This is a genomic window from Thauera mechernichensis (assembly GCF_029588855.1).
Classification (GTDB): domain Bacteria; phylum Pseudomonadota; class Gammaproteobacteria; order Burkholderiales; family Rhodocyclaceae; genus Thauera; species Thauera mechernichensis.
Genome location: NZ_JARQZE010000004.1, coordinates 56172 through 113334, shown reverse-complemented (window position 1 = coordinate 113334; position 57163 = coordinate 56172). Strand labels below are relative to the sequence as shown.

The window sequence follows — 57163 nt, the reverse complement described above, 5'->3', positions numbered from 1 at the left end:
GTTCTTCGACGTCGAGCGCGTCTCGCCGATCCACAACGCCGACGGCCTGACCTGGTACACGCCGAAGGGCGAGCTCACCGGCCTGCGGGTGAATCGCGCCGAAGCCAACGGCGGCGGCGAGGGCATCGACCGCATCTTTCCGTCCGAACCCCTGCCGTCCGACCTGGTACCCGGCACCTCGCTGTTCCGCAATCACGACCACGAGTTCGAGCGTGCACTCGAGAAGAAGTCCGCCGAGCGCCGCATTGCGGTCGATGCGCAGTTCGCAGCGACTGCGGACGGCTTCGTGCTGACACTTGTAGACGAGGACGGCGTGCGCGCGAGCGCAAGCCTTACGACAGCCTTCGAGCCGGCGCAGAACGCCGAGCGCGCGCTCGCCACCCTGCGCGAACACATCGCCAAGCTGGGCAACACCGACTTCGTTGCCGGCGACATCCTCATCGACCTGCCGGCGCCCCCCTTCCTGCCCGCGAGCCAGCTCAACGCCCTGCGCCGCGAAGCCGTCGAGCGCCTGGAGCACGCAAGGCTGCTGGCCTACGCCCGCCCGCCACGCGCCGCACCGGTGGAGCCGCCCGTCCCCTATCCGCAGGACGCGCTGAGCTACCTTGCCAACGTCTCGAACGACAAGGCGCGTGCCTTCTACGCCAGGCACGGCGTCAAGCTCATCGACGCCGCCTTCGAGGAGAACCAGGAGACCGACGACGTCTCGCTGATGATCACCAAGCACTGCCTGCGCTACAGCTTCAACCTGTGCCCCAAGGAAGTGAAAGGCATCCGCCCCGACCCGATGCAGCTGGTCAATGGCAACGAGACGCTGACCCTGCGCTTCGACTGCAAGCGTTGCGAGATGCACGTCGTCGGCGGAATGAAGCCCCACATCGCGAAAATGCGCGACACGGTGGTCGCGCAGAAGGTGAGCTTTTTCCCAAGCAAGCCGGGCCAGGGCGCGGCGCTACCGGTTCAGGGCTGACCGAGACCTGATCAACGGCAGGCTAAGGGCGGTCCAAACCCAGCAGCGCACGCGTGCGCGCCTCATCGACAATGCCCGACACCGCCTTGAGCCCGCCGCGACCATCGAAGAACAGCGTCCGCGGCAACTCGCCACGCCAGTCCGGGTCGATGGCAAAGGCCAGGCGCTCGGGCGCCTCGTCGCCGTAGGCGAAGCGCTCACCGAGGACGCCGAAGCGGTCGAGGATCTCACCCAGTTGTGGATCGTCCGGCTCCACCGCGATCGTGACGAGGCGCGGGCCTGCAGCGGCGCGTGACATCGCCGCAAACAATGCAAGGTTCTTCTTGCAATGCACGCACTCGGCCGACCATAGCGCGATGATCGTCGGCACACGGTGCGTGGCGGGCGCGACAAGCTCACGCGCGGCCGCGGCGTCGAGGCGGGTGAAGCCCTGTGCGGTATCGGCCGCCACCGCAGCACCGGTCACGGCCCCCCCGCACAGCAGCAGCGCAAACAGGATGCGGATCGTCTTCATCACAGCGCATACCCCTTCATGCCTTCGTCTGCGGTGCGCCAGAACACGAACAAGGCGTCGCCCTGGCTCAGCACGCGCGGCTGATCCGACGCCCCCGCGGTACTGGCCAACACCTGGGTGTGGAAGCTGTGCCCGCCGTCATCGGACAGTTCCGCCAGGAGCCGGGTGCGCTCGCCGTCGAACTCCTTCCACACCACCGCGATCCGTGCGTCAGCCAGCGCGATGTCGGCATGCGCTGCACGCTGCCCGCCCACCGTGCGCTGGCCCTCGACGCGGCCATCGGCAAGGCGTCCGTAGAACACCCGTCCCTCGCCCTCGCGCTCGTTGAACCACACCGCGTGACGCGTGCCGTCGGCGGCCACCACGAGCGAGGGGCCATGGTGCGGGCAGGCATCGATGCGCCAGCGGTCAAAGGTGGCGCGTTCAAACCGCAACGGCGAATCATCGTTGCCGAGCACGGCCAACGCGTGATCCCTCTCATTGGGCTCAAACACGTGCCGCCACAACGCAAGCGGACGACCGTGCTCATCCTCGGCCAAGGCTATCCGACAACACTCACACGAATGATCAGCAACCTTTCGTTCAGGCTCGAAACTCCGGCCACCGTCGTGAGACACGGCAGCATAGATCGCGGCCCCTTTGTAGTCCTCTCGTCCGGCCGCCCTGGCCTCCACAAGGTCACGTTTGTCGATCCAGGCAATCACGACCTGTCCACTGCGAGTCACCAGCATGGAGTCGAAGCGGTGCGTTATCTCACTGCGATCCTGATGAACGGTGATCGGCGGAGAGAAAGCCCCCCCTGCCGCAGCGCGCGCAAACCGGATCTCGCCGCTGAAACGCTTTGCAAGCGGACGCGTCCACGATACGAGCACGGCGCCATCACCCGCGAAAGCGATCTTGGGCCGGTTCTCGCCATCCGCAGAAATCGGCTCGGGGACAGAATTGACCAACTGCGCGCTTCCCCAAGACGCTCCTGCGTCCGCACTGCGGTAAAGCACCACATGCTCGCCCTCCTTGACCACCGCATGCAGCACACCGTCGGACGAAAAGGCCGCACTAGAGCCCAACTGCGGGCGCTCGGCCCGCACTGGCTGCTTCTGCCCCTCAGCGGCAGATCGGCGATGATCTGCCGCCGAATGCCCGGCTGCTCGCAAGTCTGCGCTCGCCGTACTGAACACAATCGCGGCAACCCCCGCAATGCAGCCGGCAAACTTCGACAAGACCGACCCCATTCTCATCTCCGCACTCTCCACATTGCCTTGATCTCAACAGAGTTCGCCACACCCCGGTTCACTCGCGCGCGGGCCATCAGAAGCTCACCTGCAACTCGGTGTACGCCGTACGCCCGGGATACGGATGGTGAGTGTAGTAGCGCTTGTCCGAGACGTTATCCACGCCAAGCGCAAGGGCAGTGTGCTTGTCGAAGCGATGCAGGACCTTCAGATCCGTGACGGTGAATCGCGATTGCCCGCCGAACGTGTTGGAGACGACGTCCGAGTTATCCAGGCTGTTGTACATCGTGCCCGAGTGCCGCACACCGACCGAGCCAGTCCAGGCACCGTGCTCATAGCTGGCCAGCACGGACGCGCGCACCTTTGGGATGCGGGGAAAGTGCTTGCCTTCCGAACTCGGATCAGCCGCATTCGAAAGCGTCTTCGAGCGATTGAGCGCGAGGCTGGCCTGCAGCCCGAAGCCGGGCACCAGAAGATCTCGCCCTGTATAGGCAAACTCGATTCCACGTGTGCGGACGCGGCCAACGTTCTGCACGGTCTGCACCGTCACACCGCCGCCAATGTCCTGATTCTGTCTGAATATCGTGTCGCGGATGTCATCCTGAAACAGCGATACCCTGAGGCTGCTGGAGCCAAGCTCACGAATCGCGGTGAGTTCGACGGCGTTGCTGCGCTCGGGTTTCAACCCGGGGTCATTGACCACGATCGTATCGGGCCTGACCGTCCCCTGAAAGAGCTCGGAGACTGTCGGGAACCGCACTCCGCGCCCAAAGGATGCGCGCAGCAACCAGTCATCGGACGCGAAATGCGACAAAGACAGCTTCGGGCTCACCCCTGACGCGGTCCGGCCGGCGTAACGCTCCTGCACGGCGCCGCTTCGTCCCATCTGGGAACCGTCGAAGGCCCGGAAACGCTCCAGGCGCACACCAAAGGTGGCCACCCATTCGGGGTCGAACGTCCACGCATCCTGAACATAGAGCGCCTGGACCTCGGTCTTGCCGAGGTAATTCTCGGTCTCGGCTGTCCGGCTCGATACGTCATTCCAGTTGCTCAGGGCGTAGACCCGATTCTCGAGCTTGTAGCTGTTCCGGTGATAACCAAAGGTCAGCGCATGGCCGGGCTCTTCGGGGGTATAGGTACTCTGCAGTTCGAATGTGGTCCATCCAGTCCCATCGCGCCTCGAATCGCTCCCTGGCACGGCTGCGGCGGCGAACGGATCGGACACGCTGGCCTGCCGGCTACCGTCCTTATGAAGGTCATAAGCAGACAGTTGCACGGAGTGGTTCCAGCCGGTCTGGTGAGTTGTACGCAGCCGGGTACCCCACTGGTAGTGCTCATCCTTGCCCTTGGACGGCGCCATGGTCGGTACCGCATAACGCGATCCGTCGATATTGACGTTGAGCGAGCCCGTTGCGGGTCGCCAGACCTCGTTGCCGGCAGAATCGCGAAGCAGCGTCCGATTGCTGACCCGGTAGTCGTTCCGCCACACGGCAAGGACCGCGTCGACCTCCAGCTCAGAACTTATGTCGTAAGCTGCCTTGAGCTTGAAGTTCTCCTGTACGCCTTTCTGGATACCCGTAGCCCCGAGCACGATACGATCCGCGCCTTCCGGACTTCTGTCCCGGACTGCTCCCGTCACAACCGGCGCGCTCCCGGCTGACGTAGAACTTAGACTGGATGTGGCATAGGACATCGGGTGCGAATGATAGGCAAGACGGTTCATGCTCACCGCAAGCGCAAGCGCATCCCAACGGTTGCCCAGATACACGCTCTGCTGGTTGTTGTCGTAGTGGTCCTTCAGCCCGTAGTCATCGTGCCACTGGCGATGAAACTGCACTCGAGCCGAGCCTTCGAACTTTTCCGGCATCCTCGTCGTGATCGCAACCGTCGTGCCGATCGAGTTTCCCGGATAGATAGCCGAGAACGGCCCATAGAGGACGTCGACCCGACTCACCTCCTCGGGTGAAACGATATTCCAGCGCGGCGCATCAAAGCGACCGAGGAAGTTGGAGATCAGGTACCCATCCACATACGCCAAACCACGCGCCGGCTGCAGGGTGCCAAACGACCGGCCGCTGAGATTGGCATTTCGGTCGCCGACGAAGCGCTTGCGCACTGCCATGTTCGGCGCATAAGTCAACGCATCCTCGGTATTGGTAAAACTCTGCGTCTGAAGCTCGGCGCGCGTAGCCGAGTGGGTTGATGTGGGAAGTGTGGGGTCGAGTTGTACTCGCTCACCTTGTCCGGTCACGACGACTGGCGTCAGCTCACGCTCCGTCGCAACGCCTTGGGCATGGGCACCCGCGGCGCCAAGAAGGGCCAGCGCGGCCGCAAGTGGCTTGGCCGCGTATACGATCCGATGTTTCATAGGCTACTCCCTGAAGGCCACGGGAGTCCTGCTCACCGCGGCCGTAGCTGCATTTGTCATGGCTCACAATCAGCCTCACCAGAAACAACTGGTGGCCGACCATGTGGCGAATAGCAAGACCGCGTGCGGGTGCAGTGGCACACAACATGCCGACCTGGAAACTCAACGCCAGGAGCACGGTGTGCAGGTGTTGCATGTGGCGAGAATCGCCCACCGCTTGCGGTTACTGCAGTGCGTAGGAGACGGCGGGCGGTGCGCGCGGAGAGGAGACGACCCAGGGCGGACGGGGCCGCGGCGGATGGAGGCTGAAGGCAGGGCTTATGTCCTCGCCCTGCGCCGACGGCACGTCTGCGCCTCCCCATGCTGCCGGCAGCGCGCTTGCGAAGAGGCTGCAGAACACGCACCCGCCAGCGGTGCGTGCAAGCTCGTCGGCCGGGTCCTGCGGCGCTGTGTCGACAGCGACGTAGCGCATGCCCGCGGCGGTGCAGATCTCGAGCCAGCGCGCATCACCAGAAGCGCGATAGGCCGCCTGCGACAGCGTCGGCGCGAGCGCAGCCAACAGCATCGCGAACATCGCGATCCAGGCGGTAAGCGAACGGGCAGAGCGTGTCAGGCGCATGGCTTGTGCTGGGGCCGGCCCAGAGGCCAGGCGGTAACAGGCGAAACGGAACTCTAGCGGCTCGAACCGAAACCCTGATTGACTGCAATCAAGCCGCAGGGCCAGTGCCCGCATGGGATGATCGCCACGGGTCGAGCGCAGCAGCGCCGGCAGTGTCTACGCGACATGCCGCCAAGGCAAGGGGTAAGCTACGCTCCCCGCACAAGCGCCACGATCCGGCCCCAGGACAACGCGCGCGCCGCGCTGCCATCGACACACCGTAGGCGCAACATGCTGACACCTGCACAACAACTGCCCAACCACCCCCGCCTGAACGACGCCCCCCTGGTCGTGATGGCCCTGTGCGCCAACTGGTGCGGCACCTGCCGTGACTTCCAGGTGGTGCTCACCCGCATCGCCCTGGCCCATCCCGAGATCGTCTTTGCTTGGGCCGACATCGAGGACGATGCCGAACTCGTGGGCGATATCGACGTGGACGACTTCCCCACACTGGCCGTCTTCAAGGCGGGCCAGCCCCTGCACTTCGGCGCCTCACTCCCCATCGAGGCGGTGGTGACACGACTGCTGGCGCGTCTCGCGCAGTCCTCCACCACCCCCACTGCCACCCCCAGCGTCATTCCATGCGCGGTGCGCGAGCTTGGCGCCCGGCTGAGCCGCTGAGGCGCGTTCGGGCGCGTGGGCGGGCGCCGAAAGGGTCGTAAAAGACTCGCGGCTGGCGCCGCTCCCACGCGGGGGACGCGCGCGGCGGTTTCCGGTAGGAGCGGCGCCAGCCGCGAGCTTTTCATCGCCCCCCCAACGCCGATCGCCTTCAAACCCTCGCGGCGGGCGCCGCTTCCACCCAAAACCACTCGCCCGCACCCCGCCTGTCCCTCACCTCCCCCACCCCAGCCGCCCTTGATCCCGCGCCCGCGATCTTGCACAGTCCCATGCATCGCCTCGCGGATGCCGACCATGAACGCCCTCTTCCCCCGCACCCCGCTGCTCGCCGGCCAGGACGTCGAAGCCAAGCGCGCCGAGCTGCTGCACTACTTCCACGCCACCTTCGACCGCTACGAGTCGCTGTTCGAGGTACTGGCCTGTGACGAGGCTTACTACAAGAAGCCGATCAGCCTGCGTCACCCGCTGATCTTCTACTTCGGCCACACCGCGACCTTCTTCATCAACAAGCTCCTGCTCGCCGGCCTGATCGAGCAGCGCATCGATCCGCGCCTGGAATCGATGTTCGCAGTCGGCGTCGACGAGATGAGCTGGGACGACCTCGACGACACCCGCTACGACTGGCCCACGGTGGCCGAGGTCGCCGCGTACCGGAACAAGGTGCGGGCGGTGGTCGACCGGGTGATCCGGGAGACACCCTTCACGCTGCCGATCGGCTGGAAGGATCCGTTCTGGGCGGTGGTGATGGGCATCGAGCACGAGCGCATCCACCTCGAAACCTCGTCAGTGCTGATGCGCCAGCACGCGCTGCACTACGTGAAGCCCCACCCCGCCTGGCAGCCCTGCGCCGAGCACGGCGAGCCGCCCGCCAACACCCTGGTCGACATCCCCGCCGGCGTCGTGCAGCTCGGCCGCAGCTTCGACGAGCCGATCTACGGCTGGGACAACGAATACGGTACCCATCGCGCCGAGGTACCGGCCTTCCGGGCGGCGCGCCGCCTGGTCACCAACCGCGAATACCTCGGCTTCGTCGAAGCCGGCGGCTATGCCGACGATAGCGTGTGGGACGAGGAAGGCCTGGGCTGGAAGCGCTTTGCGCGTGCCGAACACCCGACCTTCTGGGTACCCGACGCCGCCGGCTGGAAGCTGCGCCTGATGACCGAAGAAGTGCCGATGTGCTGGGACTGGCCGGTGGAGGTCAATTGCCTGGAGGCGCGCGCCTTCTGCCGCTGGAAGGCGCGCGAGACCGGTCAGCCGGTGCGCCTGCCCACCGAGGACGAGTGGAACCGCATTTACGACCACGTCGGCCTCGCCGACGTGCCTTACGACGCCGCGGCCAAGGCCAACCTGCATCTCGACCACTGGGCCTCGAGCTGTCCGGTGACCCGCTTCGCGCACGGCGAACTGTTCGACGTGGTGGGCAACGCGTGGCAGTGGTGCGAGACGCCGACCTATCCCTTCGACGGCTTCGACGTGCACCCGATCTACGACGACTTCACCACGCCGACCTTCGACGACCGCCATGCCATCATCAAGGGCGGCAGCTGGATCTCGGCCGGTAACGAGTCGCGCCACGCCGCGCGCTACGCCTTCCGCCGCCACTTCTTCCAGCACGCGGGTTTCCGCTACATCGTCAGCGACGCCCCCGCGCTCAATCCGTCCTCGACCTACGAGACCGATGCGCTGCTGTCGCAGTACGCCGAGTTCCACTACGGCGACGAGGCCTTCGGCGTACCCAACTTCCCGAAGGCGCTCGCCGGCATCGCGATCAGCGCACAGCGTCGCTTCGGCAACGGCCAGTTCGGCCGCGCGCTGGATCTGGGCTGCGCCACCGGCCGCGCCAGCTTCGAACTCGCGCGCGCCTTCGAACGCGTGGTCGGCATCGACTTCTCGGCGCGCTTCATCCAGGCCGGCGCCAAGCTCGCCGAGACCGGCGCGCTGCGCTACACCCTGCCCGACGAGGGCGAGCTGGTGAGCTACCACGAACGCCGGCTCGACACGCTGGGCTTGGCGGAGACCGCCGGGCGCGTGGAGTTCTGGCAGGGCGACGCCTGCAACCTCAAGGAGGTGTTCACCGGCTTCGACCTCATCCTCGCCGCCAACCTCATCGACCGCCTGTACAGCCCGCGCCGCTTCCTCGCCGATGTGCCGCGGCGCCTCAACCCCGGCGGCCTGCTGCTGCTCGCCTCGCCCTACACCTGGCTGGAAGAACACACCAAGCGCGAGGAGTGGATCGGTGGCTTCAAGAAGGACGGCGAGTCCTTCACCACGCTCGACGGCCTGAAGGAACTGCTCGCCGCCGACTTCGAGTTGGTGCAGGGGCCGCAAGCCGTGCCCTTCGTGATCCGCGAGACGCGGCGCAAACACCAGCACACCCTGTCGGAGCTGACCATCTGGCGAAAGCGCACATGATCAGCACCACCGCAACAACCTGCAATCAGGATTTTTAGAGCCATCTGTGTTCGCCGGCGATAATCGGGCTTTTGCCGCCCAGGTACCTCCCAGGAAGCCCCGTCATGACGTCCCACCGGTTCGCCCTGCTTGCCCTCGCGCTCGCCAGCCTCCCGCTCTCCTCCCACGCCGTGGACAACATCCGCCCCGGGCTGTGGGAGTTCCGCTCCACCCACCTGAGTGTGGGCGGCCTGCCGGACATGTCGGCGCACATGGCGCAGTTGCAGCAGCAGCTCAAGAACCTGCCTGCCGACACCCGCCGCATCGTCGAGCAGCAGATGGCGCAGCGGGGTGTCAGCCTGGGCGCGGACGGTACGGCGCGCACCTGCATCACGCCTGAGCAGGCTCGCCAGGACAACGTTTTCTCCGGCAAGGTGGAGGGCAATTGCGTGCTCAGCGACGTGACCAGGCAGGGCAACACGGTAACGGGCACGCTGAGCTGCACCGGACCGAGCGCAACCGGCAACTTCCGCGCACGCGTCCACTCCGCGGAGCACTTCACCACGCGCGTGAGCATGCGCTCGACGCGCGGCGATCTCGACGTCGAGACCGAGGGGCGGTGGCTGGCCGCGCAGTGCGCGCGCTGAGCCAGCGGCGGGTGTGAGCCTGGTCACGACCGGGTAGCGGCAGTGCGCCGTAGGCGGAGTGATTGCGCCGCGCCGTGACGGGCGTCACTGCTGCACGCAAGGGACTGCGGGAAAGTGCATCAAGCCCGCCCGAGGCGGGCCGTTACGGGTCTTGAAGGCCCAACCCCCAGGCCCCTGACAGAGGTCATCATGAGCACTCAGCCCCTCTCCGTAATCGAGGGCAAACGCAGCGGCAACTGCCCTCACCCCTGGCATGGCAGCGTCGAGCACGCCGTCAACCGTGCGATCCGCGCTGGCTACCGTGTCGGCCGGCGTGTGCGCATCGGCCACATCGCCGGCTGCGTGGTCGGCTATAACATCGGCCACTTCGGCCGTTTCAGCGGCGCGAGCTACCCCTTGCTGGTGCGTACCGAATTCGGCGTCACCAAGTGCAGCCTCGCCGAGGTGGCGGCGGCCTGAAGCGCGGCAGCCCGTGTGCTGCGCGCGCGGCGCGCTCAGCGCACGGGAATGGCGACGGCCTGCGGGACAGGCACCGCGGTGACGTTGTTCTGCGGGCTACCGTCGATCAGCTTGTCGCTATAAACGAGATAGACCAGCGTGTTGCGTGCGCTGTCGACCATGCGCACGATGCGGATCTTCTTGAACAGGATCGACGCGCTCTGCGAGAACACCTCCTCCTGCCTGCGCAGCGGCTCGGCGAACGAAATCTCGCCCACTTGCCGGCAGGCCACCGAGGCGTCGGCAGTGTCTTCCGCCAGGCCCAACGTGCCCTTCACGCCGCCCGTGCGGGCGCGCGATACGTAGCAGGACACGCCTTTCACCTTCGGATCATCGAACACCTCGACGACCACCTGGTGGTTCCGACCGATGAGCTTGAAGGCGGTGTCGACGCTACCGACGGTTTCGGCCTGCGCCAGCGGCGCCAGCAGGACGGCTCCGAGGGCAAGCAGGGAAATGATCTTCACGAGTCTGGACTCCGGTTTGGCGCGGGCCGCCAGTATGGCACCGGCCGCGAGGATTTACCCTGGATCAAGGCAGCGCGGTAGCGTTGAGCGTATCAGTTGGTGATCCTGCCTGGGGCGTGTTGCCCTGGCGCCGCCTCACCCTGCTCCGAGCCCCTGCCGTGCCTGCCGCCCTCGCTTTCCCCGATCGTTCTGACCACACCGCACCGGTTGCCGGCCGCATCCCCGGCAGCAAGGCCATGTGGGTGGGCATCTTCTGCGAGCTGACCGAGTTCGCGCTGCTGTTCGCGGTGTATTTCATCGCCCGCGCGCACAACCCGGACGCATTCGAGGCTGGGCCGGGACGCTTGTCGCTTGCTGCAGGCACCGGGTACACGCTGATGCTGCTCACCAGTGGCTGGTGCGTGGCGCGCGCGCTGCATGCGATGCGCGCCGGGCGCAAGCCGGCCTGCCTGCGCTGGTTGCTGGCCGGTTTCGTGTTCGGGCTGGGCTACCCCTTGATCAAGATCTTCGAACTGCGCTGGAACTTCAGCCACGGGCTGGACAGCAACGCCGGGGTGTTCGTGGTGACCTACTACTACCTCACCTTCACCCATCTGGTACATGTGTTCTGGGGACTGCTGGGCATGCTGTGGGTGATGGCACGCACCGCCGGGGGCGCCTACACGGTGGCCGAGCATGGTGGCCTGGAAGCCTTTGCCTGCTACTGGCACGCGACGGACATCCTGTGGCTGATGATCTTCCCGCTGTTCTATGTGCTGCGATGAGCCCAATGCCGACCAAGGGACCGAGACAATGAGCGAAACACGCAAGGTCGACCTGGCGTGGCTGCTGCTGGTGCTGCTGAGCGTGGCAGGGGCCGGCCTGGGCGGACGGGCAGATGCCGGCTTGGGCGTTGCCGTGATGGTCGCCGTGGTCATGGCGGTCAAGCTGCGGCTGGTGTGCGACCACTTTCTGGAGCTGCGCAGCGCGCACCAGCGCATCAGGCTGGCAGTGTACGCATTCGCCTACGGGATGCCCCTGCTGGTGGTACTGACCAGCGCGTTTGGCGACACCCTCGCCCGCCTAACCGGCGCGCTCATACCCTGACGCCCTCTACCAGTGCGGCGGCACCTCGTCCTCGGGGCGCAGCGGGTTGCCGGGCTGGATGGTCTTGACCTGCTGGGCAAGCTGGCGCAGCTGCTCGCGCTGCAGTTCCAGCGCCTGCTGCTGCCGCCATACCGTGCGGTTGAGTTCGTCGAGCAGATCCTCGGCAGCCATCAGCTTGGTCTCGAGCTTCTCGAGGCGGTGTTCGAGGTGTTGTTCCATGAGGCGCGGCGGTTCCTGGGAGGGGGTTGCAGACAAGAGGACTGCAGACGAGAGGGCCACAGACGAGAGGGCCACAGACGAGAGGGCCGCAGATTCTAGCCCCTCGCCGCCCCGCCATGGCGATCCAGTGCCCAGGCCACATGCTCGCGCACGATGGCGCTGTCGTCCTGCGCGCGTGCCTGCAGGGCAGCGAGGACAGCGGCGGTGGTCGGCGCATTGCCCAAGGCCACGGCAATGTTGCGCAACCAACGCTCGTGGCCGATACGGTAGATCGGACTGCCCGCCGTGCGCTCAGCAAAGTCGGCCGCCGACCAGGCGAAGAGCTCGACCAGCGTGGCGCTGTCGAGGCGATGCCGGGGCGCAAAGTCGGGCTCGCAGCTGAGTTGGGCGAAGCGGTTCCAGGGGCAGGCGAGCTGGCAGTCGTCACAGCCGTAGATGCGGTTGCCGAGTTGCGGGCGCAGCGCTTCCGGTATGGCGCCCTGCAACTCGATGGTCAGGTACGAGATGCAGCGCCGCGCATCGACACGATAGGGCGCGACGATGGCGCCGGTGGGACAGGCGTCGATGCAGGCCGTGCAGCGGCCGCAGTGCGGCTCGAGCCGTTCGTCCACCGGCAGCGGCAGGTCGGTGAAGATCTCGCCGAGGAAGAACCACGAACCCGCCGAGCGATCGAGCAGCAGGGTATGTTTGCCGCGCCATCCGAGTCCGTTGCGGCTGGCGTGCTCCACCTCCAGCACCGGGGCGGAATCGGTGAATACGCGGTACTGGTGCGGCACGGCAGCGGCAATGCGCTCGGCGAGCTTTTGCAGGCGCGCGCGCAACACCTTGTGGTAATCGCGCCCCAATGCGTAACGCGACACATAGGCGCGTTGCGGGTCGGCAAGCGCCGCGCCGGCGTCGGCAGCCGCGGGCCAGTAGTCCATGCGCGCACTGATCACGCGCACGGTACCGGGCACCAGCTCGGCTGCGCGCGCGCGCTTGAGGCCGTGTCGCGCCATATAATCCATGTCGCCGTGGAAGCCGGCCTCCACCCAGGCCATCAGCCCCGGCTCGGCATCCGTGAGGTCGATTCCGCCCACGCCGATCGCATTGAAGCCGAACTCCCGCCCCCACTGTCTGATCTGCGCAACAAATTCAAGCCCGTCGCTCGGGCCCCAACCCGACACCGCGGCGGCAGGCTGCGCGCCCGCCGCAGACGACATGTCCGGTGCCCCCGCCACACTGTCCCTGCCCTGACCTGACGCCATCACCACGAGGTTCCCATGATCGAGTTGAATCAAGCTGCCGATGATAGCGGCGCCCGCCTGGACGCGCACTTGCCGGCGGAAGCCGACACCGAAGCACTTGGCGCGGCACTGGCGGCGGCACTCGCGCCCGGCCTGCGGATCTGGCTGCAGGGCAACCTCGGCATGGGCAAAACCACCCTCACCCGTGGCGTGCTGCGCGCCCTCGGCCACGAGGGTAAGGTGAAGAGCCCCACATACACCTTGATTGAACCTTACGTAGTTTCTAGATTAGACTTATATCACTTTGATTTTTATCGCTTCAATTCGCCCGAAGAATATCTGGACGCCGGGCTGGACGAGTACTTCGAAGGACGGGGCGTGTGCATCGTGGAGTGGCCCGACAAGGCGGCCCCCTACATCCCCTCCCCCGACCTCGAAATCCAGCTTCGAACCGAAGCCGACGGGCGCTTTGCGGAGATCAGCGGACACACGGATGCGGGGCGGAAATGCGTGATCGAACTGGGGAACACATTGCAGGGTGCAGGCCCGGTGCCCGGGACGAATTGATCGGGCAGGTCGATGCTGGCCACGCGGTCGCTGCGGTCGCGGCCGGCGTACGTGGCCTGAATCGGCGCCAACTGCTCAAGTTCGCAGGTGCGTCGCTCGCGCTCATGGTCAGTCCGGTGGGCCACGCCGCACCGGCCAGCCTCGTCGCGGTGCGCGTGTGGCCTTCGCCCGTTTACACGCGGATCACCCTCGAAGGTGCGTCGGAGCTGCGCTTCAGCCACATGCTCGTGCAGGACCCCGACCGTCTGGTGGTCGACCTCGAAGGCGTGCGCCTCGATAGCGTGCTGCAGTCCCTGCCGTCGAAGGTGCTCGACAGCGACCCCTACATCCGCCAGATCCGGGCGGGCCAGAACAGGCCGGGCGTGGTGCGCGTGGTCGTCGAACTGAAGGCGCCGATCAATCCGCAGGTGTTCACCCTGGCTCCGGTCGGCAACTACGGCCATCGACTGGTGCTCGACCTCCACCCCACCGAAGAACACGACCCGCTCATGGCGCTGATCCTCAAGGACTCGCCGATGGACGCTGCGATGGGCGAGGACGGCAAGGATGCAACGCCGGTGGCGCGCGCGCAGGGCCGCGAGCCGGCGCGCCGCGAACCAGCCAAGCAGCCTGCTGCGAACCGCCTCTACACCGTGGTGCTCGACCCCGGCCATGGCGGCGAGGACCCGGGCGCGATCGGGCGCGGCGGCAGCTACGAGAAGAACGTGACGCTGTCGATCGCGCGCCGCCTCAAGCGCAAGATCGACGCCGAGCCCGGCATGCGTGCAGTGCTGACGCGCGACGGCGACTACTTCGTACCGCTGCATCAACGCGTCGCACGCGCTCGCCGGGTGCGCGCCGACCTGTTCGTGTCGATCCATGCTGACGCCTTCGTGCGCCCCGAAGCCAATGGCAGCTCGGTCTATGTGCTGTCCGAGCGCGGCGCGTCGAGCTCGGCCGCACGCTGGCTGGCGCAGAAGGAAAACGACGCCGACCTCGTCGGCGGCGTCAACCTTGCACGCCAGGACGGCCACATTGCCCGCACCCTGCTCGACCTGTCGCAGACGGCAACGATCAACGACAGCTTCAAGCTCGGGCGGGCGATGCTTGGCGAGCTCGGTACGGTGAACCGGCTGCACAAGCCCGAAGTAGAGCAGGCCGGCTTTGCCGTGCTGCGCGCGCCCGACATTCCGTCCGTTCTGGTCGAAACCGCCTTCATCAGCAACCCGCAGGAAGAGCGCCGGCTCAACGACGAGGCCTACCAGGAAAAGATGGCCAACGCGCTGATGCGCGGCATAAAGCGCTACTTCCAGGAGCATGCACCCAGCACACCGACGCGCGTCGCCCGCCTCGACTGAGTCGTCGGTAACGCGGCGCCAGCGCTCGACCGTCCGCTCCGCGCCTTGGCCTCGAAGCCCGCAGACGCGGGCTTTGTCGCTATAATTGCGGCTTTTTCAGGCGCTTATGCAGGTTCATCGCGGGATTCCCGAGCATGCCGATACGCCTGCGGTGCTCACCATCGGCAACTTCGATGGCGTGCATCGCGGTCACCAGGCGCTGCTCTCGCTGCTGACCGGAAAGGCTCGTGCACTCGGCCTGCCGGCGGTGGTGCTCACCTTCGAGCCGCATCCGCGAGAGTACTTCAGCCCTGCCGACGCACCGGCACGACTGGCCTCGCTGCGCGAGAAACTGCTGCTGCTGCAGTCCGCAGGCGTCGATCGCACCTACATCTGCCGCTTCGACGCACGCTTGGCCTCACAGTCGGCGCAGAGCTTCATTGACGACACGCTGGTGCGCGGACTGGGCGTGCGCCATCTGTTCATTGGCGACGATTTCCGCTTCGGCGCACGCCGCCAGGGCAGCTTCGCGATGCTTCAGGAGGCGGGCGTGACCCATGGCTTCGGGGTCGAGTCAATGCCGACCCTGTGCGTGGACGACGAGCGGGTATCGAGTTCGGCCGTGCGCAATGCGCTCCTCGAAGACGACCTCGGCCACGCCGCACGCCTGCTCGGCCGCCCCTACAGCATTGCCGGCCGTGTCAGCCACGGCGACAAGCTGGGCCGCCAGCTGGGTTTCCCGACCGCAAACATCCAGATGAAGCACCGCCGGCCCGCACTGACCGGTGTCTATGTCGTCAGTGTCGAGGGCCTGGCCGAAGAGCGCATCCTCGGCGTCGCCAATATTGGCGTACGGCCTACCGCAACGGCGCGCGGCCGCGCCCGGCTCGAGGTGCATCTCTTCGAGTGGTCGCAGAACTGCTACGGTGCGCACATTCGCGTACATTTCCTGCACAAGCTGCGCAGCGAACAGAAGTTCGACTCGCTCGACGCCCTGCGGACCCAGATCGCCCTCGACTCCGAGGCGGCACGCCAGTGGTTTGCAGACCGCCCCGCGGTGGGCGACTGACGGCGCCCAGGCTGCTCACCCTCAACAGAACCCACAAGAGTCAAGTTCCAGCCATGGCCGACTACCGCAAGACACTCAACCTGCCCGACACCCCCTTCCCGATGCGCGGCGACCTGCCCAAGCGCGAGCCGAACTGGATCGCCGACTGGCAAAAGAGCAAGCTCTACCAGCGCATCCGCAAGGCCAGCGCCGGCCGGCCCAAGTTCGTGCTCCACGACGGCCCGCCCTACGCCAACGGCAGCCTGCACATCGGCCATGCGCTGAACAAGATCCTCAAGGACATCATCGTGCGCTCGAAGACCCTCGCCGGCTTCGATGCGCCCTACGTGCCGGGCTGGGACTGCCACGGCCTGCCGATCGAGCACAAGGTCGAGGTCACCCACGGCAAGAACCTGCCTGCGGACAAGGTGCGCGAACTGTGCCGCGCTTACGCCGCCGAGCAGATCGAGATCCAGAAGGCCGACTTCATCCGTCTGGGCGTACTCGGCGACTGGGACAATCCCTACCGCACGATGGATTTCGCCAACGAAGCCAACGAGATCCGCGCGCTCGCCGAGATGACGAAGAACGGCTACGTCTTCAAGGGCTTGAAGCCGGTGAACTGGTGCTTCGACTGCGGCTCGGCGCTGGCCGAGGCGGAGGTCGAGTACGCCGACAAGCAGTCACCGACGATCGACGTCGCCTTCCCGGCGGCCGACGCTGGCAAGCTTGCCGCCGCCTTCGGCCTGGCCAAGCTCGACAAGCCCGCCGCCGCAGTGATCTGGACCACCACCCCGTGGACCATCCCCGCCAACCAGGCACTCAATGCTCATCCCGAGTTCGACTACGCGCTGGTAGATGTGGGTAATCGTCTGCTGGTGCTCGCCAAGGAACTGGTCGAATCCGCCCTGCAGCGCTATCAGCTCGAGGGCAGCATCGTCGCTACCGCGAAGGGCGCCGCGCTCGACCGCATCGAGTTCCGCCACCCCTTCTACGACCGCGCATCGCCGGTGTACCTGGCCGACTACGTGGGCGTGGACGCCGGCACCGGCATCGTGCATTCGGCCCCCGCTCACGGCGTGGACGACTTCAACTCGTGGCGCGCCTATGGCCGCAGCAACGAGGAGATCCTGTCGCTGGTGATGGGTGGCGGCGAGTACGTGCCCGACCTGCCCTTCTTCGGCGGCATGAACATCTGGAAGGCCAACGCCGCCATCGTCGACAAGCTCGCCGAAGTCGGCGCGCTGCTGTCGAACGGCAAGATCACCCACAGCTACATGCACTGCTGGCGCCACAAGACCCCGCTGGTCTATCGCGCGACCGCGCAGTGGTTCGTCGGCATGGATCGGACTGCCGCCGACGGGTCGACGCTGCGCGAGCGCGCACTACGCGCCGTGGAGGCCACCAAGTTCTACCCCGGCTGGGGGCAGGCACGCCTGCACGCGATGATCGCCAACCGACCCGACTGGTGCATCTCGCGCCAGCGTAACTGGGGCGTGCCGATCCCCTTCTTCCTGCACAAGGAGACCGGCGAGCTGCATCCGCGCACGGTCGACCTGATGGAAGAGGTTGCCAAGCGTGTGGAGCAGGAAGGCATCGAGGCCTGGTTCAAGCTCGACGCTGCAGAGCTGCTCGGCGCCGAGGCCGCACAGTACGACAAGATCAGCGACACCCTCGACGTCTGGTTCGACTCCGGCACCACGCACAAGCACGTGCTACGCGGCTCGCACAACGACGGCCACCCCGAAGGCCCGCGTGCCGACATGTACCTGGAAGGCTCGGACCAGCACCGCGGCTGGTTCCATTCATCGCTGCTCACCGGCTGCGCCATTGACGGCCATGCACCGTACCGCAGCCTGCTGACGCACGGCTTTGCGGTGGATGGCGCCGGGCGCAAGATGAGCAAGTCGCTCGGCAACGTGGTCGTTCCGCAAGAGGTCACCGGCAAGCTCGGCGCCGAGATCCTGCGCCTGTGGGTCGCCTCCACCGACTACTCGGGCGAGCTGTCGATCTCCAAGGAGATCCTTGACCGCGTGATCGAGGTCTATCGCCGCATCCGCAACACGCTGCGCTTCCTGCTCGCCAACACCGCCGACTTCGACATCGCCAGCGATGCGGTGCCGGTCGAGCAGTGGATGGACATCGACCGCTATGCGCTGGCCTTCACCCGCCAGCTCGCACAGCAGGCCGAGGCCGACTACGCGAAGATGGAGTTCCACCGCGTGGTGCAGGCCCTGCAGGTGTTCTGTGCCGAGGACCTCGGCGCCTTCTACCTCGACATCCTCAAGGACCGCCTGTACACCACCGCGGCCGGCAGCCTGCCACGCCGTGCCGCGCAGACAGCGCTGTGGCACGTCACCCAGACGCTGCTCAAGCTGATGGCGCCGATCCTTTCCTTCACTGCCGAGGAAGCCTGGGCCATCCTCAACCCCGCCCGGGCGGGCGAGGAGGCCGACAGCGTGATGCTGCACAGCTTCCACGCCCTGCCCGCGCAAGAGGGCGAGGCCGGGCTCATCGCACGCTGGGAGATCATTCGGGGCGTCCGCAGCGAAGGCCTCAAGGTGATCGAAGCCCTGCGCACCGAAGGCAAGGTGGGCGCCTCGCTGCAAGCCGAACTCGAGCTTGCGCTCACGGCCGACAAGTTCGCCGCACTGGCCAGCCTGGGTGAAGACCTGCGCTTCGTCACCATGACCTCGGGCGCACACCTGTCTGAGGTGGCCAGCGTCGACGACGAGCGCATCGTCGCCACGCCGAGCGGGGCGCAGAAGTGCGAGCGCTGCTGGCACTACGTCGACTCCGTCGGCAGCGACGCCGAGCATCCGAGCCTGTGCGGCCGCTGCGTGAGCAACCTGTTCGGCGAAGGCGAAATCCGCAGCCATGCCTGAGCTCTCAGCCACAATGACCACGCCCCGCACACGCAGCGCCCTCCTCCTGATGCTGCCGTGGCTGCTGCTTGCAGCCGCGGTCGGCGTGCTCGACCAGGTCACCAAGCAGCTCGTGCTCGCAAACCTGCATTACGGTCAGGTCATCCCGATCACGAGCTTCTTCGACCTGGTGCTGGTATTCAATCCCGGCGCCGCGTTCAGCTTCCTGGCCGACCACGGGGGCTGGCAGCGCTGGTTTTTCACCATCCTGGCCCTGGTGATCAGCGCCTGGCTGCTGGTGATGATGTACCAGCACCGCCACGAGAAGATCCTGCCCGCTGCCTTCGCCCTGATCATCGGCGGTGCGCTGGGCAACGTTTACGACCGCCTCGTCCATGGCGCGGTCGTCGACTTCCTGCATTTTCATTACGCCGGCTGGAGCTGGCCGGCGTTCAACCTGGCTGACTCCGCGATCACCGTCGGTGTCGTGCTGATGCTGTGGGGACAACTCCGCAGCCCTCATGCGCAGCAGCCTTGAATAAGCCCCGGAGCCCGATCTTGAGCCAGACCATCGACGCCAACAGCCTCGTCACCCTGCACTACCGCATCTCGCTGCCCAACGGCCAACCGCTGATCAGCACCTTCAACGCCACGCCGGCGACGCTACAGTTGGGCGCAGGCGAGATGCTGCCGGCCATGGAGAAGCTGCTCGTCGGCCTGGTGCCCGGTAGCCGCCACATCTTCGAGCTGGAGCCGGAGAACGCCTTCGGCCCCCACCGCGCCGAGCTGATCGAGCGCGTCAAGCGTGAGCACATGCCCGACGAGGACATCGAAGCCATGAGCATCATGGAGTTCACCGCGCCCGACGGCTCGCGCTACTCCGGCCTGGTGCGCGAGATCGACGACCAGTCGGCGCTCATCGACTTCAACCATCCGCTCGCGGGCAAGCACATCCACTTCGAGGTCGAGGTCATCGGTATCCTCTGACCACACCCTGCCCCACCCTGCCCCACACAGAGACAACAATGAGCGACAAGGAAATCCTGCTGGCCAACCCGCGCGGCTTCTGCGCCGGCGTGGAACGCGCGATCGAGATCGTAGAGCGTGCGCTCACGCGCTTCGGCGCCCCCATCTATGTCCGCCATGAGGTCGTGCATAACAAGTTCGTGGTCGACGATCTGCGCAACAAGGGTGCAGTGTTCGTCGATGAGCTCGATGAGGTACCGAGCGGCAATACGGTGATCTTTTCCGCACATGGGGTGTCGCTGGCGGTGCGCGAAGAGGCGGAGAAGCGCGGCTTGCGCGTGTTCGATGCCACCTGCCCGCTGGTCACCAAGGTGCACATCGAGGTCACCCGCATGCGTGAGCAGGGCCGCGAGATCATCATGATCGGCCACAAGGGCCACCCCGAGGTCGAAGGCACGATGGGCCAGGTCGCGACCGGCATCCACCTTGTCGAAACACCCGAGGACGTCGCCGCGCTGCAAGTGGCGAATCCGGAGCTGCTGGCTTATGTCACCCAGACCACGCTGTCGGTCGATGATGCGGCAACCATCGTCAACGCCCTGCGTGCGCGCTTTCCGAACATCGCCGGCCCGAAGAAGGACGACATCTGCTACGCCACCCAGAACCGCCAGGATGCGGTGAAGTTCATGACTCCGTATGCGGACGTGGTGTTCGTGGTGGGTTCGAAGAACAGCTCCAACTCCAACCGCCTGCGGGAAGTGGCCGAGCTTCGCGGCGTGCCCGCCTACCTGGTGGACAACGCGGCCGGCATCGATCCGGCCTGGATCGAAGGCAAGCGCCGTATCGGCGTTACGGCAGGCGCCTCGGCGCCGGAGGTGCTGGTCGAGGAAGTCATCGCACGCCTCAAGGCGCTCAGCGGCGGCGCCGTCCGCAATCTCGACGGCGTCCCCGAGAAGGTGACCTTCCCGCTGCCCAGGGAATTGCAGGACGCACGCTGAAAGCGGGCAGGCATCAAGCAGAAACCCTCGCCGCAAAGCGAGGGTTTCTGCTTTATTCATGAGGCCATCGGGCCCGGTCGCGCCTAGGCGCCGATGTGTTCCGCCATGATGCGGCGGTAGAACTCGTGGAAGTGCTGCATGCCGTCCTCGAAGGGCGACTGGTACGGCCCGACTTCGTTGCGGCCTTCCTTGAGCAGTGCCAGCCGACCACGATCCATACGCTCGGCGATGTCATCGTCCTCGATCGCAGTTTCCATGTAGGCCGCCTGCTCCGCCTCCACGAACTCGCGCTCGAACTCGACGATATCCTCGGGGTAGTAGAACTCCACGACGTTGGTGGTCTTGTCCACGTCGGTCGGGATCAGGGTACTGACCACGAGCACATGCGGATACCACTCCACCATGATGTTGGGGTAGTAGGTCAGCCAGATCGCGCCGTGCTCAGGCTTCTTCTCGCCGTAGTACTCGAGTACCGCCTTGTGCCACTTGGCATAGGTGGCCGAGCCCGGCTTGGCGAGGGAGGTGATGCCGACCTGCTGCACCGAATACCAGTCACCGAACTGCCAGCTGAGGTCGTCGCAGGTCACGAAGTTGCCCAGGCCGGGATGGAAGGGCACGACGTGGTAGTCCTCGAGATAGACCTCGATGAAGGTCTTCCAGTTGTAGTTGCACTGATGAATCTCGACCCGATCGAGCTTGTAGCCGGAAAAGTCGAGCTGGGGCGCGACCTTCATGCCGGCCAGGTCTTCATTGGCCGAGCGCGGCCCTTTGAAGAGCAGCCCGTGCCAGCTCTCCAGACCGTCGCGCTTGAGACCCAGGCAGGGCTTTTGCGCGAAGTGTGGAGCGCCGATGAGTTCGCCCTGCTGGTTGTAGGTCCACCGATGAACCGGGCAGACGACGTGCTCGGTCGTGCCACTGCCCTGCAGCATGATGGCCTGGCGGTGGCGGCAGATGTTGGACATCTGGTGCACGCCGCGCTCGGTGCGGAACAGCAGCTTGGCGTGGTCAAGCCACTCCAGCGAACGGTAGTTGCCGACCTCGGGAACCATCAGCTCATGGCCGACGTACCCCGGACCGGCATCGAAGAGGAGCTTCTTCTCCAGTTCGAAAACCTTCTCGTCGAAGTACCAGGAAACAGGCAGTTGGGAGGCAGCCTGGGCCAATTGAGCCTTGGAAGCGATGTCGGACATCCCCGAACCTCCTCTTGCGGACAAGAAATCCGGAAAAATAAACGAGTTAGTGTAAGCCAGCCGTTGTTTGACCGCCAGACCTGCGATCGGTTATTTTCCGGCTTTTGCCGCGCAGATATTCATCCATGCCAAAGTCGGCACCCGCCCCCAAGTCCTTCGAAGCCGCGGTTTCGGAACTCGAAGCCATCGTCCAGGAGATGGAAGCGGGCAAGCTTCCACTGGAGGAATCCCTCGTGCGCTATCAGCGTGGCGTAAGCCTGCTGCGTTATTGTCAGGGCACGCTTGCCGACGCCGAACAGCGCGTGCGGCAGCTCGAAGGTGATGCCCTGGTCGATTTCGACGCCGGGGCGCCAGGCACCAAGGCCGTCGGGGGCGAACAATGATCGATACGCACAAGGGTGGAGACTTCCGCGACTGGATGGCAGGCATCCAGGCACGCACGGAGACGGCCCTGGCCGAGGTGTTGCCCGAGGCCACGATCGCCCCGGCGCGCCTGCATTCCGCCATGCGCTACGCGGTGCTCGGCGGCGGCAAGCGGGTACGCCCCCTGCTTGCACATGCGGCAGGCGAACTCGCCGGCGCAGACGCCCGCCACCTGGATCGCGTCGCCTGTGCGGTCGAACTCATCCATGCCTACTCGCTCGTTCATGACGACTTGCCGTGCATGGACGACGATGTCCTGCGCCGTGGCAAGCCCACGGTGCACGTCGAGTACGACGAAGCGACGGCGCTGCTTGCTGGCGACGCCCTGCAGACGCTCGCCTTCCAGACGCTCGCCGACAACATTCCCGGGCTCGAGCCAGCGGTGCGGGTGGAGATGCTCGCCCAGCTCGCGCTCGCCTCGGGGTCGCGCGGCATGGCAGGCGGCCAGGCCATCGACCTTGCATCGGTCGGCGTGCAGCTGACGCGCGAGGAGCTCGAGTTCATGCATGTACACAAGACCGGCGCGCTGATCCGCGCCGCCGTGCTGCTGGGCGCTCGCGCAGGAGGCCGCCTGTCGGCGGCAGACCTTGGCCGCCTGGACCACTATGGCAAAGTGATCGGGCTGCTGTTTCAGGTCGTCGACGACATCCTCGACGCCGAAGCTGACACTGCCACGCTGGGCAAGACGGCCGGCAAGGACGCCGACAACGACAAGCCGACCTATGTGAGCCTGCTCGGCCGTACCGAGGCCCGCCGCCTCGCCGAGGACATGCTCGCCGACGCGCAGCGCACGCTGGCCCCTTTTGGTACGGGCGCCGGCCGCCTGTCCCAGCTCGCCGACTACATCGTGCATCGCGCCTTCTGAAGTCGCTGCGAAGCCCGAAACAACATGCAAGGAACGCCGGATCCCATGGCCCCCTACCCCCACCTGGAACGCATCTCCTCCCCCGCCGACGTGCGCGCACTCGAGCGCAGGGAGCTGACGACCCTCGCCGACGAACTGCGCGCCTTCCTGATCGAGTCGGTATCGCGCACGGGCGGCCACCTGTCGTCCAATCTCGGCACTGTCGAGCTGACGATCGCGCTCCATCACGTGTTCAACACGCCTCATGACCGCATCGTCTGGGACGTCGGCCACCAGACCTACGGCCACAAGGTGCTTACCGGCCGCCGCGAGGCGATGGGCGGGCTACGCCACTGGGGTGGCATCTCCGGCTTCCCGCGCCGCTGCGAAAGCGAGTACGACACCTTCGGCACGGCGCATTCGTCGACCTCGATCTCGGCCGCGCTCGGCATGGCGGTCGCAGCACGGGCGCGCAAGGAGGACCGCCACGCGATCGCCGTGATCGGCGATGGCGCGATGTCCGCCGGGATGGCCTTCGAGGCCCTCAACAATGCCGGCGACATGGACGACCTGAACCTGCTGGTCATCCTCAACGACAACGAGATGTCGATCTCTCCTCCCGTTGGCGCGCTGACCAAGATCCTCGCGCGCATGCTGTCGGGCTCGACCTACAACACCGCGCGCAGAGTCGGCGAAAAGGTGCTGGGCATCGCACCGCCGGTCGCCGAGCTTGCACGCAAGGTCGAGGAGTACGCCAAGGGCATGATCAGCCCGGGCACCCTGTTCGAAGAGTTCGGCTTTCACTATTACGGGCCGATCGACGGCCACGACCTCGATGCCCTCATCCCCACACTGCAGAACCTTAGAAAGCTCAAGGGTCCGCAGTTCCTGCACGTGATCACGCGCAAGGGCCAGGGCTACAAGCTCGCCGAAGCCGACCCCATCCTCTACCACGGCGTCTCCAAGTTCGACCACACGGCGGGCATCGAGACCGGCAAGGGCGGCGGCAAGCTGACCTACACCCAGGTATTCGGCGACTGGCTGTGCGACATGGCAAAGGCCGACCCGCGCATCGTCGGCATCACCCCGGCGATGCGGGAAGGCTCGGGCCTGGTGCGCTTTGCCCAGGAGCACCCGGACCGCTACTTCGACGTCGGTATCGCGGAGCAGCATGCCGTCACCTTCGCCGCCGGGCTGGCCTGCGAGGGCTTCGTACCCGTGGTGGCGATCTACTCGACCTTCCTGCAGCGCGCCTACGACCAATTGATCCACGATGTCGCCCTGCAGAACCTGCAAGTGGTGTTCGCGATCGACCGCGGAGGCCTGGTCGGTGCCGATGGCGCCACCCACCACGGCGCGTTCGACCTCTCCTATCTCACCTGCATCCCGAATATGGTCGTGATGGCGCCCTCCAACGAGGATGAATGCAGGCAGATGCTGTACACCGCCGTCAGCCACCCCGGGCCGTCGGCGGTGCGCTACCCGCGCGGCGGCGGCACCGGCGTCGCACCTCAGGCGCGCATGCAGGCGCTCCCGATCGGCAAGGGCGAGGTCGTGCGCGAAGGCCGGCGCGTCGCCCTGCTCGCGTTCGGCAGCATGGTCGGCGTTGCGCTCGACGTGGGCGCGCAGATCGATGCCACGGTCGCCAACATGCGCTTCATCAAGCCCCTGGACGAAGCGCTCGTTGCGCGCCTGGCCGCCGACCACGATCTGCTCGTCACGCTCGAGGAGAACGCGCTCATCGGCGGCGCCGGCAGCGAAGTGGCTCGCGTCGTCGACGGCCTGGCAGCGCGACCACGCATGCTGCGCCTGGGCCTCCCCGACCGCTTCATCGACCACGGCGACCAGGCCCAACTGCTGGCCTCGGTCGGACTCGACCGCGACGGTATCCTCGCGCGCATCCAGCACAGCCTGGACATTGACGCCACCACCAAAAGTTGAGCATTTTTGTCGGGAAAGCTAAGATTCGGGCCAGGTGCAACTCGTTTGCACCTGGCCCGATCACCATGAAACGAGAGAAACGCCAATGAACGACCCCATCGATCTCGCCATGCCCGACGTCCAGAGCAGCGCGGACAGCCGCCAGATCGCGATCAACAAGGTCGGGATCAAGTCGATCCGCCACCCGGTGAAAGTCGCCGACAAGGCGGGCGGCGTGCAGCACACGGTGGCGAGCTTCAACATGTACGTCGGCCTGCCCCACAACTTCAAGGGCACCCACATGTCGCGCTTCGTCGAGATCCTCAACGACAACGAGCGCGAGATCTCGGTGGAGTCCTTCGAGCCCATGCTGCGTGCGATGGTCGAGCGCCTCGAGGCCGAGACCGGCCACGTCGAGATGAGCTTCCCGTACTTCATCAACAAGACCGCGCCGGTGTCCGGTGTGAAGAGCCTGATGGACTACGAAGTGTGCTTTATCGGCTCGATCCGCGAGGGTGGCCATTACGAGTTCTCGATGAAGGTGGTGGTGCCTGTCACCAGCCTGTGCCCCTGTTCGAAGAAGATCTCGGAGTACGGCGCCCACAACCAGCGCTCGCACGTCACCGTGAACGCGGTCCTCAACGACCACCTGTGGATCGAGGAAATGGTCCAGCTGGTCGAGTCCCAGGCATCGTGCGAGTTGTTCGGCCTGCTCAAGCGGCCTGACGAGAAGTGGGTCACCGAACGTGCCTACGACAACCCGAAATTCGTCGAGGACATGGTGCGCGACGTCGCCGCCCAACTCCAGCGCGAACCCCGCATCGATGCCTACGTCGTCGAGTCGGAGAATTTCGAGTCGATCCACAACCATTCGGCCTACGCCCTGATCGAGCGCGACAAACGCATTGCCGCCTGCGGGTAGTGCCGATCAGGACACCTGATCGGCCAATCGGCAAGGGCAATGACACACCCAAGCGCAAGACGTTAATATAAGCATTCCATTAACTACTGGAATGCATGTAATGTCCAAGTCCTTTGTCCAGATCACCACCGACGTGTCCAAGGCCCTCGCCACGCTGCGAAAGGAAACGCCCGAGACGATGCAGGGCTTCGGCACGATGGCCAAGGGCGCCTTGCAGGACGGCGCGCTGAGCGAGCTGCAGAAGGAACTGATTGCGCTTGCGATCGCCGTCACCCAGCGCTGCGACGCCTGCGTCGGCTTCCATGTCAAGGCGCTGATCCGGCTCGGTGTGAGCCGCGAGCAGTTCATGGAGACGCTGGGGGTATGCACCTACATGGGCGGCGGCCCTGCCCTCATGTACGCCGCCGAAGCCGTCCGCGCATATGAGGAAATGCTGCCACGCGCGACCTGAAGCGGTCCGCTAAAAAAAGCGTTCACTTTTTCTGCGGATTCACTATAATGCCGACCTTCGAGCGGAGAGGTGGCAGAGTGGTCGAATGTACCTGACTCGAAATCAGGCGTAGGTGCGAGCCTACCGTGGGTTCGAATCCCACCCTCTCCGCCAAAAAACAGTTGAAGTTGCGGCAGCAAAAGATATAATGCCGCTCCTTCGCAGTGCAGCACAAAGCGCCCGTAGCTCATCTGGATAGAGTACCTGGCTACGAACCAGGGGGTAGGAGGTTCGAATCCTTCCGGGCGCGCCAAACAAGCCTTCCGACTTCGGGCTCTAAACGATATCGGCAACGCGCCCGTAGCTCATCTGGATAGAGTACCTGGCTACGAACCAGGGGGTAGGAGGTTCGAATCCTTCCGGGCGCGCCAGACAGCCAAAAAAGGCCCGGTCAATCGACCGGGCCTTTTTCATTCCTGCGCGCTGAAGGGCGCTCGGTTAAGCTGTCGCCTTTATCCCATACGCCCCGAAATGCCCGACGCCCATCACCTGCTCGGCCTGCAGCCTGGCGCCTCGCGCGCCCAGATCAAGCGCGCCTTCCGCCAGTTGGCGATGCAATGGCACCCGGACCGCAATCCCGCTCCGGATGCCGTCGAGCACTTCAAGGCGCTTCGGCGTGCGCATGACGCCCTGCTCGAAGCCTTGCTCGAGGACACGGACGCCGATGTCGAAACGGCCGCGACCGCGGCGGCCGAGCGCGCGCAGCAACGGGCAACGGAGCGCGGCGCCGACCGCTGGGAAACGCTCGAGATCAGCTTCGAGGAAGCCTTCGCCGGCGGCGCGAGGGCGATATGCGTTCGCAGCCCCCTGCCCTGTGCGCATTGCAATGGCAGCGGCACCGAAGAGGTCAGCGTCAGCCAGGTGTGCGCCCTCTGCCATGGCTCGGGGCGCCTGCGCACTGCGCAGGGGCTCGTGCACTGCGACGCCTGTGACGGGCGCGGCTATACGCGCACGCGCGCGTGCAGGGCTTGTGGCGGCAGTGGCGAGCAGGTCGGCGAACGCTGGCTGGAAGTCACACTGCCACCCGGGCTGGTTGACGACGATACGCTGCGCCTTGCCGGCGAGGGCGAGCCGCATGCCGACCCCAGCCACCCGCGTGGCGATCTGCGCCTGAGAGTCAGGCTCAGCCCACACCGCATCTTCCGCCGCGAAGGCAGGAACCTCGTCGTGCAGCGCCCGGTCAGTGCACTTCGCATGCTGGTCGGCGGCAGCCTGCGCATCCCGCACCCCGCGGGCATGCGTAGCGTGACGCTCGATGCGGGCCTTGCTCATTGCCGCCAGTTGCGCGTCGAAGGGGCGGGCTTCCCGGCACGTGCGGGGCGCACTGCCGGCGACCTGATCGTCGAGTTCATACCGATGCTGCCCGAAGCACTCGACGCGCGTGTGCGCACCTTGATCGAGCAGCTCGACAACGAACTCGGCGCCAGTGCGGAGCGCCACCTGCCCGAGCTTGCGCGCTGGGAAGCCGACTGGCTGACCGACTGACGCTGGCGCAAACAGACGCCGGCACTGCGGCGGCAGGCCCCATCGGCCGTATAATTAGCAAAAACTGATAAACATGCAGCCCCGCTGCACCCAAGGCCTTGTCGAATGCGCCGTTTGCTTCCGTTGCTGATCATCGCGCTTGCCGTTGCCGGTTTCATCGGTCTGCGCGCTACCCGTCCAAGCGCACCTGCCGTCGAAACCCGCGAGAGAGTCTGGCAGGTCGAGACCCACACGCTGCAGGCCGCGGCGCTGCATCCAACGCTCGTGCTCTACGGCCGCGTCGAGGCGCCCGACCGTTTGCGCGCGGCAGCGCCAGTCAGTGCCCGCATCCTCGAACTGCGGGTGCGTGACGGCGACCGCGTAGAAGCCGGCGCAGTGCTCGCCCGGCTCGACCCGCGTGACCTCGCCCCGCGCCTCGAACGTGCGAAGGCAGACCTGGAGCGCGAACGCATCCGCCATCGCAGCGACCAGCAGGCCCTCGAACAGGAGCGCACCCTTGTGCAATTGGCGGACGCAAGGCTTACCCGCCTCGAACGCCTCAAGGACGCACGACTGGGAGCGGAGAGCGCGGTGGATCAGGCGCGCGAGGAACGCGCCCGCGCACAACTCGCCCTGACGCAGCGCCAACAGGCGATCGCGGAGCACCCTGCCCGCCTTGCACAGCTGCAGACGCAGCTCGCCGAGGCCATGCGCGACGCCGAGCGCGGTGAAGTTGTGGCGCCCTTCGCAGCGCGGATCGGTACGGTGGAAGTCGCTGCGGGCGACCAGGTGCAGGCCGGCCAGACCCTGCTCAGCCTGTATTCGTCCGATGCACTCTACCTGCGCGCCCGCGTACCGGCGCTCTACGCCGAGGAACTGCGCGCAGCGCTCACCCGCGGCGAGCACCTGCATGCCCGTGCCGATTTCGGCGCCACCCCGTTGCGCGCCCACCTTGAACGCATCAGCGGTGAGGCCGACGCGCGCGGCGTGGATGTGCTGCTGCGCATCGAGGATGCCGACCGGGTACCGGTGGGCGCCTTCGTCAATGCGGTCCTCGATCGCCCACTGGCCAACGACATCTTCGCGATCCCACCCACGGCTTTGCATGGTGGGGACCGCCTCTACCTGATCGAGAATGGGCGACTGCGGGGGCTGAACATCACGCGTGCCGGCGAGCTTCGAAGCGGTGATCAGGTTCAGTTGCTCGTGCGTGGGGACGCGCTCGCGAACGGCATGCAGGTTCTGAGTACCCACCTGCCCCATGCCATCGACGGCCTCGCCGTGGCTGTGGTCGAACGGACGGCACAATGAAGCACAGCAGCGTCCTGCAGATGCTGGCTGGCCACAAGGTGGCGGCCAATGTGCTGATGTTGCTCGCCTTCGTACTGGGCGCTATCGGCCTGACACGCATGAACGTGCAGTTCTTCCCCAGCTTCGAGCTCGATGTGATCTCGGTGCGGGTGATCTGGACCGGTGCCTCGGCCGAGGATGTCGAAACAGGGATCACCACGCCGCTGGAGGAACGCCTGAAGACGGTCGACGGCCTCAAGCGCATGAGCTCCACGTCTGCCCAAGGCATCTCGAGCATCACACTGGAGCTCAACGAGGGGACGGACGCGCTGCTCGCGCTGGACCAGGTGCGCCAGCGCGTAGATGAATTCCGCAACCTGCCGCGCGACGCCGAGACCCCCGAGGTCAGCCGCATCTCGCGCTATGAGCCGATCGCCCGCCTGCTGGTACGAGGCAACAGCGTAGACGAGCTGCGGCCCTGGGTGCGGCGGTTCGAGAGCGAGCTGCTGGCCGCCGGCATAGACCGCGTCACCATCACCGGCCTGCCGGAAGAACGCATTGCAATCGAGGTGCCCTCGGCGGCACTCGAGAGCCTGGGACTGTCCCTTGTCGAGGTCGGCGAGCGGATCGGTCAGCTCGCACGCGACGTGCCAGCGGGCATTGCCGGCGAGATCGACGGCGCACGAGAGATACGCGGCCTGGAGCAGCGCCGAAGCGCCGAGGCCTTCGCCAACCTGCCGGTGCTGAGCGATCAGGACGGTGTGGTCCGCCTGGGCGAGATTGCTACCCTCACTCGCGAGCCCCGCGGCAACGAACTCGCGTTGTTCGAGCGCGGCGACAGCGTGGTCGAGTTGCAATTGCAGCGCAGCGAGAGCGGACATTCGCTCAAGGCTGCACGCGTGCTCGACGACTGGCTGGAGAAGACCCGCCCCACCCTGCCACCGAGCGTGCAGCTCGAAGTGTTCGATGCGCAATGGCAGCTGATCAGCGACCGCATCGGCCTGCTCGTGAGCAACGGCCTTTCCGGGCTGCTGCTCGTGGTCGCGGTGCTCTATTTCTTCCTCCCCGCACGCGTGGCGCTGTGGGTGATGATCGGCATTCCGACCGCCTTCCTCGCCACGCTCGGGCTGATGTTCGCATTCGGTGGCACGATCAACATGATGAGCCTGTTCGCGCTCATCATGGCGCTGGGCATCATCGTCGATGACGCCATCGTGGTCAGCGAGGACGCCGACACTCACCGCCAGATGGGAGAAGGCCCGACGCAGGCCGCGCTGGGCGGAGCACGGCGGATGCTGTGGCCGGTGGTGGCGGCGTCGCTGACCACGGTAGCCGCCTTCCTGCCCCTGATGATGGTGGGCGGCATCATCGGCAACATCCTTGGCGACATTCCGTTCGTGATGATCATGGTCATCATCGCCTCGCTGCTGGAGAGCTTCCTGATCCTGCCGGCCCACCTGCGCATGGCGCTCGCCGGCGAGGCCGGGCTGCACCACTCCCGTCTGCGCGAGCGGCTCGACCGCTCCTTCGCCGGCTTTCGCGACGGCCGCTTCCGCCGCCTGGTCGAACTCAGCCTGGCCTGGCGCGGCACCACGGTCGCGCTCAGTATCGGCTTGATGGTGATGGCTGTCGGCCTGATCGCCGGCGGACGGATCGGCTTCGTGTTCTTCCCCTCCCCCGAGGGCCAAGTGGTGTTCGCCAACGCCACCTTCGTCGCCGGGACGCCGCGCCAGCACACCGAAGCCTTCCTGAACGAACTCGAGCGCGCACTGTTCGAGGCCGAGGCGGAATTGGGCGGCGGTCTGGTGCAGACGGCCGTCGCGCGCCTGGGCGGCACGATCAGCAGCGGTGCGGGCTCGAGCGCACGCGGCGATCAGCTCGCCGGCATCATGGTCGAGCTCACCCCGCCCGACACACGGGAAGTGCGCAACGAGCGCTTCCTCGCCGCCTGGCGCGCCAAGCTGCCCCCGGTTGCCGGTCTCGAACTGCTTACTTTCACGGCCCGCCAGTCCGGTCCACCCGGCCGCGACCTGAACATCCGCCTCACCGGCGACGATGCCGATGCGCTCAAGCGCGCGGCACTGGAGCTTGCGGAAACCCTCAAGAGCCTGCCGGGGGTGAGCGAGACCGAGGACGACATGCCCTTCGGCCGCGAGCAGCTGGTCTATCGACTCACCCCGGCAGGCGAAGCGCTCGGCCTCACCACCGAGAGCCTGGGTCGCCAGCTGCGCGCCGCCTTCGATGGTGCGCTCGCCCAACTCGTTCAGGTCGGCCGCGACGAACTCGAGGTCCGCGTCATGCTTCCGCGTGACGAACGCAGCCGGCTCGACGTCTTCGATCGCATCACCGTCAGCCTGCCTGACGGCCGTTTCGCCCCGCTCGGGACGGTAGCGAGCTGGGAGTCAAGGCGCGGCTTCGAGGCCCTGCGCCATGCCCAGGGGCGGCTCGCGGTGGAGGTGTCGGGCGCAGTCGATAGCGAGGTGAACAACGCGAATGCGATTCAGGCCGAACTGGCCCGCGACGCCCTTCCGGGCCTGGCTGCCCGCTATGGCATCGAGTACAGCTTCGAAGGGCGCTCGGCCGACCAGCGCGAAACCATGGCGGATATGCAGACCGGGCTGGTGATCGGGCTCGGCTTGATCTACCTGGTGCTGGTGTGGTCGTTCTCGTCCTGGAGCTGGCCGCTGGTGGTGATGTCCGCCATCCCGCTCGGACTCGCCGGCGCCATCTTCGGCCACTGGCTGCTCGACATCGATCTCACCATCCTGTCGATGTTCGGCTTGTTCGGCCTGGCCGGCATCGTGGTGAACAACTCGATCATCCTGGTGACGCTGTTCAAGGAATTGCACCACAAGGGAGCCGCCCTGCAGGACGCCCTGGTCGGCGCGTCCTGCGGCCGTCTACGCGCCGTACTGCTGACCTCGCTCACCACCATCGGCGGGCTGACGCCGTTGCTCTTCGAGCGCTCGCTGCAGGCCCAGTTCCTGATCCCGATGGCGACCTCGATTGCCTTCGGGCTAGGCTTCTCCGCCCTGCTGGTGCTGTTCTTCGTGCCGGCGCTGCTGTCGCTGCTGGAGAGCTTCCACGACTGGAGCGAACGCCGCAACGTGCGCCCCGCGGCAGCCGCCTGAATGGGCGCTGGCGCGGGCCGTAGTGCGGATCGCTGTCAGAGCGGCGCTTCGATGCGCTCGACACCGCCCATGTAGGGGCGCAGCGCGGCCGGGATAAGGATCGAGCCATCAGCCTGCTGGTGGTTCTCGAGCACCGCCACCAGGGTGCGCCCCACGGCCAGGCCCGAACCATTGAGCGTATGCACCAGTTCGTTCTTGCCCTGGGCGTTCTTGAAGCGCGCCTGCATGCGCCGCGCCTGGAAGGCCTCGCAGTTCGAGCAGCTCGAGATCTCGCGATAGGTATTCTGGGCCGGTAGCCAGACCTCGAGGTCGTAGGTCCTTGCTGCCGAGAAGCCCATGTCGCCGGTGCACAGAGTGATGACACGGTAGGGCAGCTCGAGCTTCTTCAGGATGGCTTCGGCATGACCGACCATCTGCTCGAGCGCCTCGTCGCTCTTGGCCGGCTCGACGATCTGCACCATTTCCACCTTGTCGAACTGGTGCTGGCGGATCATGCCGCGCACGTCGCGCCCGCCACTGCCCGCCTCGGAACGGAAGCACGGGCTGTGCGCAGTCAGGCGGATGGGCAATTGGTCGAGCGTCAACACCTCCTCGCGCACGCTGTTTGTGAGCGTGATCTCGGCGGTTGGGATCAGGTACTGCTCCAGCCCCTCCTCGTCACCTCCGCGCAGCACCCAGAACAGATCCTCCTTGAACTTGGGCAACTGGCCGGTACCGTAAAGCGCCTCGCGATTGACGATGTAGGGCGTGTAGCACTCGGTGTAGCCGTGCTCGAGCGTGTGCGTATCCAGCATGAACTGTGCGAGGGCGCGATGCAGGCGCGCGATCGGACCGCGCAGGAAGGCAAAGCGCGACCCCGACAGCCTGGCGCCGGTGTCGAACTCGAGGCCGAGCGGCGCACCGAGGTCTACATGGTCGCGCAGCTCGAAGTCGAACTGGCGCGGATTGCCCCAGCGCCGGACTTCGACGTTGCCGGACTCGTCCTCTCCCACCGGCACATCGGCCTGAGGCAGGTTCGGCAGGCGCGAGGCGAAGTCGTTGATGCGTTCGAGCAGTCCGGGAAGCGCCTGCTCGCAGGCTTTGAGCTCCTCGCCGAGCTGACCGACCTCGGCCATGACCGCCGTCGCGTCCTCGCCCTTGCCCTTGAGCATGCCGATCTGTTTGGAGAGCGCGTTGCGCCGGGCCTGTAGTTCCTGCGTACGGGTCTGCAAGGCCTTGCGTTCGTCCTCAAGGGCCTGGAAGCCGGCTAGGTCAAGGACGAGGCCGCGTGTGGCAAGGCGGGCGGCAACACTGTCGATCTGGTTGCGGAGAAGCTGGATATCGAGCATCGGGCAATTCCTGTTTGTTTCTGTAATCAGCTGCATGGCGACGAAAGCTCACGTTCCATCACACGGAAAGCGCTTTAACACCAAGCTAATCAAGACTTTTCACGGCGCACTGAACTGATGTCGCAGTGCAAAAATTAGTTTTTCCAATCAATAACTTGAGAAGTTGACGCTACGTAAATTGAACTTGCAAAACGCAGCCGGTCAATTAACCTTGTAAGAGAAACCAAGCCGCGTCAGACGGCACAACCTTGGAGGAGTACGGCATGCTATCGATTCGTGACTGCCTTGACTATTGCGACGTAACCGATGACGAGGTCGCCCTGATCGCCGAACACGAGGACATACCCGACGTCGCAGCGGCCCAGGTGGTATGTGGCCTCGTGCAGACCCCAGAAGGTGTGATGGTGCTGACCCAGTTCATGGTCGAACTGATCGAGCGCGCAAACGCGCGCGGCGATGTCGAAAAGGCGCGCCGCGCAGCCAAGGTCTGCGAGCGCTTCATGGCCGACCACCCCCTGCCTCACTGAGCCCCCTCGTCGCCCTGATCGCCCACATCGCCTGGTCCATGCGGGACGTGGCGTGAAACGGACATCGCTCGATCAGCCCGTTTCACGCCATGCTCCGGGCGTGTACCGACGGCCGATTGCGCAGCAGCGTCGAGATCGCGCAGGCGTGCAAGCTTCTCGGCTATCCGGCCTTCCATGCCACGCGGCGTGGGCTGGTACCAGCCGGGCGGATCCATCCCATCGGGGAGATATCGTTCGCCGGCAGCGTAGGCGTCGGGCTCGTCATGGGCATAGCGATAGGCCTTGCCGTAGTCGAGCGACTTCATGAGCTTGGTGGGTGCATTGCGCAGGTGCAGGGGTACAGGCCGGGATGCATCCTTGGCTACAAAGGCGCGCGCAGCGTTATAGGCCTTGTACGCCGCATTCGACTTTGCCGCACAGGCGAGGAAGATCGTTGCCTGTGCGAGCGCGAGCTCTCCCTCCGGCGAGCCCAGACGCTCATAGGTAGCTACCGCACTGAGCGCCATCTCCAGCGCGCGCGGGTCAGCCAGGCCAATGTCTTCGACCGCCATGCGGATCAACCTGCGCCCCAGGTAGAGCGGATCGGCACCGCCGTCCAGCATCCGACACAACCAGTAGAGCGATGCGTCCGGATCCGAGCCGCGCACGGACTTGTGCAGGGCCGAGATCTGGTCATAGAAGGCCTCGCCACCCTTGTCGAACCGGCGCAGGTTGCGTGCCAGCGCCTGGTCGACAAAGGCTGGCGTCACCGCGCCCAGGCCCGCCGTCTCGGCGGCGACCTGCAACTGCTCGATCAGGTTCATCAACCGCCGCGCGTCACCATCGGCAAAGCCGATCAGGCGTTCGCGCGCTGCAGGCTCGAACTCGAGTTCCGGGCAGGCCAACGTACGCGCGCGCTCGAACAGCCTCTCCATTGCCTCCGCATCGAGAGCCTCGAGCACATAGACGGCTGCTCGCGACAGCAGTGCCGAATTGACCTCGAAGGACGGGTTCTCGGTCGTGGCGCCGATGAAGGTGACCAGACCTTGCTCGACGTATGGCAGGAAGGCGTCCTGCTGACCCTTGTTGAAACGATGCACCTCATCGACGAACAGCAGGGTGTGGCGGCCACGGGCCTTGGCAGCCTGCGCCTGCTGGATCGCTTCACGGATCTCCTTGACCCCGGAGAACACCGCCGACAAGGCAATGAATTCGGCATCGAAGCCCAGCGCCATCAAGCGCGCAAGCGTCGTCTTGCCCACCCCCGGCGGCCCCCACAGGATCATCGAGTGCGGACGACCGGACTCGAAAGCAAGCCGCAGCGGCTTGCCCGGCCCCAGCAGGTGAGCCTGGCCTGCCACCTCGTCCAGGCTGCGCGGGCGCATGCGCTCAGCGAGCGGCACGCGTGGCGGCTCAATGGTGTCGAACAGGTCGGCCATCGGCATCCTCAGCGAATAGGTAGCGCCACCGGGGTGGCGTGCATCCCCCGTGTGCACGCTCGACGGGTGATCAACGCGGTGCCGCCCCCTGCCTGCCGGCTGCCTCCGCGGGTGCCTCGCCGATCAGGTCGGCACCAGCGGGCACGCTGAAGCGGAAACGGTCGTCGGCAAGCACAGGATTCGTACGCAGCCGAGTGAAACGGATCGAGGTAGTCTGGCCAAAGTTGTCGCGCATTTCCATCTCACGCAGTTGGCCGTCGGCCATGCCGATGCGCAAGGCCTCGAAACCACTGTCGCTGCGCAAGGGGCGTGCATCGACCCAGGCGACCCCGTCATGCACACCGCCGTCGCCCAGCTCGAAACTGTCGTCGAGCTCGCCGCTACCGAACAGGATGGCGGCAGGCGTCGCCCCCAGCGCGTCGCCGATCGCGCGCACGGTGACCTGATTGAGATCGGGATCCCAGGTCCACAAGGCGCTGCCATCGCCAACCAGCACTTGCCGGTAGGGCTGGACATACTCCCAGTGGAACTTCCCCGGCCGTGCGTAGGCAAAGCTGCCCGCCGCCTGCTGCGGCCGACGCCCGGAGCGTGCGCTCACCACCTGCTCGAACTCGCCCTCGGCGCTGCGCACCTCGGCGACGAAACTGCGCAGTTGAGCGACACCGTCCGCGGCCTGTGCAAGTGCTGCCGTGGCCAGCAACACGATCATGCTCGCCCCGCGCCCCAATGCGCCAACGCGCAGTCCGGAAAATCTCATTCGCCCTCCTTGGCCGGGACGATCACTTCCCGGTTGCCATTGCTGCCCATCGCCGACACGAGGCCGGCACGCTCCATCTGCTCGATCAGGCGCGCAGCGCGGTTGTAACCGATGCGCAGGTGACGCTGCACCAGTGAAATCGATGGCCTGCGGGTCTTGATGACCACTTCCACGGCCTGGTCGTAGAGCGGGTCCGCCTCGTCATCGCCGCCGTCACCACCACCAAGCGCCGCCTCAAGGTCGTCTTCGGCAGCCGCCAGGATGCCTTCGACGTAATCCGGCGGCCCACTCTTCTTGAGGTGGTCGACGACCTTATGCACCTCGTCGTCCGCGACGAAGGCGCCATGCACGCGCACAGGCAGGCCGGTGCCCGGCGCCAGGTAGAGCATGTCACCCATGCCGAGCAGCGTCTCGGCGCCCATCTGGTCCAGGATGGTGCGCGAGTCGATCTTGCTCGACACCTGGAAAGCGATACGGGTAGGCACGTTGGCCTTGATCAGGCCGGTGATCACATCCACCGACGGGCGCTGGGTAGCCAGGATCAGGTGAATGCCCGCCGCACGCGCCTTTTGCGCCAGGCGCGCAATGAGCTCCTCCACCTTCTTGCCCACCACCATCATCAGGTCGGCCAGTTCGTCGACCACGACCACGATGTAAGGCAGCGGCTCGAGCGGCTCTGGGTTCTCCGGGCTGATCGAGAACGGGTTGGTGAGCGGCTTCTCCGCCTTGCGCGCTTCCTGCACGGCCTTGTTGAATCCCGCAAGGTTGCGCACGCCCACCGCTGCCATCAGCTTGTAGCGCTTGTCCATCTCGGTCACGCACCAGTTGAGCGCGTTGGCTGCATGCTTCATGTCGGTCACCACCGGCGCGAGCAGATGCGGGATGCCCTCGTAGATCGACAACTCGAGCATCTTCGGGTCGACCATGATCAGGCGCACGCGCTCGGGCTCGCTCTTGTAGAGCAGCGACAGGATCATCGCGTTGATACCGACCGACTTGCCCGACCCGGTGGTGCCGGCCACCAGCAGGTGGGGCATCTTGGCGAGGTCGGCCACCACGGGCTGGCCGCCGATATCCTTGCCAAGCACGACGGTGAGTGGCGAATGCGCGTCCTGATACACCTTGGAGCCAATGATCTCGGACAGCCGCACCGTCTGGCGCTTGGGATTGGGCAACTCGAGTGCCATGCAGGACTTGCCCGGCACGGTCTCGACAACTCGGATCGACACCAGCGACAGCGCGCGCGCGAGATCCTTGGCGAGGTTGACCACCTGGCTACCCTTGACACCGGTTGCGGGTTCGATCTCGTAACGGGTAATCACCGGCCCCGGATAGGCCGCCAGCACCTTCACCTCGACACCGAAATCGGCGAGCTTGTTCTCGATCACGCGCGAGGTGAACTCGAGCGACTCCGGCGACGGCGGCTCGACACCGCCACTTGCCGGATCGAGCAGCGCAACCGGCGGAATACCGCCTTCGCCGCTGTCAGCAAAGAGCGTCTGCTGGCGCTCTTTCTCGACACGTTCCGATTTCTGCACCGCCACGACGGCTGGCTCGATACGCAGCGGCGGCGCCGCGACCTTCTCGGTCTTGCGGCGGCGGGTCTCGACCACTGCTTCTCGCTTCTGGGCGATCTCACGGCCGACCTTCCGATCCTGCCAGCGCTGCCACGCCGCCTGGCTCGAGACGACAGCATGCTCAAGCCACAGGCCTACCCGCTCGACGACGGTCAGCCAAGACACGCCGGTAAACAGCGACAGGCCGCAGGCAAGCAGGGTGAGCAGCATCAGCGTGCCACCTGTGAAGCCGAAGTAGCGCTGCATGAGCGAGCCGAGCTCCATGCCGATCAGCCCGCCAGGCTCCAGCGGCACCGCCGCTCCGTGGGAGTGAAAGCGCAGGAACTCCAGCGCGCTGCTGGTCAACAGCACGACGAAGAAGCCCATCATGACGAAGATGAAGGAGCGGTGATCGAGCTCGAGACGATTCCTCAGCCGCCGGAAACCCCACAGCAAGCTGTATCCAAGGAAGACCACCCACCACCAGGACGACACGCCGAACAGATACAGCAGAAGGTCGGCGAGCCAGGCACCGAAACGGCCACCCGGGTTCGCAACCCGGGTCACCTCGGCGGCATGCGACCAGCCCGGGTCGGACTCGCTGTATCCGACCAGGATCAGCCCGACATACAGCGACATGACGCCCAGGATGAGCCAGCGCGCCTCCTGGAGCAGGAGCGAGATCTTTTCGGGCAGCGGCTGGGAACGAGGCGAGGAGCGCGACAGCATTGGAATGAGGGCCGATCGGGAGCGCCGGACGGCCATAGTGGTACGACGCCCGGATTATACGGGAAGGTCTCGCAGCCCGTTCCCGATGTTGCGGCTGCTCACAAAGGACGGCACACGGGATCAGACGTCGCCGAGGCGCTCCTTGAGCACGATACCCTCGGCGCTTTCCTCGATGAGCCCTTGCTGCCCGAGATCCTTCATGACGCGGCTGACCATCTCGCGCGACGCGCCAATCATCTTCGCAATGTCCTGCTTGGAGACCTTGCGCACGACCACGGCGCGCCCCCCGACGTCCTCGGACATCTCGAGCAGCAGGCGTGCGACACGACCATAGACGTCCATCAGCGCCAGGCTCTCGATCTTGCGGTCGGCATTGCGCAGGCGTTCGGCCAGGTTGCACATGATGCGCCACGAGACGTCGAAGCTGTCCTGCATCAGGCGACGGAAATCCTGCTTGGCGATGAGCACAAGATCGGAGGGCACCACGGCGATCACCGAGGCCGAGCGCGGACGCTCCTCGAACATCCCCATTTCGCCGAACAACTCGCCTTGGCCGAGAATCGACAGGATGACCTCACGGCCATCCTCGTCGCTCACCACGACTTTCAGGCTGCCGGTCAGCACCAGGTACACGTAGTCGGAGCGGTCGCCGGCACACACCACGGCCTGCCCGCGCGGAAACCGGCGCATCATCGAGACGCGCGCAACGCTGCTCAGGACCTCATCGGACAAACCCTGGAAAAGCGAGAAAGTCTTCAGGGCAACGACGGACACGGCGGTGGGCTGGGACATGCTGGCTCCGGTGAACACGGGGAAGGTCGTCCAGTCAACGACATTTCTCATGAGTTTATACGATTGTCGGCAGCCAAATCCGCGCATCGTGAAATCTGTCACGGCGCACCCGCTGTCTGCAGCGTGACGCAGGCGCCGATTCACGCTTGCTATCGGCCCCATCGCCGCGGCATGCCGGGGGGTCGGCTATAATCGCGCCCTCATCTGCAACCCGCTGGAATGTCCCTCATGACCACGAAACACGCCCGCCTGCTCATTCTTGGCTCCGGCCCCGCCGGCTATACCGCGGCCGTCTATGCAGCCCGCGCCAACCTCAGCCCGGTGCTGATCACCGGCATTGCCCAAGGCGGCCAGCTGATGACCACGACGGAGGTCGACAACTGGCCTGCAGACGCCGACGGCGTGCTCGGCCCCGACCTCATGGCGCGCTTCCAGAAGCATGCGGAACGCTTCAACACCGAGATGATCTTCGATCACATCCATACCGTTAAGCTCGGCGAAAAGCCCTTCCGCCTGATTGGTGACGCTGGCGAATACACCTGCGACGCGCTCATCATCGCGACCGGTGCGACGGCAAAGTACCTCGGCCTGCCCTCGGAAGAGAAGTTCGCCGGCCGTGGCGTGTCGGCGTGCGCAACCTGCGACGGTTTCTTCTACCGCAACCAGGATGTCGCAGTCGTCGGCGGCGGCAACACCGCGGTCGAGGAGGCGCTCTACCTGGCCAACATCGCGCGCAAGGTGACGCTGGTCCATCGCCGCGAGAAGTTCCGCGCCGAGAAGATCATGATCGACAAGCTCATGGAAAAGGTCGCTGCCGGCAAGATCGAACTCGCCCTCAACGCCACGCTCGACGAGATCCTTGGCGACAACAGCGGCGTCACCGGCATGCGCATCAAGGACGTCAATACCGGCTCGGCGCGCGAGGTGGCCTTGCAGGGGGTATTCATCGCGATCGGCCACAAGCCGAACACCGACATCTTCGCGGGCCAGCTCGAAATGGAAGGTGGCTACCTCGTCACCCAGGGAGGCCGCAATGGCAACGCCACACAGACCAGCATCCCCGGGGTGTTCGCGGCTGGCGACGTACAGGATCACATCTACCGCCAGGCCGTCACCTCCGCCGGCACCGGCTGCATGGCCGCCCTGGATGCCGAACGCTACCTCGATACGCTCGGCGCCTGAGCGCAGCCGCTGACCCGCATGGCCCGCACTCGCCAACGATCCACAGCACCGGAAAACGGCAAGGACGCGCGCGGCGGGTCAGCGGGCGATCTTGGCGAGTTGCGCCGCCTGCTTCGCGCGGCCGACGCCAGCACCACGGATGCACCACCGGTCCAGCCCGGCAAGCGCATCCGGCACACCGTGGCGCCCGCCCAAAAGACCGAAGGCCGCGCCGACCTTGCCGCCTCACCCGATGCGGACGAGCTCGCGCTGTTTCGCCGTACGGTAGGCTCAACCAGGCCGATACGCGGGGACAACCGCGCCGAACTCGTTCCGCCGCGTCCAGCCCCGGTGCGGCGTACGCTGCAGGCCGAGGACGAGGCGCCTGTACCCGCCCGCCCGCGAGCGGACCAGGATCCACTACTGGCGGCCTACGCAGGCGTCGTGCCGCTGCGCGACAGCGGACGTGCAGAGATCGATGCGCCCCGACGGCAAGCCCGCAACCCAGGCACGGAAACAGCCACGGCGGTGCAACGCCCAGACGCAATCGTGCTGCCGGCCGACGCCGACCTGCGCGATCCGGCCAGCCTGTTCCGCACTGTGGTCGGACACGCACGACCCATCGACACGCGCAACCGCGTCGAGCTCCAGCGCCCCGCTCCGCCGCCCGCCCCCGTCAAGCGTGAAGCGGACGAACGCGCCGCGCTCGATGAATCGTTGGTTGCCCCCCTCAGCTTCGAGGACCGCCTGGACATGGGCGACGAGGCCGCTTTCCTGCGCAGCGGCCTGCCACGCCGGGTACTGACCGACCTTAGGCGTGGGCGGTGGGTCCTGCAGGCTCAGATCGACCTGCATGGGCTGACGCGTGACGAGGCGCGCAGCGCACTCGCGCACTTCCTCCATGACAGCCTGAATCAGGGGCTGCGCTGCATCCGCGTGATCCACGGCAAGGGCCACGGCTCACCCGGAAAGGTGTCGATTCTCAAGCAGCTGTCACGCGGCTGGCTCGCCCAGCGCGAGGAGATCCTGGCCTTCTGTCAGGCGGGGCCGCATGACGGCGGGGGTGGCGCGCTGCTCGTGCTGCTGCGCGCGCAGAACGCCAACCCGCGCTGAACGTTCAGATTGCCGCCTCGTTGATCTCGCCGGTGCGGATGCGGACAACCTGTTCGACCGGGGTAACGAAAATCTTGCCGTCGCCGATCTTCCCCGTGTGCGCAGCCTTGACGATGGCCTCGACGGCCTGCTCGACGATATCGTCGGCAAGCACGACCTCGACCTTGATCTTGGGGAGGAAATCAACCACGTATTCCGCCCCGCGGTACAGCTCGGTATGGCCCTTCTGACGGCCGAAACCCTTCACCTCGGTCACGGTCAGGCCGGTGATGCCGACCTCGGACAGCCCTTCGCGCACTTCATCCAGCTTGAACGGCTTGATGATCGCCTCGATCTTCTTCATCCACTGCACTCCTTGTTCTAGAACTCGTCCTGGTAGCGCGATGTTATCGGATAACGCCAGTCCCTGCCGAAGCCGCGCGGGGTGACACGGATGCCTACCGGGGCCTGGCGGCGCTTGTACTCGTTACGCTTGAGCATCGCCACCGTGCGCCGCACCTCGGCCTCAGGAAGGCCAGCGGCGATAATCTGGCGCGGCGACTCATCGCGCTCCATATAGGCCTCGATGATGGCGTCGAGCACCTCGTAGGGGGGCAGGCTATCCTGATCCTTCTGATCGGGCTTGAGCTCGGCTGAGGGCGGACGGTCGATGATGTTTTGCGGGATCACCTCGCCAAGCGTGTTGCGCCAGTTCGAAAGCCTGAACACGAAGGTCTTGTAGAGATCCTTGAGCACGGCGAAGCCACCCGCCATGTCGCCATAGAGCGTCGCATAACCGGTGGCCATCTCGCTCTTGTTGCCCGTGGTAAGCACGATCGCCCCGGTCTTGTTCGACAGCGCCATCAGGATCATGCCGCGGATGCGGCTCTGAAGGTTCTCCTCGGTGGTGTCCGCAGCAAGGCCGGCAAACTGAGGCTCGAGCAGGTCGGCAAACACCTTCATTGCCGGTTCGATCGCAATCTCGTCGTAACGCACGCCAAGCCGGCGCACCATCTCGCGCGAGTCGTCCAGGCTCATCTGTGCCGTATAGGGTGAGGGCATCATCACCGCACGCACACGATCGGCGCCGAGCGCATCGACTGCAATCGCCAGCGTCAGTGCCGAGTCGATACCGCCCGAAAGCCCGATCACTGCCGATGGGAAGCGGTTCTTGCCGAGGTAATCGCGCACGCCCACCTTGAGCGCTTCGTACACTTCGGCTTCGAGGACGCGCGGCGGCACCCGGACGTCACTGTGCCAACGGCCCTGCTCAAACCGCACGACATCGAGGTGATCCACGAAGCTGCCCGCCTGGTAGCCCAGGGTGCCGTCACCATCGAGCGCGAAGGACGCACCGTCAAACACCAGCTCGTCCTGGCCGCCCACCATGTTGCAATACAGCACGGGAAGCCCGGTCTCGCGCACACGGTCGCGCAGAACCTCGATGCGCTGAACCTGCTTGTTCATGTGATAGGGTGAGGCATTGAGCGCCAGCAAGACCTCGGCACCCGCTGCCTGCGCAGCCTCGGCAGGACCGCTTTCCCAGACATCTGCGCAGATATTCACACCGAAACGCACCCCCTTGCATTCGAACAGGCAGGGCGCACCGCCCGCCTCGAAGTAGCGTTCCTCGTCGAATACCTCGTAATTGGGCAGCAGGCTCTTGTAATAGCGCGCCTGCACCCTGCCGCCACTCAGTACGGACGCGGCATTGTAGCGCTGCACCCCCTCCTCCACGGGATGGCCGAGGACGACGACGAGTTCGCCCGCGGCGTCGGCGATACGTTGCGTCTCGCGTTCGCAGGCGCGATAGAAGTCGGGCCGCAGCAGCAGGTCCTCGGGCGGATAGCCCGAGAGTGCCAGCTCGGGCGTCAGAAGAATATCGGCACCTTGCGCGCGCGCGCGCGCAATGGCATCGATGATAAGTTCGGCGTTGCCGATCAAATCGCCGACGGTCGGATTGAACTGTGCGACGGCGATCGAGACTGAGGTTCGGACGGTAGCATTCATGGGCGGAACTATACCGCTTCGGCGATGCTGCGGAGAGGCGAAGTAATGCCTTCTCAGCCTGCCGCAACCGAGTCCGATCACCCACAGTTCGTGTTGGAAAGCCTGTGGATAAATCCTGGGTGAAGTGCGCAAGTCGATGACGCGCAAGCGAATCGCCGCACTGCACAAGAATGAGGCAAGCGAGGAACCCAAGCACGATGAACAAGGCCTGCACACAGCTTGCCGAACATACGGACGGGCTGCATTTCGTCACCAACATCGGCGAACTCGAAGCCGGGCGCTGGGACGCCTTGGTTCAAGCCAGCTCGGCAAGCGCACCACCCTGCCTGCGCCATGCCTTCCTGGACGCACTCGAGCACACCGGCTGCGTGGGTGGACGTAGCGGCTGGGCGCCCGCCCACGCCACACTATGGCGCAGCGGACAACTGGTCGCGGCCATGCCCCTTTACCTGAAGTCGCACTCCTATGGCGAGTACGTCTTCGACTGGGCATGGGCGGAGGCCTACCAGCGCCACGGTCTCGAGTACTACCCGAAATGGCTAGCGGCATTGCCTTTCACGCCCATCTCCGGGCCCCGCCTGCTCGGTCTCACGACCACCGACCGCGCGGCGCTGCTCGAGTCCGTCCTCGAAGCCGTACGCTCGAGCCCGATGTCCTCGTTCCACCTTCTGTTCCCCGCCGAAGACGAACTGCCTCTGGTCGAAAACGCGGGACTCATGATCCGGGACGGCGTGCAGTTCCACTGGCGCAACGAGGCTGAGGCAAGAACGGCCGCCACCGCCACCACGCAATCGCGCTGGAGAGACTTCGATGACTTCCTCGCCAGTCTCAACCACGACAAACGCAAGAAGATTCGCCAGGAGCGGCGGCGAGCGGCGGCCCATGGCCTCGAACTGCGCTGGCTTGACGGACACCAGGCGAGTCCGGCGGAGTGGGACTTCTTTCACCGTTGCTACAGCATCACCTATGCCTTGCATCGGTCGACACCCTACCTCGGCGCGCCCTTCTTCCGCGAGCTTGCCCGACGCATGCCCGACTCCGTACGCCTGCTGATCGCAACGCGTGATGGCCAGGATATTGCCGCCAGCTTCTTCCTGTGCGACCAGCGTGCGCTGTACGGTCGCTACTGGGGCGCGCTCGAGCACCTGCCCTTCCTGCATTTCGAACTGTGCTACTACCAGGCCATCGAGTACTGCATACAGAAGGGTCTGGAGCGTTTCGAGGGCGGCGCGCAAGGCGAGCACAAGCTGTCCCGAGGCCTGCTTCCCGTGCGCACGAGATCTGCGCACTGGCTTGCGGATACGCGTTTCAGCAGGGCGGTCGACGACTACCTGACTCGCGAGCGCAAGGGCATGAACGCATACGTGGATGAACTGAACGAGCGCCTGCCCTTTCGCCGCGAGGCCACGGACTGATCACCTTGCAGCTTCAGGTACGCGCTGCAGCCCCGATGAAAGGCAAGGCACGATAGAACGCGGTGATGGTCTTGGCGTCCGTAATCTCGCCACTTCGGATCAAGGCCTCGACCTCGCGAACGGGAAGCTCGAGCACCTCGAGAAACTCGCCATCGTCCAAGGCATGGCCGACGTGCGTCAGCCCGGAGGCGAGGAAGATCTCGATGCGCTCGTCGGAGTAGCCGATGCACGGATGCATCACGCCCACATGTTGCCAAGTGCGGGCCTCGAATCCCGTTTCTTCCCGCAACTCCCGGATCGCGCAGGCGCGGATATCCTCGCCCGCATCAATCTTGCCCGCCGGTAGCTCCAGGAATGCGCGCCCGAGCGGATAGCGGAACTGGCGCTCGAAAATCAAGCGGTCATCGTCAAGCAAGGCGACCACCACCACCGCGCCGGGGTGGCGAATGTACTCGCGCACCCCTTTCGAGCCATCGGGCAGAACTACCGCGTCGCGCCAGACCTTGAGCATGACGCCATCGAAGACCTGCTCGCTGGCCGCCGTACGCTCCGCCAGCGGATCGCGGTTGGGGTCGCTCATCGTCTCACCCCGCTCCCCTGAGCGACGCCGCATGCCGAGTCAGATTCACGCGCATACGCGCCTGGGCGCAAGAACAGCGGTCTGCGCCCGGCCCCGTCAACCATGCTCGATTCAGAGCGAACCGAGCAGCGCATATGCGCACAGCGACATCAACATCTGCGGCGCGAGCCCCAGCGCAGCAATGGCAAGGCCATTGACCGACAACATGACGCGAACCTCTGCCGGAGCATGGATCGGCGACACATCGACCGGTTCGTCGAAGTACATCAGCTTGACCACGCGCAGGTAGTAGAAGGCGCCGATCACCGACATGACGACAGCCAGCACCGCCAGCCAGAAGTAACCTGCTGCCACCACTGCCTGCAGCACCGACAACTTGGCGAAGAAGCCAATGAAGAATGGCACGCCCGCCATCGAGAACATGACGAACAGCATCATCAGCGCATACCACGGGCTGCGTCTGTTGAGACCCTTGAAATCGTCGATGTTCTCGGCTTCGAAGCCGGCACGCGACAGCAGGATGACCATGCCGAAGGAAGCGAGGCTCATGATCACGTACGACACAGCATAGAACATCGCCGAGCTGTAGGCGTTGAGGGCGAAGTGACGGTCGCCATCCACCACGCCGGCGAGCAGGCCGAGCAGCACGAAGCCCATGTGCGAGATACCGGAGTACGCCAGCATTCGCTTGATGTTCTGCTGCGCGATCGCCGCCAGGTTGCCGAGCACGATCGACGCCGCCGCCACCATCATCAGCATCAGTTGCCACTCGTGGGCGATGTCGAACAGCGCCCAGATCAGCAGGCGAACCGCCATCGCGAACGCGGCGAGCTTGGGCGCGCTGGCGATGATCAGGGTCACGGCGGTCGGCGCACCCTGATAGACGTCCGGCACCCACATGTGGAAAGGCACCACGCCGAGCTTGAAGCAGATACCCGCGACCAGGAACACCAGGCCAAACATCAGCACCGTCTGGTTGGCCGACTGGTTATAGATCGCCTGCGCGATGGCGGAGAACTCGAGCGACCCGGTCGCGCCGTACACCATCGACATGCCGTACAGCAGCAGACCGGAGGCCAGCGCGCCGAGGACGAAGTACTTCATTGCCGCCTCGGTTGCACGCGGGGAGTCGCGATCAAAGGCGACCATGGTGTACAGCGCCAGCGACATCATCTCGAGGCCGATATACATCGGCAGCATGTGGTTGGCGGTCACCATCACCATCATGCCGAGCGTCATCAGCAAGGCGAGCAGGTAGAACTCGGGCTTGTCGATCTTGCGGTCACCGAGATAGGCGCGGCCGTAGAGCAACGCAACTGCGGTCGAGAAGTAGATCATCAGCTTCAGGAAGTCGCCCATCAGGTCGCTGATGAACAGGTTGCTGAAGGTGTAGACCACCTCGCCTTCCATCGTGAAGATGGTGATGAAGGCCGCCGCGATCAGCGTCGCCTGTGTGAGGTGGTAGCTCAGCCCACGGGCAATGCTGCGCGCGAACGTGCTCGCGAGCATGATCACCAGGGCCATCACGGCAACGAAGATCTCGGCCGCTGCGGGGTAGAAGTCGGGGACGACGAAATTCATCTTCTGACCAGTCCGTTAAGAGTCTCTCGGGCGCTTGCGCTGAACGGCGCTCAGAGCTTGCTCACGGCAACATGCCGCAGGAGTTCGTTGACCGAGGCATGCATCACTTCGGTGAAGGGGAACGGGTACAGGCCCATCGCAAGCACGCAGAACGCCAGGATCGCGAGGAAGGCAAACTCGCGCCCGTTGATGTCCTCGAGCTCGGCCACGTGCTTGTTTGCCACCTTGCCGAACACGACGCGCTTGTACATCCACAGCGAATACGCGGCGCCGAGGATCAGCGTGGTGGCCGCCACGAAGCCGATCCAGAAGTTGAACTGCACCGCACCCAGCACGACCATGAACTCACCGACGAAACCGGAGGTGGCCGGCAGGCCGGAGTTGGCCATCGCGAACAGCATAAAGAAGGCCGCAAACTTGGGCATCGTGTTGACCACACCGCCGTAGTCGGCGATCTGGCGCGAGTGCATGCGGTCGTAGAGCACGCCGATGCAAAGGAACATCGCACCCGAGACGAAGCCGTGGGAGATCATCTGCACGAGGGCACCTTCGACGCCGAGCGGGTTGAAGATGAAGAAGCCCAGGGTGACGAAACCCATGTGCGAGATCGACGAGTAAGCCACAAGCTTCTTCATGTCAGCCTGAACCAGGGCGACGAAGCCGATATACACCACGGCGATCAGCGACAGCGTGATCATCAGCGGCGCCAGCTGCTGCGCCGCATCGGGCACGATCGGCAGCGAGAAACGCAGGAAGCCATAGGCACCGAGCTTGAGGCCGATCGCGGCCAGCACCACCGAGCCACCGGTGGGCGCCTCGACGTGAGCGTCGGGCAGCCAGGTGTGCACCGGCCACATCGGCACCTTGACCCCGAAGGCGACGAGGAAGGCGAGGAAGATCAGGATCTGCGGCTCGATCGGCAGCGGCAGCTGGTGCCAGTCGAGGATGCTGAAGCTGCCACCGGACTGCATGAACAGGTAGAGCAGCGCGATCAGCATCAGCAGCGAGCCGAGCAGCGTGTAGAGGAAGAACTTGATTGCCGCATAGACGCGGTTGGCGCCGCCCCAGATACCGATGACAAGATAGAGGGGGATCAGCGAAGCCTCGAAGAACACGTAGAACAGCACGCCGTCGAGCGCCGAGAAGATGCCGTTCATGAGGCCCGACATTATCAGGAAGGCGGCCATGTACTGCGCAACCTTGTCCTGGATCACCTGCCAGCCCGCCATCACCACCAGGATGGTGATGAAGGCGTTGAGGATCACGAACAACACCGACAGGCCATCGACCCCGAGGTGGTAGTTGATGTTGAAGCGCGGCACCCAGGACGTCATCTCGACGAACTGCATGGCGCTCGTGGTCGCATCAAAGCCGGTGTAGAGCGGAATGGTGACGACGAAGCCAGCCACCGCGACCGCGAAGGCGAGCATGCGCGCCAGCGGGGCATTGCGATCCGAGCCGGTCGCCAGCACCAGCAGGCCCCCGATAATCGGGATCCAGATCGCCAGACTGAGGAGAGGAATGTCCGTCATCGTTGCTTTCCGTTCAGTGCGTCGCGAACGACGCGTTCGATCTTGTTATGTGTATCAAAGTGGGCGTGCTTGATCTGCACCGGGCATCAGCCGCGGTTGATCCAGTAGGTGAGCAGGATGAACACGCCGATGATCATCATGAAGGCGTACTGGTACAGGTGACCCGTCTGGAACAGGCGCGACATCTGCGCGATCCAGCCCACCAGCCTGGCCGAGCCATTCACCGCCACACCGTCGATCAGCCCCTGGTCGCCCGCCTTCCACAAGCCCTTGCCGAGCGCACGCGCGCCACCGGCAAAGAAGATCTCGTTGAAGCGGTCGAAGAAGTACTTGTTCTCGAGCAGGCTGTGGATCGGCTTGAAGGTACGCTGGATGGCAGCCGGGATATCCGGACGCTTCATGTAGAAGAACCACGACAGCGCCACCCCACCGATCGCGAGCCAGAACGGCGCCGTCTGCAGACCGTGGATCGCCATCGCCACCGGACCATGGAAGGACGCTTCGAGCTCCTTCAGGCCAACGTGGTTGTCACCGACGAAGATCACGCCCTTGAACCACTCACCGAACAGCATCGGCTCGATGGTGAAGAAGCCGATCAGCACCGAGGGGATCGCCAGCAGCACCAGCGGCAGGGTCACCACCCAGGGCGACTCGTGCGGTTTCTGACCCGGCGCCAGACCGTGGTGGTGGTCGCCGTGGTCATCATGAGCGTGGTCGTCGCCGTGCGCGTCACCGTGGTGAGCGTCATGCGCGTGATGCGCCTTGCCGAAACGCTCCTCGCCGTGGAAGACGAGGAAGTACATACGGAAGGAGTAGAACGCGGTCACGAACACGCCCAGCAGCACGCAGAACAGGGCGTAGCCCGCACCCGGGATGGTCGAGGCATGGACCGCCTCGATGATCGAATCCTTGGAGTAGAAACCGGAGAACAGCGGGAAGCCGATCAGCGCCAGCGAACCCAGCAAGGACGTGATCCAGGTGATCGGCATGTACTTGCGCAGGCCGCCCATGTTGCGCATGTCCTGGTCGTGGTGCATGCCGATGATGACCGAGCCGGCGCCAAGGAACAGCAGCGCCTTGAAGAAGGCGTGCGTCATCAGGTGGAACACCGCCGCCGAATAGGCCGAAACGCCGAGCGCCACCGTCATGTAGCCGAGCTGCGACAGTGTCGAGTACGCCACCACGCGCTTGATGTCGTTCTGGACGATACCGAGGAAGCCCATGAACAGTGCGGTGGTTGCGCCGATGACGAGGACGAAGGACAGCGCGCCATCGGACAGTTCGAACAGCGGCGACATGCGCGCCACCATGAAGATGCCGGCGGTAACCATGGTTGCCGCGTGGATCAGCGCCGAGATCGGGGTCGGGCCTTCCATCGAGTCGGGCAGCCAGACATGCAGCGGCACCTGGGCCGACTTGCCCATCGCGCCAATGAAAAGACAGATGCAGATCGCGGTGATCAGCGGCCAGCCGGTGCCGGCCATCTCGGTGGCGGCAAGCTGGTCGGCCTGGGCGAACACTTCGGCGTAGTTGAGGCTGCCGGTGTAGGCGGCGATGAGGCCGATGCCGAGCAGGAAGCCGAAGTCGCCGACACGGTTCACCAGGAAGGCCTTCATGTTGGCGTAGATGGCCGTCGGCCGCTCGTACCAGAAGCCGATGAGCAGATAGGAGACGAGGCCGACCGCTTCCCAGCCGAAGAACAGCTGCAGGAAGTTGTTGGACATCACCAGCATCAGCATCGAGAAGGTGAACAGCGAGATGTAGCTGAAGAAGCGCTGGTAGCCGGGATCTTCCGACATGTAGCCGATGGTGTAGATGTGCACCATCAGCGAGACGAAGGTGACCACCAGCATCATCATCACGGTCAGCGAATCGATCAGGAACCCGACCTCGAAGCTGATCCCGCCCGACACCATCCAGGTGTAGACCGTGCCGTTGAAGGTATTGCCCGCCGCAACGTCCTGGTAGATCACCACCGAGGCGACGAAGGCGACCGCCACACCGAGGATGGTGACGATGTGTGAGCCCGCGCGACCGATCTGCTTGCCGAACAGGCCGGCGAGGATGGCACCGGCCAGCGGCGCCAGCGGCACGAGGAGATAGAGAGTCTGCATGTCGGTCATCGTGACGCTTCCTTAACCCTTGAGGCTGTCGAGGTCATCCACATGGATCGTGCGCATGCTGCGGAACATGACGATCAGGATCGCCAGGCCGATCGCGGACTCGGCCGCTGCCACGGTGAGGATGAAGAAAACGAAGACCTGGCCGGCGATGTCTCCCAGGTAGTGAGAGAAGGCGACGAAGTTCATGTTGACCGAGAGCAGCATGAGCTCGATGGCCATCAGCAGCACGATCAGGTTCTTCCGGTTGAGGAAGATCCCGACCACGCTGATCGCGAACAGGATCGCGCCCAGGATGAGGAAATGGGAAAGCGAAAGCATCTGTGACTCCCTGATCGCGCCGGCTCCATACCGGCGCGTTTCTTGTTCGCGTGCTGGTTCAGTCTTCTTTCTCGGCCTGCATCTTCACCAGCTCGACACGGCCCTCGCGCTTGACGGCGACCTGCTCGGACGGCGGGATGGACTTGAGGCCCTTGCGTTTGCGCAACGTCAATGCCACTGCGGCAACCATGGCCACCAGCAGCACCAGCGATGCAAGCTCGAACGGATAGACGTAGTCGGTGTAGAGCACCCGGCCGAGTTCGCGCGTATTGCTGTACGACTCCGCGGCCGCTGCCGGCGCCGGCATGGCTTCGAGGCCAAAGTACGAACCGCCCAGCACCATCACCATCTCGACCAGCATCAGGATGCCGACAAGGGCGCCCACCGGGAGATAGCTCCAGAACCCTTCGCGGATGCGGTCGAGGTTGATGTCGAGCATCATCACCACGAACAGGAACAGCACCATGACGGCCCCGACGTAGACCATGACCAGTACGATGGCGAGGAACTCGGCCTGCAGCAGCAACCAGATCCCGCCCGCGTTGAAGAAGGTCAGCACCAGGAACAACGCGGCATGCACCGGGTTGCGGGCGGTGATCACCCTCAGCGCCGCGAGCACCATGATCACGGCGAGAAAGTAGAAGACGAAGGTCTTGAATTCCATGTTCTTGACTCGTGGCGCCTGAGCGCCCTCCCCTTAGCGGTACTTGGCGTCCTGTTCGCGGTCGGCTGCGATCTGGGACTCGTGTCGATCCCCCACCGCCAACAGCATCTGCTTGGTGTAGTAGAGATCGCCGCGCTTCTCGCCGTGATACTCCAGAACACGCGTCTCGACGATCGCATCGACCGGACAGGCTTCTTCGCAGAAGCCGCAGAAGATGCACTTCGTGAGGTCGATGTCGTAGCGCGTCGTGCGGCGCGAACCGTCGTCACGCTGATCGGACTCGATGGTGATCGCCATCGCCGGGCAAATCGCCTCGCACAGCTTGCATGCGATGCAGCGCTCCTCACCGTTCGGATAGCGGCGCAGGGCGTGCAGTCCGCGGAAGCGGTTGCTCTGCGGCGTCTTCTCCTCCGGGAACTGGACGGTGATCTTGCGCTGGAAGAAGTGGCGGCCGGTCAGGGCCATGCCCTTGACGAGTTCCTTCAGGAACAGACTGCCGATGAAATCCTTGGCACCCATGGTCTTCTCAACTCCAGATCGACAGCGGCGACATCATCCACACCGCCACCACAAACACCCACACCAGGGTGACCGGGATGAACACCTTCCAACCCAGACGCATGATGTGGTCGTAGCGGAAACGCGGGAAGGTGGCACGCGCCCACAGGAAGATGAACAGGATTGCAGCCGTCTTCAGCGCCAGCCAGTGGAAGCCGTCGGGCAGGAAGCCGACCGGCGACAGCCAGCCACCGAGGAACAGGATCGAGGTCAGGATCGAGACCAGGATCATGTTGGCGTATTCGGCGAGGAAGAACAGCGCGAAGGTCATGCCCGAGTACTCGACCATGTGGCCGGCCACGACTTCCGCCTCGCCTTCGACCACGTCGAAGGGCGCACGGTTGGTCTCCGCGATGCCGGAGATCAGGTACACCACGAACATCGGGAACAGCGGCAGCCAGTTCCAAGACAGGAAGCCCAGCCCCATGTCGGCGAAACGGCCGGCACCTTGCGAGGTCACGATGTCGCTCAGGTTGAGGCTGGCCGAAATCAGCAGCACGCAGATCAGCGCAAAGCCCATCGACACCTCGTACGACACCATCTGCGCAGATGCCCGCATCGCCCCCAGGAAGGGGTACTTCGAGTTCGAAGCCCAGCCTGCCACGATCACCCCGTAGACCTCCAGGGAGGTAATTGCGAGGATGAAGAGCAGGCCCGCATTGACGTTGGCGAGCACAAGGCCGTCATCGAAGGGAATCACCGCCCACGCCGCCAGCGACGGCGCAAGGGCGAGGATCGGCCCGAGGATGAAAAGGCCCTTGTTGGAGCCGCTCGGAACGATGATCTCCTTGAACAGCAGCTTGACGCCGTCGGCGAGCGGCTGCAGCAGGCCCTTGGGGCCGACCCGGTTGGGGCCGATGCGAACCTGCATGTAGCCGATGACCTTGCGTTCGGCCAGCGTCAGGTATGCCACGCAGATCATCAGCGGCGCGATGATCGCAATGATCTTCACCAGGGTCCAGATCGCAATCCAGCTCGGACCGAAAAAATCGGCAATGGGTTGCAGCATCGCTTCCATCAGGCACGCTCCACGCTGAGTTCACCGCTCATGGCACCGAGCGAGGCGGTCGAGGGATGAGCGCTGGCGACGCGCACACAACCAGCAGCAAGCGCCTCGTCGGGCTGCGCGACCAGCACGGCGGCACCGCCCCCCTGCAAGACCCTGACCTTGTCACCTGCACTCAGGCCAAGCGCTGCAAGCGTGGCCGGCGAAATTCGCGCCACCGGCGCGGCAGCGTCACGCGTCTTCTGTAGCGACGGTGCGCGGCGCACGATCGGATCGGCAAAGTGAATGGGTACGTCGGCGACACGCTCAAGCGCGCCAGCACTCGCAGCAGCGCACGACACGACGACGCCTTCGACGCCGTTACCAAGCGCATTGCCGACGTCAGCAGGCAAAGCCTCGCTGCGTACGGCTTCGGAATCGTTGTAGCCGAACCCCTCGAGCGCCAGCAGGTTGCCGAGCACTCGCAGGACTTTCCAGCCCGGACGCGTCTCACCGAGCGGCTTGCTGACGGCAACGAAGCTCTGCGCCCGGCCTTCGCAGTTGACGAAGGTGCCAGAGGTTTCGGTAAAAGGCGCAACCGGAAGGATGACGTCGCACAGGTCGCGCAACGAGGCTGAGTCGAAGGCCGAGAAGCCGATCACCAGTTGGGCCGAACGCAGCGCCGCGACCGTCGCCGACGGATTGGCGAAATCAAGTTCCGGCTCGGCGCCGAAGACCATGTATGCCTTGCGTGGCTGCGCGATCATTGCAGCAGCGCTGAGGCCGTCGGCCCCCGGGACCGCCCCGGCGAGGTAGCCGCCAACACTGTTCGCAGCCTCACCGATGAAGCCGAAGCAGCCCGCCGAGAGTCGCGCAATTTCCTGGGCCAGCGTCTGGATCTCGCTGGCTCGCGCATGCTGGGCTGCGAGGCTGCCCAGCCACACCGCAACCTTGCGCCCCGAAGCGAGGCTCTGGGCAATGGCGCGCGCCTCGCCCGATACCTCTGCCGGCAGCTTGCCGAGCAAGCTGACACTGACGTCGGTGCCCTTCTCCTGCGCCAGCGCGACGACCACTTGCCCAAGCATGGCAACCATTGCCGACGGCGCCACCAGCGCGCGGTTGCGCACAGGCAGCAACCAATCCTCGGCATTGGGTCCGATGGCGCTCACCTGCAGTCCCTTCTTGGCCGCCTGACGCACACGCTGCGCGAGCAGCGGCGCATCTTTGCGCAGGAAGCTGCCCACCACGAGCAGGCGGGTGAGATCCTTGACCTCCGCGATCTTCATGCCCAGCCAAGGCGCCCCGTCTCGCTTGCCATCGGCACGGAAATCGGCTTGGCGCAGGCGGAAATCAACGTTGTTCGAGCCGAGTCCGCGCACAAGCTTCTGCAGCAGGAAGAGTTCTTCCAGCGTCGCGTGCGGTGAGGCCAGCGCGCCGATCGCCGACGCGCCGTGATCCTGGGCAATGCCACGCAGGCCACTCGCAGCGAACTCGAGCGCGGCCTGCCAATCGACCTGCTTCCATTGCCCGCCCTGGCGGATCAGCGGTGTGCTCAGGCGCTCCGGAGCAGACAAGGCCTCGTACGAGAAGCGATCCTTGTCCGACAGCCAGCATTCATTGACGTCTTCGTTCTCGAGCGGAAGCACGCGCTTGACCACGTCGTGCTTGGTCTGGACGATCAGGTTCGCGCCGAGGGCGTCGTGCGGGCTCACCGACTTGCGCCGCGACAACTCCCAGGTACGGGCGGCAAAGCGGAACGGCTTCGAGGTCAGCGCGCCGACCGGACAAAGATCGATGATGTTGCCCGACAGCTCGGAGTCGATCGTCTTCTCGATGAACGGCATGATCTCTGCATGCTCGCCGCGGAAGGCCTGACCAAGCTCCATCTCACCTGCGATCTCGGCGGTGAATCGAACGCAGCGCGTACAGTTGATGCAGCGCGTCATGTCAGTCGACACGAGCGAGCCCAGATTCTTGTTGAACACCACGCGCTTTTCTTCCTGGTAGCGCGAAGCGGACGAACCGTAACCCACCGCCAGATCCTGCAACTGGCACTCGCCGCCCTGATCGCAGATCGGGCAATCGAGCGGGTGGTTGATCAAGAGGAACTCCATCACGCCCTTCTGTGCCTTGACGGCCAGCTCGGAGTGGGTCCACACCTTCATGCCGTTGGTCACGGGCGTGGCGCAAGCGGGCAGCGGCTTGGGTGCCTTCTCGACCTGGACCAGACACATGCGGCAGTTGGCCGCAATGGACAGCTTCTTGTGATAGCAGAAGTGCGGGATATAGGCCCCGGCGACGGCTGCGGCCTCGATCACCGTGCTGCCATCATTGACCTGTACCTGCTTGCCGTCGATTTCGATCTCTAGCATGACGGGCTCACGTAAATTTGACTGCCTGCGCGCTGGACTTCGGGCGCCACGAGGCACTTCTTGTTTTCGATGTGGTACTCGAACTCGCTGCCGAAGTGCTTGACGAAGCTCTGCACCGGCATCGAGGCGGCATCGCCAAGGGCGCAGATGGTGCGGCCCATGATGTTGGCGGTGACGGAATTGAGCAAATCGAGGTCATCTGGACGGCCAAGACCGTTCTCGATGCGATGCACCACGCGATAAAGCCAGCCCGTGCCTTCACGACAGGGTGTGCATTGCCCGCAGGATTCCTCGAAGTAGAAGTAGGACAGACGCTCGAGCGCCTTCACCATGCAGGTGGTCTCGTCCATGACGATCACGGCACCGGAACCCAGCATCGAGCCCGCCTTCGAGATGGAGTCATAGTCCATCGTGCAGTCCATCATGACGCTGCCCGGCACCACCGGCGCCGAGGAGCCGCCAGGGATCACCGCCTTGATCTTGCGCCCGCCGCGCATGCCACCGGCCATCTCGAGCAGCTCGGAGAACGGCGTACCGAGAGGGATCTCGTAGTTACCGGGACGATTGACGTGACCGGACACCGAAAACAGCTTCATGCCGCCGTTGTTGGGCTTGCCCAGACCGAGGAAAGCCTCGCCGCCCATGTTCATGATGAACGGCACGGAGGCGAAGGTTTCAGTGTTGTTGATCGTGGTCGGCTTGCCATAGAGGCCATAGCTCGCCGGGAACGGCGGCTTGAAGCGCGGCTGCCCCTTCTTGCCCTCGATCGATTCGAGCAGCGCCGTTTCCTCACCACAGATGTAAGCGCCGTAGCCGTGATGCGCGAAGAGCTCGAACGAGAAATCGCTGCCAAGGATGTTCTGGCCGATGAAGCCGGCCGCACGCGCTTCCTCGAGCGCCTCCTCGAAGCGCGAATAGACCTCGAAGATCTCGCCGTGGATATAGTTGTAGCCGCGCGCCGCACCCATCGCATAGGCGGCGATTGCCATGCCTTCGATGACCGAATGCGGGTTGTAGCGCAGGATGTCGCGGTCCTTGAAGGTCCCGGGCTCGCCCTCGTCGGAATTGCAGGCGAGGTACTTGTCACCTGGGAAAGAGCGCGGCATGAAGCTCCACTTCAGACCGGTCGGAAAACCCGCACCGCCGCGACCGCGGAGCACCGAGGCCTTGAGTTCGCCGATGATGGCGTCCTGCGAGACCTTCTCCGCGATGATCTTCCTGAGTGCGGCATAACCGCCGCGCGCGACATAGTCCTGGAGCCGCCAGGTGCGGTCGCCGTCACAGCCGGCGAGGATCATTCCTTGCGTGCTCATTTCTTGTCCAGCTCGGCCAGCATCT

The 57163-nt window shown here is 65.0% G+C and carries 52 protein-coding genes and 3 tRNA genes (2 of these 55 only partly in view); 29 read left to right on the top strand and 26 right to left on the bottom strand.

The features are described 5' to 3' along the window. A protein-coding gene (locus P7F68_RS07575) for a peptidase U32 family protein (protein ID WP_277832001.1) crosses the window boundary here: on the top strand, positions 1-970 show its final stretch. It extends 1010 nt beyond the left edge of the window; 970 of the gene's 1980 nt are visible here — the last part of the coding sequence; the start codon falls outside the window, past its left edge; its stop codon occupies positions 968-970. A 22-nt stretch (positions 971-992) separates the two neighbouring features. Here the strand turns inward: P7F68_RS07575 and P7F68_RS07570 are convergent, their stop codons facing one another. The 4 genes from P7F68_RS07570 to P7F68_RS07555 all read right to left on the bottom strand — a co-directional run bounded on the left by P7F68_RS07570 (position 993) and on the right by P7F68_RS07555 (position 5703). Next, positions 993-1484 carry a thioredoxin domain-containing protein gene (locus P7F68_RS07570; RefSeq protein WP_277831999.1) on the bottom strand — a complete coding sequence of 164 codons (492 nt, stop codon included), beginning with the start codon at positions 1482-1484 and terminating at the stop codon, positions 993-995. Beyond that, positions 1484-2572 (bottom strand): sialidase/neuraminidase family protein, encoded by a 1089-nt coding sequence (locus tag P7F68_RS07565; RefSeq protein ID WP_277831997.1) that lies wholly within the window; start codon positions 2570-2572, stop codon positions 1484-1486. The genes P7F68_RS07570 and P7F68_RS07565 overlap by 1 nt, the downstream gene beginning before the upstream one ends. Positions 2573-2792: 220 nt before the next feature. After that, entirely contained in the window at positions 2793-5084 is a 2292-nt protein-coding gene (locus P7F68_RS07560) for a TonB-dependent receptor (RefSeq protein ID WP_277831995.1), read from the bottom strand. Between the two features lie 223 nt (positions 5085-5307). Continuing rightward, on the bottom strand, positions 5308-5703 hold the full coding sequence (locus tag P7F68_RS07555) for a DUF2946 domain-containing protein (RefSeq protein WP_277831993.1): 396 nt from the start codon (positions 5701-5703) through the stop codon (positions 5308-5310). 270 nt (positions 5704-5973) lie between these two features. Between P7F68_RS07555 and P7F68_RS07550 the strand changes: the two genes are divergently transcribed. From P7F68_RS07550 to P7F68_RS07535, 4 genes are all read left to right on the top strand, one after another. Next, entirely contained in the window at positions 5974-6363 is a 390-nt protein-coding gene (locus tag P7F68_RS07550) for a thioredoxin family protein (protein WP_277831991.1), read from the top strand. Between the two features lie 291 nt (positions 6364-6654). After that, a complete protein-coding gene (ovoA, locus tag P7F68_RS07545; RefSeq protein WP_277831989.1) occupies positions 6655-8772 on the top strand; it encodes a 5-histidylcysteine sulfoxide synthase in 2118 nt (705 codons plus the stop codon). A 104-nt stretch (positions 8773-8876) separates the two neighbouring features. Then, on the top strand, positions 8877-9398 hold the full coding sequence (locus P7F68_RS07540) for a DUF3617 domain-containing protein (RefSeq protein ID WP_277831987.1): 522 nt from the start codon (positions 8877-8879) through the stop codon (positions 9396-9398). Positions 9399-9587: 189 nt separating this feature from the next. Beyond that, a complete protein-coding gene (locus tag P7F68_RS07535; protein WP_002926416.1) occupies positions 9588-9857 on the top strand; it encodes a hypothetical protein in 270 nt (89 codons plus the stop codon). A gap of 35 nt (positions 9858-9892) precedes the next feature. Here the strand turns inward: P7F68_RS07535 and P7F68_RS07530 are convergent, their stop codons facing one another. Then, positions 9893-10363 carry a CreA family protein gene (locus P7F68_RS07530; RefSeq protein ID WP_002926417.1) on the bottom strand — a complete coding sequence of 157 codons (471 nt, stop codon included), beginning with the start codon at positions 10361-10363 and terminating at the stop codon, positions 9893-9895. Between the two features lie 236 nt (positions 10364-10599). On the opposite strand from P7F68_RS07530, the gene P7F68_RS07525 reads away from it, so the two are divergent. Both P7F68_RS07525 and P7F68_RS07520 read left to right on the top strand, forming a co-directional pair. Continuing rightward, entirely contained in the window at positions 10600-11127 is a 528-nt protein-coding gene (locus P7F68_RS07525; protein WP_277832385.1) for a cytochrome c oxidase subunit 3 family protein, read from the top strand. A 28-nt stretch (positions 11128-11155) separates the two neighbouring features. Beyond that, positions 11156-11449: a cytochrome C oxidase subunit IV family protein gene (locus tag P7F68_RS07520; protein ID WP_002926419.1), complete on the top strand. Its 294-nt coding sequence runs from the start codon at positions 11156-11158 to the stop codon at positions 11447-11449. Positions 11450-11455: 6 nt separating this feature from the next. Here the strand turns inward: P7F68_RS07520 and P7F68_RS07515 are convergent, their stop codons facing one another. Continuing rightward, a complete protein-coding gene (locus tag P7F68_RS07515; protein ID WP_002926420.1) occupies positions 11456-11668 on the bottom strand; it encodes a SlyX family protein in 213 nt (70 codons plus the stop codon). A gap of 95 nt (positions 11669-11763) precedes the next feature. Then, complete coding sequence (gene queG / locus P7F68_RS07510) at positions 11764-12870, bottom strand: tRNA epoxyqueuosine(34) reductase QueG (RefSeq protein WP_277832383.1); 1107 nt, start codon at positions 12868-12870, stop codon at positions 11764-11766. A gap of 60 nt (positions 12871-12930) precedes the next feature. Here queG and tsaE point away from each other — a divergent pair, with 60 nt between their 5' ends. From tsaE to ispH, 7 genes are all read left to right on the top strand, one after another. Further along, positions 12931-13461: a tRNA (adenosine(37)-N6)-threonylcarbamoyltransferase complex ATPase subunit type 1 TsaE gene (gene tsaE / locus P7F68_RS07505; protein WP_277831983.1), complete on the top strand. Its 531-nt coding sequence runs from the start codon at positions 12931-12933 to the stop codon at positions 13459-13461. Continuing rightward, the gene (locus tag P7F68_RS07500; RefSeq protein WP_277831981.1) at positions 13401-14798 is read left to right on the top strand and encodes an N-acetylmuramoyl-L-alanine amidase; all 1398 of its coding nucleotides are present in this window, start codon (positions 13401-13403) and stop codon (positions 14796-14798) included. Before tsaE ends, P7F68_RS07500 begins: the two co-directional genes overlap by 61 nt. Before the next feature lie 106 nt (positions 14799-14904). After that, positions 14905-15846 (top strand): bifunctional riboflavin kinase/FAD synthetase, encoded by a 942-nt coding sequence (locus tag P7F68_RS07495; RefSeq protein ID WP_277831979.1) that lies wholly within the window; start codon positions 14905-14907, stop codon positions 15844-15846. A gap of 53 nt (positions 15847-15899) precedes the next feature. Next, entirely contained in the window at positions 15900-18710 is a 2811-nt protein-coding gene (gene ileS / locus P7F68_RS07490; RefSeq protein ID WP_277831978.1) for an isoleucine--tRNA ligase, read from the top strand. Between the two features lie 13 nt (positions 18711-18723). After that, entirely contained in the window at positions 18724-19227 is a 504-nt protein-coding gene (lspA, locus tag P7F68_RS07485) for a signal peptidase II (RefSeq protein ID WP_277831976.1), read from the top strand. A gap of 20 nt (positions 19228-19247) precedes the next feature. Further along, complete coding sequence (locus P7F68_RS07480; RefSeq protein WP_002926431.1) at positions 19248-19676, top strand: FKBP-type peptidyl-prolyl cis-trans isomerase; 429 nt, start codon at positions 19248-19250, stop codon at positions 19674-19676. Positions 19677-19714: 38 nt separating this feature from the next. Continuing rightward, positions 19715-20653 (top strand): 4-hydroxy-3-methylbut-2-enyl diphosphate reductase, encoded by a 939-nt coding sequence (ispH, locus tag P7F68_RS07475; protein WP_277831971.1) that lies wholly within the window; start codon positions 19715-19717, stop codon positions 20651-20653. A gap of 83 nt (positions 20654-20736) precedes the next feature. Here ispH and P7F68_RS07470 read toward each other — a convergent pair whose 3' ends face one another. Further along, a complete protein-coding gene (locus tag P7F68_RS07470; RefSeq protein WP_002936609.1) occupies positions 20737-21843 on the bottom strand; it encodes an aromatic ring-hydroxylating oxygenase subunit alpha in 1107 nt (368 codons plus the stop codon). Positions 21844-21968: 125 nt separating this feature from the next. Here P7F68_RS07470 and P7F68_RS07465 point away from each other — a divergent pair, with 125 nt between their 5' ends. The 11 genes from P7F68_RS07465 to P7F68_RS07415 all read left to right on the top strand — a co-directional run bounded on the left by P7F68_RS07465 (position 21969) and on the right by P7F68_RS07415 (position 32327). After that, on the top strand, positions 21969-22226 hold the full coding sequence (locus tag P7F68_RS07465; protein ID WP_002936610.1) for an exodeoxyribonuclease VII small subunit: 258 nt from the start codon (positions 21969-21971) through the stop codon (positions 22224-22226). Beyond that, complete coding sequence (locus P7F68_RS07460) at positions 22223-23131, top strand: polyprenyl synthetase family protein (protein WP_002926447.1); 909 nt, start codon at positions 22223-22225, stop codon at positions 23129-23131. Before P7F68_RS07465 ends, P7F68_RS07460 begins: the two co-directional genes overlap by 4 nt. A 45-nt stretch (positions 23132-23176) precedes the next feature. Then, positions 23177-25051 carry a 1-deoxy-D-xylulose-5-phosphate synthase gene (dxs, locus tag P7F68_RS07455; protein WP_002936612.1) on the top strand — a complete coding sequence of 625 codons (1875 nt, stop codon included), beginning with the start codon at positions 23177-23179 and terminating at the stop codon, positions 25049-25051. Between the two features lie 85 nt (positions 25052-25136). Continuing rightward, on the top strand, positions 25137-25952 hold the full coding sequence (folE2, locus tag P7F68_RS07450; protein WP_002926451.1) for a GTP cyclohydrolase FolE2: 816 nt from the start codon (positions 25137-25139) through the stop codon (positions 25950-25952). Positions 25953-26052: 100 nt separating this feature from the next. After that, the gene (locus tag P7F68_RS07445; RefSeq protein WP_277831965.1) at positions 26053-26403 is read left to right on the top strand and encodes a carboxymuconolactone decarboxylase family protein; all 351 of its coding nucleotides are present in this window, start codon (positions 26053-26055) and stop codon (positions 26401-26403) included. A gap of 63 nt (positions 26404-26466) precedes the next feature. Further along, a tRNA-Ser gene (locus P7F68_RS07440) sits at positions 26467-26556 on the top strand. A 62-nt stretch (positions 26557-26618) separates the two neighbouring features. Further along, positions 26619-26695: transfer RNA gene (locus P7F68_RS07435), tRNA-Arg, on the top strand. Between the two features lie 41 nt (positions 26696-26736). Continuing rightward, positions 26737-26813 (top strand) — tRNA-Arg (locus P7F68_RS07430). A 100-nt stretch (positions 26814-26913) separates the two neighbouring features. Then, positions 26914-27927, top strand: a complete 1014-nt coding sequence (locus tag P7F68_RS07425; protein ID WP_002936615.1) for a DnaJ C-terminal domain-containing protein — start codon at positions 26914-26916, stop codon at positions 27925-27927. A gap of 105 nt (positions 27928-28032) precedes the next feature. Then, positions 28033-29217 carry an efflux RND transporter periplasmic adaptor subunit gene (locus P7F68_RS07420; RefSeq protein ID WP_277831961.1) on the top strand — a complete coding sequence of 395 codons (1185 nt, stop codon included), beginning with the start codon at positions 28033-28035 and terminating at the stop codon, positions 29215-29217. Then, positions 29214-32327: an efflux RND transporter permease subunit gene (locus tag P7F68_RS07415; protein WP_277831959.1), complete on the top strand. Its 3114-nt coding sequence runs from the start codon at positions 29214-29216 to the stop codon at positions 32325-32327. The genes P7F68_RS07420 and P7F68_RS07415 overlap by 4 nt, the downstream gene beginning before the upstream one ends. A 35-nt stretch (positions 32328-32362) precedes the next feature. Here P7F68_RS07415 and serS read toward each other — a convergent pair whose 3' ends face one another. Next, positions 32363-33655: a serine--tRNA ligase gene (gene serS, locus P7F68_RS07410; protein ID WP_277831957.1), complete on the bottom strand. Its 1293-nt coding sequence runs from the start codon at positions 33653-33655 to the stop codon at positions 32363-32365. Between the two features lie 263 nt (positions 33656-33918). Between serS and P7F68_RS07405 the strand changes: the two genes are divergently transcribed. Next, positions 33919-34182 (top strand): hypothetical protein, encoded by a 264-nt coding sequence (locus P7F68_RS07405; protein WP_002926463.1) that lies wholly within the window; start codon positions 33919-33921, stop codon positions 34180-34182. On the opposite strand, the gene P7F68_RS07400 is transcribed toward P7F68_RS07405, so the two are convergent. The 4 genes from P7F68_RS07400 to P7F68_RS07385 all read right to left on the bottom strand — a co-directional run bounded on the left by P7F68_RS07400 (position 34176) and on the right by P7F68_RS07385 (position 39434). Next, complete coding sequence (locus P7F68_RS07400; RefSeq protein ID WP_277831955.1) at positions 34176-35600, bottom strand: replication-associated recombination protein A; 1425 nt, start codon at positions 35598-35600, stop codon at positions 34176-34178. The genes P7F68_RS07405 and P7F68_RS07400 overlap by 7 nt on opposite strands. 70 nt (positions 35601-35670) lie before the next feature. After that, positions 35671-36357: an outer membrane lipoprotein periplasmic chaperone LolA gene (lolA, locus tag P7F68_RS07395; protein ID WP_277831953.1), complete on the bottom strand. Its 687-nt coding sequence runs from the start codon at positions 36355-36357 to the stop codon at positions 35671-35673. Next, positions 36354-38642 (bottom strand): DNA translocase FtsK, encoded by a 2289-nt coding sequence (locus P7F68_RS07390; protein WP_002926468.1) that lies wholly within the window; start codon positions 38640-38642, stop codon positions 36354-36356. The genes lolA and P7F68_RS07390 overlap by 4 nt, the downstream gene beginning before the upstream one ends. 120 nt (positions 38643-38762) lie before the next feature. Further along, entirely contained in the window at positions 38763-39434 is a 672-nt protein-coding gene (locus P7F68_RS07385) for a Crp/Fnr family transcriptional regulator (protein ID WP_002926470.1), read from the bottom strand. Positions 39435-39662: 228 nt separating this feature from the next. On the opposite strand from P7F68_RS07385, the gene trxB reads away from it, so the two are divergent. Together trxB and P7F68_RS07375 are read left to right on the top strand one after the other, a co-directional pair. Beyond that, positions 39663-40616 carry a thioredoxin-disulfide reductase gene (gene trxB / locus P7F68_RS07380; RefSeq protein WP_002926473.1) on the top strand — a complete coding sequence of 318 codons (954 nt, stop codon included), beginning with the start codon at positions 39663-39665 and terminating at the stop codon, positions 40614-40616. 18 nt (positions 40617-40634) lie between these two features. Next, positions 40635-41708 (top strand): Smr/MutS family protein, encoded by a 1074-nt coding sequence (locus tag P7F68_RS07375; RefSeq protein ID WP_277831950.1) that lies wholly within the window; start codon positions 40635-40637, stop codon positions 41706-41708. Positions 41709-41712: 4 nt separating this feature from the next. Here the strand turns inward: P7F68_RS07375 and P7F68_RS07370 are convergent, their stop codons facing one another. Then, complete coding sequence (locus tag P7F68_RS07370; RefSeq protein WP_002926491.1) at positions 41713-42051, bottom strand: P-II family nitrogen regulator; 339 nt, start codon at positions 42049-42051, stop codon at positions 41713-41715. A gap of 17 nt (positions 42052-42068) precedes the next feature. After that, a complete protein-coding gene (locus P7F68_RS07365) occupies positions 42069-43697 on the bottom strand; it encodes an NAD+ synthase (RefSeq protein WP_002926492.1) in 1629 nt (542 codons plus the stop codon). A gap of 197 nt (positions 43698-43894) precedes the next feature. Between P7F68_RS07365 and P7F68_RS07360 the strand changes: the two genes are divergently transcribed. Then, positions 43895-45112 (top strand): GNAT family N-acetyltransferase, encoded by a 1218-nt coding sequence (locus tag P7F68_RS07360; protein ID WP_277831947.1) that lies wholly within the window; start codon positions 43895-43897, stop codon positions 45110-45112. A gap of 13 nt (positions 45113-45125) precedes the next feature. Here the strand turns inward: P7F68_RS07360 and P7F68_RS07355 are convergent, their stop codons facing one another. From P7F68_RS07355 to nuoE, 11 genes are all read right to left on the bottom strand, one after another. Further along, complete coding sequence (locus tag P7F68_RS07355) at positions 45126-45692, bottom strand: NUDIX domain-containing protein (protein WP_002936628.1); 567 nt, start codon at positions 45690-45692, stop codon at positions 45126-45128. Between the two features lie 111 nt (positions 45693-45803). Next, the gene (gene nuoN, locus P7F68_RS07350) at positions 45804-47273 is read right to left on the bottom strand and encodes an NADH-quinone oxidoreductase subunit NuoN (protein ID WP_002936631.1); all 1470 of its coding nucleotides are present in this window, start codon (positions 47271-47273) and stop codon (positions 45804-45806) included. A 50-nt stretch (positions 47274-47323) separates the two neighbouring features. Continuing rightward, a complete protein-coding gene (locus P7F68_RS07345; protein ID WP_002926498.1) occupies positions 47324-48805 on the bottom strand; it encodes an NADH-quinone oxidoreductase subunit M in 1482 nt (493 codons plus the stop codon). A gap of 86 nt (positions 48806-48891) precedes the next feature. Next, positions 48892-50928, bottom strand: a complete 2037-nt coding sequence (gene nuoL / locus P7F68_RS07340; protein WP_002936634.1) for an NADH-quinone oxidoreductase subunit L — start codon at positions 50926-50928, stop codon at positions 48892-48894. 12 nt (positions 50929-50940) lie between these two features. Beyond that, positions 50941-51246 (bottom strand): NADH-quinone oxidoreductase subunit NuoK, encoded by a 306-nt coding sequence (gene nuoK / locus P7F68_RS07335; protein WP_002926502.1) that lies wholly within the window; start codon positions 51244-51246, stop codon positions 50941-50943. 58 nt (positions 51247-51304) lie between these two features. Further along, positions 51305-51910 carry an NADH-quinone oxidoreductase subunit J gene (locus P7F68_RS07330; protein ID WP_002936642.1) on the bottom strand — a complete coding sequence of 202 codons (606 nt, stop codon included), beginning with the start codon at positions 51908-51910 and terminating at the stop codon, positions 51305-51307. A gap of 33 nt (positions 51911-51943) precedes the next feature. Then, positions 51944-52429, bottom strand: coding sequence for an NADH-quinone oxidoreductase subunit NuoI (gene nuoI / locus P7F68_RS07325; protein WP_002936645.1), 486 nt, complete (start codon positions 52427-52429; stop codon positions 51944-51946). Between the two features lie 7 nt (positions 52430-52436). Beyond that, on the bottom strand, positions 52437-53486 hold the full coding sequence (gene nuoH, locus P7F68_RS07320) for an NADH-quinone oxidoreductase subunit NuoH (RefSeq protein ID WP_037982292.1): 1050 nt from the start codon (positions 53484-53486) through the stop codon (positions 52437-52439). Next, on the bottom strand, positions 53486-55825 hold the full coding sequence (gene nuoG / locus P7F68_RS07315; RefSeq protein ID WP_277831937.1) for an NADH-quinone oxidoreductase subunit NuoG: 2340 nt from the start codon (positions 55823-55825) through the stop codon (positions 53486-53488). The genes nuoH and nuoG overlap by 1 nt, the downstream gene beginning before the upstream one ends. Next, complete coding sequence (gene nuoF, locus P7F68_RS07310) at positions 55819-57123, bottom strand: NADH-quinone oxidoreductase subunit NuoF (protein ID WP_002926517.1); 1305 nt, start codon at positions 57121-57123, stop codon at positions 55819-55821. The genes nuoG and nuoF overlap by 7 nt, the downstream gene beginning before the upstream one ends. Before the next feature lie 11 nt (positions 57124-57134). After that, positions 57135-57163, bottom strand: the 3' end of a protein-coding gene (gene nuoE, locus P7F68_RS07305; protein ID WP_002926519.1) for an NADH-quinone oxidoreductase subunit NuoE. Its footprint extends 451 nt past the window's final position; the window shows 29 of its 480 coding nt (coding positions 452-480); its start codon lies beyond the right edge, outside the window; it ends in the stop codon at positions 57135-57137.

Coding starts and splice junctions, on each gene's coding strand:
- P7F68_RS07570 (WP_277831999.1), bottom strand. CDS start 1,484: ATGAAGACGATCCGCATCCTGTTTGCGCTGCTGCTGTGCGGGGGGGCC.
- P7F68_RS07560 (WP_277831995.1), bottom strand. CDS start 5,084: ATGAAACATCGGATCGTATACGCGGCCAAGCCACTTGCGGCCGCGCTG.
- P7F68_RS07555 (WP_277831993.1), bottom strand. CDS start 5,703: ATGCGCCTGACACGCTCTGCCCGTTCGCTTACCGCCTGGATCGCGATG.
- P7F68_RS07550 (WP_277831991.1), top strand. CDS start 5,974: ATGCTGACACCTGCACAACAACTGCCCAACCACCCCCGCCTGAACGAC.
- ovoA (WP_277831989.1), top strand. CDS start 6,655: ATGAACGCCCTCTTCCCCCGCACCCCGCTGCTCGCCGGCCAGGACGTC.
- P7F68_RS07540 (WP_277831987.1), top strand. CDS start 8,877: ATGACGTCCCACCGGTTCGCCCTGCTTGCCCTCGCGCTCGCCAGCCTC.
- P7F68_RS07535 (WP_002926416.1), top strand. CDS start 9,588: ATGAGCACTCAGCCCCTCTCCGTAATCGAGGGCAAACGCAGCGGCAAC.
- P7F68_RS07525 (WP_277832385.1), top strand. CDS start 10,600: ATGTGGGTGGGCATCTTCTGCGAGCTGACCGAGTTCGCGCTGCTGTTC.
- P7F68_RS07520 (WP_002926419.1), top strand. CDS start 11,156: ATGAGCGAAACACGCAAGGTCGACCTGGCGTGGCTGCTGCTGGTGCTG.
- P7F68_RS07515 (WP_002926420.1), bottom strand. CDS start 11,668: ATGGAACAACACCTCGAACACCGCCTCGAGAAGCTCGAGACCAAGCTG.
- queG (WP_277832383.1), bottom strand. CDS start 12,870: ATGTCGTCTGCGGCGGGCGCGCAGCCTGCCGCCGCGGTGTCGGGTTGG.
- tsaE (WP_277831983.1), top strand. CDS start 12,931: ATGATCGAGTTGAATCAAGCTGCCGATGATAGCGGCGCCCGCCTGGAC.
- P7F68_RS07500 (WP_277831981.1), top strand. CDS start 13,401: ATGCGTGATCGAACTGGGGAACACATTGCAGGGTGCAGGCCCGGTGCC.
- P7F68_RS07495 (WP_277831979.1), top strand. CDS start 14,905: ATGCAGGTTCATCGCGGGATTCCCGAGCATGCCGATACGCCTGCGGTG.
- ileS (WP_277831978.1), top strand. CDS start 15,900: ATGGCCGACTACCGCAAGACACTCAACCTGCCCGACACCCCCTTCCCG.
- lspA (WP_277831976.1), top strand. CDS start 18,724: ATGACCACGCCCCGCACACGCAGCGCCCTCCTCCTGATGCTGCCGTGG.
- ispH (WP_277831971.1), top strand. CDS start 19,715: ATGAGCGACAAGGAAATCCTGCTGGCCAACCCGCGCGGCTTCTGCGCC.
- P7F68_RS07470 (WP_002936609.1), bottom strand. CDS start 21,843: ATGTCCGACATCGCTTCCAAGGCTCAATTGGCCCAGGCTGCCTCCCAA.
- P7F68_RS07465 (WP_002936610.1), top strand. CDS start 21,969: ATGCCAAAGTCGGCACCCGCCCCCAAGTCCTTCGAAGCCGCGGTTTCG.
- P7F68_RS07460 (WP_002926447.1), top strand. CDS start 22,223: ATGATCGATACGCACAAGGGTGGAGACTTCCGCGACTGGATGGCAGGC.
- dxs (WP_002936612.1), top strand. CDS start 23,177: ATGGCCCCCTACCCCCACCTGGAACGCATCTCCTCCCCCGCCGACGTG.
- folE2 (WP_002926451.1), top strand. CDS start 25,137: ATGAACGACCCCATCGATCTCGCCATGCCCGACGTCCAGAGCAGCGCG.
- P7F68_RS07445 (WP_277831965.1), top strand. CDS start 26,053: ATGTCCAAGTCCTTTGTCCAGATCACCACCGACGTGTCCAAGGCCCTC.
- P7F68_RS07425 (WP_002936615.1), top strand. CDS start 26,914: ATGCCCGACGCCCATCACCTGCTCGGCCTGCAGCCTGGCGCCTCGCGC.
- P7F68_RS07420 (WP_277831961.1), top strand. CDS start 28,033: ATGCGCCGTTTGCTTCCGTTGCTGATCATCGCGCTTGCCGTTGCCGGT.
- P7F68_RS07415 (WP_277831959.1), top strand. CDS start 29,214: ATGAAGCACAGCAGCGTCCTGCAGATGCTGGCTGGCCACAAGGTGGCG.
- serS (WP_277831957.1), bottom strand. CDS start 33,655: ATGCTCGATATCCAGCTTCTCCGCAACCAGATCGACAGTGTTGCCGCC.
- P7F68_RS07405 (WP_002926463.1), top strand. CDS start 33,919: ATGCTATCGATTCGTGACTGCCTTGACTATTGCGACGTAACCGATGAC.
- P7F68_RS07400 (WP_277831955.1), bottom strand. CDS start 35,600: ATGGCCGACCTGTTCGACACCATTGAGCCGCCACGCGTGCCGCTCGCT.
- lolA (WP_277831953.1), bottom strand. CDS start 36,357: ATGAGATTTTCCGGACTGCGCGTTGGCGCATTGGGGCGCGGGGCGAGC.
- P7F68_RS07390 (WP_002926468.1), bottom strand. CDS start 38,642: ATGCTGTCGCGCTCCTCGCCTCGTTCCCAGCCGCTGCCCGAAAAGATC.
- P7F68_RS07385 (WP_002926470.1), bottom strand. CDS start 39,434: ATGTCCCAGCCCACCGCCGTGTCCGTCGTTGCCCTGAAGACTTTCTCG.
- trxB (WP_002926473.1), top strand. CDS start 39,663: ATGACCACGAAACACGCCCGCCTGCTCATTCTTGGCTCCGGCCCCGCC.
- P7F68_RS07375 (WP_277831950.1), top strand. CDS start 40,635: ATGGCCCGCACTCGCCAACGATCCACAGCACCGGAAAACGGCAAGGAC.
- P7F68_RS07370 (WP_002926491.1), bottom strand. CDS start 42,051: ATGAAGAAGATCGAGGCGATCATCAAGCCGTTCAAGCTGGATGAAGTG.
- P7F68_RS07365 (WP_002926492.1), bottom strand. CDS start 43,697: ATGAATGCTACCGTCCGAACCTCAGTCTCGATCGCCGTCGCACAGTTC.
- P7F68_RS07360 (WP_277831947.1), top strand. CDS start 43,895: ATGAACAAGGCCTGCACACAGCTTGCCGAACATACGGACGGGCTGCAT.
- P7F68_RS07355 (WP_002936628.1), bottom strand. CDS start 45,692: ATGAGCGACCCCAACCGCGATCCGCTGGCGGAGCGTACGGCGGCCAGC.
- nuoN (WP_002936631.1), bottom strand. CDS start 47,273: ATGAATTTCGTCGTCCCCGACTTCTACCCCGCAGCGGCCGAGATCTTC.
- P7F68_RS07345 (WP_002926498.1), bottom strand. CDS start 48,805: ATGACGGACATTCCTCTCCTCAGTCTGGCGATCTGGATCCCGATTATC.
- nuoL (WP_002936634.1), bottom strand. CDS start 50,928: ATGACCGACATGCAGACTCTCTATCTCCTCGTGCCGCTGGCGCCGCTG.
- nuoK (WP_002926502.1), bottom strand. CDS start 51,246: ATGCTTTCGCTTTCCCATTTCCTCATCCTGGGCGCGATCCTGTTCGCG.
- P7F68_RS07330 (WP_002936642.1), bottom strand. CDS start 51,910: ATGGAATTCAAGACCTTCGTCTTCTACTTTCTCGCCGTGATCATGGTG.
- nuoI (WP_002936645.1), bottom strand. CDS start 52,429: ATGGGTGCCAAGGATTTCATCGGCAGTCTGTTCCTGAAGGAACTCGTC.
- nuoH (WP_037982292.1), bottom strand. CDS start 53,486: ATGGAAGCGATGCTGCAACCCATTGCCGATTTTTTCGGTCCGAGCTGG.
- nuoG (WP_277831937.1), bottom strand. CDS start 55,825: ATGCTAGAGATCGAAATCGACGGCAAGCAGGTACAGGTCAATGATGGC.
- nuoF (WP_002926517.1), bottom strand. CDS start 57,123: ATGATCCTCGCCGGCTGTGACGGCGACCGCACCTGGCGGCTCCAGGAC.